Annotated in this window: 63 protein-coding genes (2 of these 63 only partly in view); 40 read left to right on the top strand and 23 right to left on the bottom strand. The window is 71.8% G+C overall.

Translation table 11 applies throughout. From position 1 onward, the window contains the following. A protein-coding gene (locus QRN49_RS12165; protein WP_284756096.1) for an alpha/beta fold hydrolase crosses the window boundary here: on the top strand, positions 1-1,090 show its 3' portion. The gene continues 134 nt to the left of window position 1, outside the view; the window shows 1,090 of its 1,224 coding nt (coding positions 135-1,224); its start codon lies beyond the left edge, outside the window; its stop codon occupies positions 1,088-1,090. A 91-nt stretch (positions 1,091-1,181) separates the two neighbouring features. On the opposite strand, the gene QRN49_RS12160 is transcribed toward QRN49_RS12165, so the two are convergent. The 3 genes from QRN49_RS12160 to QRN49_RS12150 form a co-directional block, all read right to left on the bottom strand. Continuing rightward, the gene (locus tag QRN49_RS12160; RefSeq protein WP_284756094.1) at positions 1,182-1,385 is read right to left on the bottom strand and encodes a hypothetical protein; all 204 of its coding nucleotides are present in this window, start codon (positions 1,383-1,385) and stop codon (positions 1,182-1,184) included. Between the two features lie 137 nt (positions 1,386-1,522). After that, complete coding sequence (locus QRN49_RS12155; RefSeq protein ID WP_111090872.1) at positions 1,523-1,981, bottom strand: SufE family protein; 459 nt, start codon at positions 1,979-1,981, stop codon at positions 1,523-1,525. Beyond that, positions 1,978-2,889: a sulfurtransferase gene (locus QRN49_RS12150; protein WP_194622038.1), complete on the bottom strand. Its 912-nt coding sequence runs from the start codon at positions 2,887-2,889 to the stop codon at positions 1,978-1,980. Before QRN49_RS12150 ends, QRN49_RS12155 begins: the two co-directional genes overlap by 4 nt. Positions 2,890-3,060: 171 nt before the next feature. Here QRN49_RS12150 and zapE point away from each other — a divergent pair, with 171 nt between their 5' ends. Continuing rightward, on the top strand, positions 3,061-4,083 hold the full coding sequence (gene zapE, locus QRN49_RS12145) for a cell division protein ZapE (protein WP_110863843.1): 1,023 nt from the start codon (positions 3,061-3,063) through the stop codon (positions 4,081-4,083). Positions 4,084-4,293: 210 nt separating this feature from the next. Then, positions 4,294-5,568, top strand: coding sequence for an ammonium transporter (locus tag QRN49_RS12140; protein WP_110859596.1), 1,275 nt, complete (start codon positions 4,294-4,296; stop codon positions 5,566-5,568). Between the two features lie 196 nt (positions 5,569-5,764). Here the strand turns inward: QRN49_RS12140 and QRN49_RS12135 are convergent, their stop codons facing one another. Beyond that, a complete protein-coding gene (locus tag QRN49_RS12135; protein WP_138803252.1) occupies positions 5,765-6,736 on the bottom strand; it encodes an aldo/keto reductase in 972 nt (323 codons plus the stop codon). A gap of 116 nt (positions 6,737-6,852) precedes the next feature. Between QRN49_RS12135 and QRN49_RS12130 the strand changes: the two genes are divergently transcribed. Together QRN49_RS12130 and QRN49_RS12125 are read left to right on the top strand one after the other, a co-directional pair. Continuing rightward, positions 6,853-7,260 carry a ChaB family protein gene (locus tag QRN49_RS12130; protein ID WP_209082551.1) on the top strand — a complete coding sequence of 136 codons (408 nt, stop codon included), beginning with the start codon at positions 6,853-6,855 and terminating at the stop codon, positions 7,258-7,260. A 67-nt stretch (positions 7,261-7,327) separates the two neighbouring features. Continuing rightward, the gene (locus QRN49_RS12125; protein ID WP_111022822.1) at positions 7,328-8,296 is read left to right on the top strand and encodes a beta-ketoacyl-ACP synthase III; all 969 of its coding nucleotides are present in this window, start codon (positions 7,328-7,330) and stop codon (positions 8,294-8,296) included. A 100-nt stretch (positions 8,297-8,396) separates the two neighbouring features. On the opposite strand, the gene QRN49_RS12120 is transcribed toward QRN49_RS12125, so the two are convergent. Next, positions 8,397-9,272, bottom strand: coding sequence for a hypothetical protein (locus tag QRN49_RS12120; RefSeq protein ID WP_152427158.1), 876 nt, complete (start codon positions 9,270-9,272; stop codon positions 8,397-8,399). A gap of 38 nt (positions 9,273-9,310) precedes the next feature. On the opposite strand from QRN49_RS12120, the gene QRN49_RS12115 reads away from it, so the two are divergent. After that, positions 9,311-9,958 carry a hypothetical protein gene (locus QRN49_RS12115; protein ID WP_284756087.1) on the top strand — a complete coding sequence of 216 codons (648 nt, stop codon included), beginning with the start codon at positions 9,311-9,313 and terminating at the stop codon, positions 9,956-9,958. Positions 9,959-9,975: 17 nt separating this feature from the next. On the opposite strand, the gene QRN49_RS12110 is transcribed toward QRN49_RS12115, so the two are convergent. From QRN49_RS12110 to QRN49_RS12090, 5 genes are all read right to left on the bottom strand, one after another. Next, the gene (locus tag QRN49_RS12110; protein WP_284756086.1) at positions 9,976-10,896 is read right to left on the bottom strand and encodes a hypothetical protein; all 921 of its coding nucleotides are present in this window, start codon (positions 10,894-10,896) and stop codon (positions 9,976-9,978) included. A gap of 258 nt (positions 10,897-11,154) precedes the next feature. Continuing rightward, positions 11,155-11,523 carry a flagellar assembly protein FliW gene (fliW, locus tag QRN49_RS12105; protein WP_027465503.1) on the bottom strand — a complete coding sequence of 123 codons (369 nt, stop codon included), beginning with the start codon at positions 11,521-11,523 and terminating at the stop codon, positions 11,155-11,157. Then, the gene (gene flgL, locus QRN49_RS12100) at positions 11,520-12,401 is read right to left on the bottom strand and encodes a flagellar hook-associated protein FlgL (protein WP_209050985.1); all 882 of its coding nucleotides are present in this window, start codon (positions 12,399-12,401) and stop codon (positions 11,520-11,522) included. The genes fliW and flgL overlap by 4 nt, the downstream gene beginning before the upstream one ends. Before the next feature lie 2 nt (positions 12,402-12,403). Beyond that, positions 12,404-13,825, bottom strand: a complete 1,422-nt coding sequence (gene flgK, locus QRN49_RS12095; RefSeq protein WP_284756082.1) for a flagellar hook-associated protein FlgK — start codon at positions 13,823-13,825, stop codon at positions 12,404-12,406. A gap of 4 nt (positions 13,826-13,829) precedes the next feature. Further along, the gene (locus QRN49_RS12090; protein ID WP_071403931.1) at positions 13,830-14,315 is read right to left on the bottom strand and encodes a flagellar protein FlgN; all 486 of its coding nucleotides are present in this window, start codon (positions 14,313-14,315) and stop codon (positions 13,830-13,832) included. Positions 14,316-14,757: 442 nt separating this feature from the next. Here QRN49_RS12090 and QRN49_RS12085 point away from each other — a divergent pair, with 442 nt between their 5' ends. The 20 genes from QRN49_RS12085 to QRN49_RS11990 all read left to right on the top strand — a co-directional run bounded on the left by QRN49_RS12085 (position 14,758) and on the right by QRN49_RS11990 (position 30,595). Continuing rightward, positions 14,758-15,573: a sigma-70 family RNA polymerase sigma factor gene (locus QRN49_RS12085; protein ID WP_111030012.1), complete on the top strand. Its 816-nt coding sequence runs from the start codon at positions 14,758-14,760 to the stop codon at positions 15,571-15,573. 118 nt (positions 15,574-15,691) lie between these two features. Further along, a complete protein-coding gene (locus QRN49_RS12080; RefSeq protein ID WP_194654400.1) occupies positions 15,692-16,531 on the top strand; it encodes a flagellin N-terminal helical domain-containing protein in 840 nt (279 codons plus the stop codon). Between the two features lie 106 nt (positions 16,532-16,637). Next, positions 16,638-18,026 carry a flagellar filament capping protein FliD gene (fliD, locus tag QRN49_RS12075; RefSeq protein ID WP_284756078.1) on the top strand — a complete coding sequence of 463 codons (1,389 nt, stop codon included), beginning with the start codon at positions 16,638-16,640 and terminating at the stop codon, positions 18,024-18,026. A gap of 11 nt (positions 18,027-18,037) precedes the next feature. Continuing rightward, entirely contained in the window at positions 18,038-18,511 is a 474-nt protein-coding gene (gene fliS / locus QRN49_RS12070) for a flagellar export chaperone FliS (protein WP_084740422.1), read from the top strand. Next, a complete protein-coding gene (locus QRN49_RS12065; RefSeq protein WP_284756076.1) occupies positions 18,501-18,827 on the top strand; it encodes a hypothetical protein in 327 nt (108 codons plus the stop codon). The genes fliS and QRN49_RS12065 overlap by 11 nt, the downstream gene beginning before the upstream one ends. 232 nt (positions 18,828-19,059) lie before the next feature. Beyond that, positions 19,060-19,404, top strand: a complete 345-nt coding sequence (locus tag QRN49_RS12060) for a flagellar basal body protein (protein WP_017886135.1) — start codon at positions 19,060-19,062, stop codon at positions 19,402-19,404. Then, a complete protein-coding gene (locus QRN49_RS12055) occupies positions 19,401-19,796 on the top strand; it encodes a flagellar basal body rod protein FlgC (RefSeq protein ID WP_017886136.1) in 396 nt (131 codons plus the stop codon). The genes QRN49_RS12060 and QRN49_RS12055 overlap by 4 nt, the downstream gene beginning before the upstream one ends. After that, positions 19,796-20,137, top strand: coding sequence for a flagellar hook-basal body complex protein FliE (fliE, locus tag QRN49_RS12050; protein WP_027465513.1), 342 nt, complete (start codon positions 19,796-19,798; stop codon positions 20,135-20,137). The genes QRN49_RS12055 and fliE overlap by 1 nt, the downstream gene beginning before the upstream one ends. Beyond that, positions 20,137-21,807 (top strand): flagellar basal-body MS-ring/collar protein FliF, encoded by a 1,671-nt coding sequence (gene fliF / locus QRN49_RS12045; protein WP_284756071.1) that lies wholly within the window; start codon positions 20,137-20,139, stop codon positions 21,805-21,807. Before fliE ends, fliF begins: the two co-directional genes overlap by 1 nt. Positions 21,808-21,815: 8 nt before the next feature. Then, positions 21,816-22,856, top strand: coding sequence for a flagellar motor switch protein FliG (gene fliG / locus QRN49_RS12040; RefSeq protein ID WP_071244891.1), 1,041 nt, complete (start codon positions 21,816-21,818; stop codon positions 22,854-22,856). Then, positions 22,849-23,523 carry a FliH/SctL family protein gene (locus tag QRN49_RS12035; RefSeq protein ID WP_284756069.1) on the top strand — a complete coding sequence of 225 codons (675 nt, stop codon included), beginning with the start codon at positions 22,849-22,851 and terminating at the stop codon, positions 23,521-23,523. The genes fliG and QRN49_RS12035 overlap by 8 nt, the downstream gene beginning before the upstream one ends. Further along, positions 23,520-24,863, top strand: a complete 1,344-nt coding sequence (locus tag QRN49_RS12030) for a FliI/YscN family ATPase (protein ID WP_284756067.1) — start codon at positions 23,520-23,522, stop codon at positions 24,861-24,863. The genes QRN49_RS12035 and QRN49_RS12030 overlap by 4 nt, the downstream gene beginning before the upstream one ends. Then, positions 24,863-25,294, top strand: a complete 432-nt coding sequence (locus QRN49_RS12025) for a flagellar FliJ family protein (RefSeq protein ID WP_071403924.1) — start codon at positions 24,863-24,865, stop codon at positions 25,292-25,294. The genes QRN49_RS12030 and QRN49_RS12025 overlap by 1 nt, the downstream gene beginning before the upstream one ends. Then, entirely contained in the window at positions 25,291-26,028 is a 738-nt protein-coding gene (locus QRN49_RS12020; protein ID WP_284756065.1) for a C40 family peptidase, read from the top strand. The genes QRN49_RS12025 and QRN49_RS12020 overlap by 4 nt, the downstream gene beginning before the upstream one ends. Further along, positions 26,025-27,425 carry a flagellar hook-length control protein FliK gene (locus tag QRN49_RS12015; protein WP_284756063.1) on the top strand — a complete coding sequence of 467 codons (1,401 nt, stop codon included), beginning with the start codon at positions 26,025-26,027 and terminating at the stop codon, positions 27,423-27,425. Before QRN49_RS12020 ends, QRN49_RS12015 begins: the two co-directional genes overlap by 4 nt. Positions 27,426-27,450: 25 nt before the next feature. Continuing rightward, positions 27,451-27,894 (top strand): flagellar hook assembly protein FlgD, encoded by a 444-nt coding sequence (locus QRN49_RS12010; RefSeq protein WP_194622020.1) that lies wholly within the window; start codon positions 27,451-27,453, stop codon positions 27,892-27,894. Positions 27,895-27,984: 90 nt separating this feature from the next. Beyond that, a complete protein-coding gene (locus QRN49_RS12005; RefSeq protein WP_110863826.1) occupies positions 27,985-29,160 on the top strand; it encodes a flagellar hook protein FlgE in 1,176 nt (391 codons plus the stop codon). Positions 29,161-29,345: 185 nt separating this feature from the next. After that, positions 29,346-29,519, top strand: a complete 174-nt coding sequence (locus QRN49_RS12000; RefSeq protein ID WP_259492476.1) for a hypothetical protein — start codon at positions 29,346-29,348, stop codon at positions 29,517-29,519. Between the two features lie 78 nt (positions 29,520-29,597). Beyond that, the gene (gene cmtR / locus QRN49_RS11995) at positions 29,598-29,924 is read left to right on the top strand and encodes a Cd(II)/Pb(II)-sensing metalloregulatory transcriptional regulator CmtR (RefSeq protein WP_111101187.1); all 327 of its coding nucleotides are present in this window, start codon (positions 29,598-29,600) and stop codon (positions 29,922-29,924) included. After that, positions 29,906-30,595, top strand: a complete 690-nt coding sequence (locus QRN49_RS11990) for a cation diffusion facilitator family transporter (RefSeq protein ID WP_282819087.1) — start codon at positions 29,906-29,908, stop codon at positions 30,593-30,595. The genes cmtR and QRN49_RS11990 overlap by 19 nt, the downstream gene beginning before the upstream one ends. Before the next feature lie 25 nt (positions 30,596-30,620). On the opposite strand, the gene QRN49_RS11985 is transcribed toward QRN49_RS11990, so the two are convergent. The 3 genes from QRN49_RS11985 to QRN49_RS11975 all read right to left on the bottom strand — a co-directional run bounded on the left by QRN49_RS11985 (position 30,621) and on the right by QRN49_RS11975 (position 31,912). Continuing rightward, positions 30,621-30,911: an ArsR/SmtB family transcription factor gene (locus QRN49_RS11985; protein WP_259492479.1), complete on the bottom strand. Its 291-nt coding sequence runs from the start codon at positions 30,909-30,911 to the stop codon at positions 30,621-30,623. A gap of 120 nt (positions 30,912-31,031) precedes the next feature. Next, positions 31,032-31,187 carry a hypothetical protein gene (locus QRN49_RS11980; RefSeq protein ID WP_017887460.1) on the bottom strand — a complete coding sequence of 52 codons (156 nt, stop codon included), beginning with the start codon at positions 31,185-31,187 and terminating at the stop codon, positions 31,032-31,034. An 89-nt stretch (positions 31,188-31,276) separates the two neighbouring features. Next, positions 31,277-31,912, bottom strand: coding sequence for an isochorismatase family protein (locus QRN49_RS11975; RefSeq protein WP_284756045.1), 636 nt, complete (start codon positions 31,910-31,912; stop codon positions 31,277-31,279). Positions 31,913-32,027: 115 nt separating this feature from the next. Between QRN49_RS11975 and QRN49_RS11970 the strand changes: the two genes are divergently transcribed. After that, positions 32,028-32,975 carry a GlxA family transcriptional regulator gene (locus tag QRN49_RS11970; RefSeq protein WP_284756043.1) on the top strand — a complete coding sequence of 316 codons (948 nt, stop codon included), beginning with the start codon at positions 32,028-32,030 and terminating at the stop codon, positions 32,973-32,975. A 17-nt stretch (positions 32,976-32,992) separates the two neighbouring features. On the opposite strand, the gene QRN49_RS11965 is transcribed toward QRN49_RS11970, so the two are convergent. The 9 genes from QRN49_RS11965 to QRN49_RS11925 form a co-directional block, all read right to left on the bottom strand. Beyond that, positions 32,993-33,859 (bottom strand): pentapeptide repeat-containing protein, encoded by an 867-nt coding sequence (locus tag QRN49_RS11965; RefSeq protein ID WP_259586042.1) that lies wholly within the window; start codon positions 33,857-33,859, stop codon positions 32,993-32,995. A 265-nt stretch (positions 33,860-34,124) separates the two neighbouring features. Then, positions 34,125-35,726 carry a Na+/H+ antiporter gene (locus QRN49_RS11960; RefSeq protein ID WP_284756040.1) on the bottom strand — a complete coding sequence of 534 codons (1,602 nt, stop codon included), beginning with the start codon at positions 35,724-35,726 and terminating at the stop codon, positions 34,125-34,127. A gap of 114 nt (positions 35,727-35,840) precedes the next feature. Beyond that, on the bottom strand, positions 35,841-36,974 hold the full coding sequence (locus QRN49_RS11955) for a DUF475 domain-containing protein (protein ID WP_284756038.1): 1,134 nt from the start codon (positions 36,972-36,974) through the stop codon (positions 35,841-35,843). A gap of 146 nt (positions 36,975-37,120) precedes the next feature. Continuing rightward, positions 37,121-38,689 carry a helix-turn-helix domain-containing protein gene (locus tag QRN49_RS11950; protein ID WP_171907747.1) on the bottom strand — a complete coding sequence of 523 codons (1,569 nt, stop codon included), beginning with the start codon at positions 38,687-38,689 and terminating at the stop codon, positions 37,121-37,123. A 110-nt stretch (positions 38,690-38,799) separates the two neighbouring features. Continuing rightward, positions 38,800-39,597, bottom strand: coding sequence for an anti-sigma factor (locus QRN49_RS11945; RefSeq protein WP_284756035.1), 798 nt, complete (start codon positions 39,595-39,597; stop codon positions 38,800-38,802). Beyond that, entirely contained in the window at positions 39,594-40,139 is a 546-nt protein-coding gene (locus QRN49_RS11940) for an RNA polymerase sigma factor (protein WP_071244624.1), read from the bottom strand. Before QRN49_RS11940 ends, QRN49_RS11945 begins: the two co-directional genes overlap by 4 nt. Before the next feature lie 71 nt (positions 40,140-40,210). Next, a complete protein-coding gene (locus QRN49_RS11935) occupies positions 40,211-40,828 on the bottom strand; it encodes a class F sortase (protein WP_284756032.1) in 618 nt (205 codons plus the stop codon). Positions 40,829-40,857: 29 nt separating this feature from the next. After that, positions 40,858-41,697, bottom strand: coding sequence for a DUF4397 domain-containing protein (locus QRN49_RS11930; RefSeq protein ID WP_284756030.1), 840 nt, complete (start codon positions 41,695-41,697; stop codon positions 40,858-40,860). A gap of 109 nt (positions 41,698-41,806) precedes the next feature. Next, the gene (locus tag QRN49_RS11925; protein ID WP_282819774.1) at positions 41,807-42,886 is read right to left on the bottom strand and encodes a hypothetical protein; all 1,080 of its coding nucleotides are present in this window, start codon (positions 42,884-42,886) and stop codon (positions 41,807-41,809) included. Between the two features lie 128 nt (positions 42,887-43,014). Between QRN49_RS11925 and QRN49_RS11920 the strand changes: the two genes are divergently transcribed. The 13 genes from QRN49_RS11920 (at position 43,015) to csrA (ending at position 53,717) form a co-directional block, all read left to right on the top strand. Then, positions 43,015-43,317, top strand: a complete 303-nt coding sequence (locus QRN49_RS11920) for a flagellar FlbD family protein (protein ID WP_110863815.1) — start codon at positions 43,015-43,017, stop codon at positions 43,315-43,317. A 1-nt stretch (position 43,318) separates the two neighbouring features. Next, positions 43,319-44,143 carry a motility protein A gene (locus QRN49_RS11915; protein WP_071244627.1) on the top strand — a complete coding sequence of 275 codons (825 nt, stop codon included), beginning with the start codon at positions 43,319-43,321 and terminating at the stop codon, positions 44,141-44,143. A 2-nt stretch (positions 44,144-44,145) separates the two neighbouring features. Continuing rightward, a complete protein-coding gene (locus QRN49_RS11910) occupies positions 44,146-45,075 on the top strand; it encodes an OmpA/MotB family protein (RefSeq protein ID WP_194621996.1) in 930 nt (309 codons plus the stop codon). 143 nt (positions 45,076-45,218) lie between these two features. Further along, positions 45,219-46,097: a flagellar motor switch protein FliM gene (locus QRN49_RS11905; RefSeq protein ID WP_111223721.1), complete on the top strand. Its 879-nt coding sequence runs from the start codon at positions 45,219-45,221 to the stop codon at positions 46,095-46,097. After that, the gene (gene fliN / locus QRN49_RS11900; protein ID WP_284756023.1) at positions 46,097-46,801 is read left to right on the top strand and encodes a flagellar motor switch protein FliN; all 705 of its coding nucleotides are present in this window, start codon (positions 46,097-46,099) and stop codon (positions 46,799-46,801) included. The genes QRN49_RS11905 and fliN overlap by 1 nt, the downstream gene beginning before the upstream one ends. Positions 46,802-46,808: 7 nt before the next feature. Then, positions 46,809-47,369, top strand: coding sequence for a FliO/MopB family protein (locus QRN49_RS11895; protein WP_284756022.1), 561 nt, complete (start codon positions 46,809-46,811; stop codon positions 47,367-47,369). Further along, positions 47,366-48,202, top strand: a complete 837-nt coding sequence (gene fliP / locus QRN49_RS11890; RefSeq protein WP_027465540.1) for a flagellar type III secretion system pore protein FliP — start codon at positions 47,366-47,368, stop codon at positions 48,200-48,202. The genes QRN49_RS11895 and fliP overlap by 4 nt, the downstream gene beginning before the upstream one ends. A 9-nt stretch (positions 48,203-48,211) precedes the next feature. Further along, the gene (gene fliQ, locus QRN49_RS11885; RefSeq protein ID WP_111022850.1) at positions 48,212-48,487 is read left to right on the top strand and encodes a flagellar biosynthesis protein FliQ; all 276 of its coding nucleotides are present in this window, start codon (positions 48,212-48,214) and stop codon (positions 48,485-48,487) included. Beyond that, positions 48,487-49,245, top strand: a complete 759-nt coding sequence (locus tag QRN49_RS11880; protein ID WP_110894673.1) for a flagellar biosynthetic protein FliR — start codon at positions 48,487-48,489, stop codon at positions 49,243-49,245. The genes fliQ and QRN49_RS11880 overlap by 1 nt, the downstream gene beginning before the upstream one ends. Before the next feature lie 4 nt (positions 49,246-49,249). Beyond that, on the top strand, positions 49,250-50,443 hold the full coding sequence (locus QRN49_RS11875) for an EscU/YscU/HrcU family type III secretion system export apparatus switch protein (protein WP_111223719.1): 1,194 nt from the start codon (positions 49,250-49,252) through the stop codon (positions 50,441-50,443). After that, complete coding sequence (locus QRN49_RS11870) at positions 50,440-52,494, top strand: flagellar biosynthesis protein FlhA (protein ID WP_284756016.1); 2,055 nt, start codon at positions 50,440-50,442, stop codon at positions 52,492-52,494. Before QRN49_RS11875 ends, QRN49_RS11870 begins: the two co-directional genes overlap by 4 nt. Continuing rightward, positions 52,469-53,434 (top strand): hypothetical protein, encoded by a 966-nt coding sequence (locus tag QRN49_RS11865; RefSeq protein ID WP_284756014.1) that lies wholly within the window; start codon positions 52,469-52,471, stop codon positions 53,432-53,434. The genes QRN49_RS11870 and QRN49_RS11865 overlap by 26 nt, the downstream gene beginning before the upstream one ends. A gap of 4 nt (positions 53,435-53,438) precedes the next feature. After that, entirely contained in the window at positions 53,439-53,717 is a 279-nt protein-coding gene (gene csrA, locus QRN49_RS11860; protein WP_152377902.1) for a carbon storage regulator CsrA, read from the top strand. Positions 53,718-53,805: 88 nt separating this feature from the next. Here the strand turns inward: csrA and QRN49_RS11855 are convergent, their stop codons facing one another. After that, positions 53,806-55,365, bottom strand: partial view of an acyl-CoA dehydrogenase family protein gene (locus QRN49_RS11855; RefSeq protein ID WP_284756011.1) — the 3' portion only. 591 nt of this gene lie beyond the right edge of the window; only the last 1,560 of its 2,151 coding nucleotides appear in the window; the start codon falls outside the window, past its right edge — the gene reads right to left on this strand; the stop codon is at positions 53,806-53,808.

Here is a 55,365-nt window from a genome sequence, read left to right as displayed (position 1 = left end):
CGCCCGCGCCGTCGTCACCCCCGACCGCAAGCGCAACGAACGCGTCCCGATCCACGCCGTCGACCCAGTCCGGAAGACCGTCACGATCGAGCGCACCGCCGACACCGAGCTGCAGGGCCGCTACTCGCTCTGGTTCGGCGGCGGCACCGGCCACATGCGGGTCGGCGAGGTCCTCGGCACGACCGACACCACCGTCACGCGCCGCATCATCGCGATCGACGCCGGCGACCCGACCGCCGCACGTCGCGGTCGCTGGGGCGGCTGGTTCTACCTGACCCCCGGCGAGCTCGACGTGCCCGTCGAGGACGTCGACATCCCCACCCCGAACGGGCCCGCCCCCGCCTGGGTCGTCCGCGCCGACGACCCGAACGCGCCGTGGGCCGTCCTGGTGCACGGCCGTGGCGTCACGCGCGCCGAGACGATCCGCGCCGTCCCGGTCTTCCGCGCCGCCGGCTACTCGGTGGTCCTCGCCTCGTGGCGGAACGACGGCGTCGCCCCGCCGAGCGTCGACGGCCGCTACGGCCTCGGCAGCACCGAGTGGGAGGACGTCGATTCCGTCCTCCGCTGGCTCACCGCGCAGGACGCCCAGAGCGTCGTGCTCATGGGCTGGTCGATGGGCGGCGCGGTCGTGCTGCAGACCCTGCTCCGCTCGCGCTTCGCTGGCCTGGTCGACGGGGTGGTGCTCGAGTCCCCGGTGGTCGACTGGCACGCGGTGCTGAAGTCGCAGAGCCAGCTCCTGCGCCTGCCGCGTCCGGTCCGCAAGGTCGCGCAGCGCCTGCTCCGGACGCCGGTGCTGCACCGGCTCGCCGGGCTCCGGGCTCCTGTGGACCTGCGCGAGCTCGACATGGTCACGCGCTCCGACGAGCTCACGGTGCCGATCCTGCTGCTGCACAGCGACGACGACGGCTTCGTGCCGTCCTCGGCCTCGCACGACCTGGCCCGCGCACGGCCCGACCTGGTGCGGCTCGAGATCCAGACCACGGCCCGGCACACCAAGCTCTGGAACCACGACGCCGACTGGTTCGACGCCCGGATCCTCGCGTGGCTGACCGAGGTGGTCCAGCGGCGCGGGGCGGCCAGCGCGCGGTAGCCGTTCCGTCGCTTCGTGAGCAGAAATGGTCGAGTCACCGTCGCGCTTGCGACCATTTCTGCTCACCAAGCGAGTGGTGCGGCAACGTCCGTCACGGGAGCAGGGAGTCATTGCGCTCGGGGGCGACGACCACGCTGCGTCCGGACGGGTCGGTGACGGTGCAGGCAGATTCGAGCTGGACGTCGGGACCGTCGGTGAAGCGCAGATCGAGCCGGAAGTCGACGCCGATGAAGTCGAGCGTGTTCCGGGGGTGGACGGAGGAGCGGGCCGGATCGTTCCTGTGGTTCGTCGCCATCGTCGGTTCCCCCCTCATGGTGCTGACGACCCAGCCTGGCACGGCCAGCGACTGCGATGCCGGAAAGCGGATGCATCGACGGACAGGAGGCGCGGTGCCAGCGGGCACCGCGCCTCCCGTCCGTCAGTGGGTCGCGTCTACGCGACCGCCGCCTGCACCTGACGCTGCACGCGGCCGAGCATGCCCACCATGCCGCGGATCCGCAGTGGGCTGACTGCCTCGGACAGGCCGATGGTCAGCGGGTAGTCCGTCGGGACGGCGAGCACCTGCTCGACGGTCAGGCCGGACAGTCCCTGTGCCAGGATCGAGGCGAAGCCGCGGGTGGTCGGTGCCTCGCGCGGGGCGGTGGCGTGCATCCGGACCACGTCCGGGGCGTCGCCGTCCTCGCCCACCGTGACGGTGATGAAGACGGGGGACTGGCACTCCTCGACGCGTTCGAGCTCGTCCTCGTGCCCCTGCAGGCGTTCGGGCAGTGCGGGCAGCTCGTTCGAGAACTCGAGCAGGAGCTGCAGGCGGTCCTTCTGGCCCAGGGCGAGGAAGTCGTCGCGGATCTCGGCGAGGGTGGCGGGGAGTGGTGCGTCGGTGCTGTCGTTCATCGGTTCGGAACAGTACCCGGCTCGGATCCCTGCACGATGGGGACGCGGACGGCGCTGCCCCACTCAGTCCACGAGCCGTCGTAGTTGCGGACGTTGTCGTAGCCGAGCAGGTGCTGCAGGACGAACCAGGTGTGGCTCGAGCGCTCACCGATGCGGCAGTAGGCGATGACCTCGTCGGCGTCACCGATGCCGGCGCCGTCGCGGTAGACGGCGTCGAGCTCGTCGCGTGACTTGAAGGTGCCGTCGGGGGCGGCGGCCGTCGCCCAGGGGATGTTCACGGCGGTGGGGACGTGGCCGCCGCGCAGCGCGCCCTCTTCCGGGTAGTCGGGCGCGGTCGTGCGCTCCCCGCTGTACTCCGGGGCGCTGCGGACGTCGATGAGCGGCTTGCCGAGGTGCGCGAGGACGTCGTCCTTGAAGGCGCGGACGGGCTCGTCGTGGCGCTCGACGACGGGGTAGTCGACGGGCGTGACGGGGGTCTCGTCGGTGGTCAGGGCGCGGTCCTCGGCGATCCACTTGCCGCGACCGCCGTCGAGCAGGCGGACGTCCTCGTGGCCGAACAGGGTGAACACCCAGAGGGCGTACGCCGCCCACCAGTTGTTCTTGTCGCCGTAGATCACGACCGTGGTGTCGCGGCCGATGCCCTTGCCGCCGAGGAGCTCGGCGAAGGCGGCGCCGTCGATGTAGTCGCGCTGCACCGGGTCGTTGAGGTCGGTGTGCCAGTCGATCTTCACGGCGCCCGGGATGTGGCCCGTCTCGTAGAGCAGGACGTCCTCGTCGGACTCGACGACCACCAGGTCGGGCGCGCCGGCCCCGGCGTCGAGTTGCTCCTGCAGCCACTCGGTGGAGACGAGGCGCTCCGGGTGCGCGTAGGCGGCGAACTTCTCGGACGGGTCGACCGGTGCGGTCATCGGGGGTACCTCCAGGGGTGCGGGGGAGCGTGGTGCGGGGCGAGCCTGGTGCGGGGCGGGCTTGGTGCCCGGGTGCGTGCTGCCGGCGCCGGACTAGGATCGGGCGTCGGTGCCTGTGGGCAACGGTACGCGGACGTACCGTGCTCCTGACGCAACGTGACACCCCACGACATGCTTCCCGGAAGGGTTCCCCGATTGCCCGCTCACCTCGTCGACCGTGATCCCCAGGTGACGCCGCAGCAGATGGCTGCGGCGCTCGTGCCCCCGCCGCAGTTCACGGACGCGTCGTTCGACTCGTACCGGCCGGACCCGGACTACGACTCGCAGGCCTCGGTCCGCGATGCCGTCGCCGCGTTCGTGGCCGCCGGTCCCACCGAGGCCCCACGGCGCGGGCTGTTCGGGCGTCGGAAGCAGGCGGCGGAACCCGCGGCGAAGTCCGGTGTGTACCTGGACGGCGGCTTCGGTGTCGGCAAGACCCACCTGCTCGCAGCCGCCTACCACGCGGCCACCGGCCGGAAGACGTTCGGCACGTTCATCGAGTACACCGCGCTCGTGGGCGCCCTGGGGTTCCAGGGCACGGTCGACCTGCTCCGCGGCACGGCACTGGTGTGCATCGACGAGTTCGAGCTCGACGACCCGGGCGACACGATGGTGATGACCCGGCTCATCAAGGAACTGACCGAGACCGGCACCCGCTTCGCCGCGACGTCGAACACGCCCCCGGGAGCCCTGGGCGAGGGACGCTTCGCCGCGCAGGACTTCCTGCGCGAGATCCAGGCGATGTCGGACCGGTTCGACACCATGCGCATCGACGGCCTCGACTACCGCCGACGTGCCGTGGACGAGTCGGCGCAGGTGGTCTCCGACGTGCCAGCCGCGCTGCCGTCGGGCACCGTGACGCTCGACGACTTCGGCGCGGTGGTGGCGCACCTGGGTTCCGTGCACCCGTCGAAGTACGTCGCGCTGGTCGAGGACCTCGACGCCGTCGGGCTCACCGACGTCCGGGCGTTCACCGACCAGACCGACGCGCTGCGCTGGGTCGCCCTGGTGGACCGGCTGTACGACGCGCAGGTGCGCATCGTCGCGTCGGGCACCCCGCTCGACCAGGTGTACCCCGACGTGATGCTCGAGGGCGGGTACCGCAAGAAGTACCTGCGCGCGGCCTCCCGCGTGGTGGCGCTCACCCGCGCCTGAGCGTCGCTCGCCGTCAGACCGATCTGTCCACGGCGGTCTCCTGCCCCTCGCGCAGGGGACATCGGGCCGCTGGAAACACGACGTTTACAAACGGCGCGGTCGCGTTACATCCGCGAAACAGTTCGTGCTCCCTCGTGAAACCTCGCCTCGCCAGACTCTGTGACACCCGAGGCGGTCCAAGAGCCGCTCGTGCAATCGAGAGGTGAGCAGATGCTTGATCAGGGCAACACGACGTTCGTGTTGGTGATGGCTGCGCTGGTGTTGTTCATGACACCCGGCCTGGCCTTCTTCTACGGCGGCTTGGTGAAGGCCAAGTCCGTCATCTCCATGATGATGATGTCGTTCGGTGCGATCGCGCTCGTGAGCGTGCTCTGGGTGGTCTACGGCTACGCGATCGCCTTCGCCAACCACGGCGACGGCACGGCGGTCTCCGGTGTGGTCGGGTTCTTCAGCATCGACTGGAACCAGATCGGCCTCGGCCAGGCCTTCGAGGAAGCGCAGTCCTCGAACATCCAGGCGGCGTACCCGTCGATGGCCTTCGTCGGGTTCCAGGCGACGTTCGCGATCATCACCGTCGCGCTCATCTCCGGCGCCATCGCCGACCGCGCCAAGTTCGGCGCGTGGATGGTCTTCGCCGGCGTCTGGGTCACGGTCGTCTACTTCCCGGTCGCCTCGTGGGTCTTCAACCTGACCTCGGGCTGGGCCGCCACGTGGGGCGTCATCGACTTCGCCGGTGGCACCGCGGTGCACATCAACGCCGGTGCAGCGGGTCTCGCCCTGGCGATCGTGCTCGGCAAGCGCGTCGGCTTCGCCAAGGGCGCGCACAAGCCGCACAACCCGCCCTTCGTCCTGCTCGGTGCCGCCATCCTGTGGTTCGGCTGGTTCGGCTTCAACGCCGGCTCCGAGGGTGCTGCTGACGGCATCGCCGCGATCGCCTGGGTGAACACCCTCGCCGCCCCGGCCGCCGCCATCCTCGGCTGGCTGCTCATCGAGAAGCTCAAGGACGGCAAGGCGACCTCTGTCGGAGCCGCATCGGGTGCCGTCACCGGCCTCGTCGCGATCACCCCGGCCTGTGCCGCGCTGACCCCGGGCTGGGGCATCCTGCTCGGCTTCCTCGCCGGCATCGTCTGCTGCTTCGCCATCGACTGGAAGTACCGTCTCGGCTTCGACGACTCGCTCGACGTGGTCGGCGTCCACCTGGTCGGCGGCATCTTCGGCACGCTGTTCCTCGGCTTCTTCGCCAACGACACCGGCCTGATCTACTCGGGCTCGTTCGAGCAGCTCGGCAAGCAGGCCGCAGCGGCCCTCGCCGTCGGCGTCTACTCGTTCGTGCTCGCCCTGGTCATCGGGTTCGCCATCGAGAAGACGATGGGCTTCCGCGTCAAGACCGAGGACGAGGTCGCCGGCATCGACACCGCGGTCCACGGCGAAGAGGGCTACGTCCTCTACGAGCAGACCGACGACAGCCCGGTCAGCGTCCGCTAGACACGCTCCACCACCGCACGACGACGGGCCCCGCGCACACAGCAGCGCGGGGCCCGTCGTCGTTGCGTTGGTCGCGTTCTCGACGTGACCACCGCCGGGAGGCGCGGTGCGGGTCCGGCCCGCACCGCGCCTCCAGGCAGATGGTCGCGTCAGCGATCCGTTGGTTCCGGTGGTTCCGCCGGTTCCGCCGGTTCCGTCACCAGGCGTAGTCCTCCGGCGAGGTCTCGTGCCCCGGGAAGATCTCGTCGAGACGATCCAGCGCACGCTGGTCGAGGCGGATGCCGACGGCGCGGACCGCGGACTCCCACTGCTCCATCGTGCGGGGGCCGGTGATCGGCGCCGTGACGCCGGGCTGGTGCAGCAGCCAGGCGAGGGCCAGCTCGCCGGGCGTGTGGCCGAGCTCCTTCGCGAACGACTCGTACGACTGCAGCTGGTCGCGGTGCGCGTCGACGTACTCGGCGCTGCGGCCGGACAGACGGCGGGAGCCGTTCTCGGTCTTCTCGATGACGCCGCCGAGCAGACCGCCCTGCAGCGGCGACCAGGGGATCACGCCGAGGCCGTACGCGCGGGCGGCCGGCAGGACCTCGCGCTCGACGTCGCGGACCACGAGGTTGTAGATCGACTGCTCGCTGACCAGGCCGAAGGTGTTCCGGCGCTTCGCGGCCTCCTGCGCCTGGGCGATGTGCCAGCCGGCGAAGTTCGACGAGCCGACGTACAGGACCTTGCCCTGCTGCACGGCGACGTCGATCGCCTGCCAGATCTCGTCCCACGGCGTCGCACGGTCGACGTGGTGGAACTGGTACAGGTCGATGTGGTCGGTCTGCAGCCGCTGCAGGCTCGCGTCGAGCGACTGCCGGATGTTCAGGGCGCTGAGCTTGCCGCCGTTCGGCCAGTCGGTCATCTCGCCGTAGACCTTCGTGGCGAGGACCGTCTTCTCGCGGCGACCGCCACCCTTGGCGAACCACCGTCCGATGATCTCCTCGGTGGCACCCTTGCCCACCGAGCCGCCGTAGCCGTTGGCGGTGTCGAAGAAGTTGACGCCGAGCTCGTGGGCCCGGTCCATGATCGCGTGCGAGTCGTCCTCGCTGGTCTCCGGACCGAAGTTCATCGTGCCGAGCACGGCGCGGGAGACGGACAGACCGGTGCGACCGAGGTGTGTGTAGTCCATGAGACGGGTCTACTCGTGACGCGCTGGGGGCGCCAGGCCCTGGGAGTACCGGTTGGTGCTTGGTGCTCGTTGTGCTGGTCGGAGTAGTCAGGGTGGACCACTCGAGAGGAGCAGCCATGCCAGCCAAGGACGAGATCCCGAGCACCCTGCAGCGGTCCCCGGAGCACGCGCAGGAGATCTTCGAGAAGACACTGGACTCGGCGAACGAGACGTACGGCCCGGGTGAGCGGGCGCACCGCACGGCGTTCGCCGCCGTGAAGCACGAGTACGAGAAGGTCGGCGACCACTGGGAGGAGAAGGAGTCCTCCGGGCCGTCCGACTCCGGTGCCGTCGGTTCGCGTGGTGCTGGCTCGGGCTCATCCGGGAAGACCGAGGGCGGTGTCGACGCGAACGCCTCGAAGGCGCACCTCATGGACGTCGCGAAGCGGCTCGACGTCAGCGGCCGCTCGAAGATGACGAAGGACGAGCTGGTCGAGGCGATCGGCAAGGCGAACGACCGCGCGACCGCTGCCGCGCGGAAGTGACCGTCGCGCGTGCCGTGCATGCCCCGCTCGGCATGCGGCGGCGGGGTGAGGGGGTAACGTGCCGACGATGAACATCCCAGCACTCCGCGGCAGCCGGATCCTCGGGTTCGGGCACCACCAGCCCGAACGTGTCCTGACCAACGACGAGCTGTCGACGATGGTCGACACGAACGACGAGTGGATCCGCACCCGCACCGGGATCCAGACGCGTCGGATCGCCGGGCCCGACGACACCGTGACGTCGATGGCGATCGAGGCCGGACGCCGTGCCCTCGCCGACGCCGGGGTGTCACCCTCGGCCGTCGGACTCGTCATCGTCGCCTCCACCACCCACCAGGACCGCGCGCCGTACACGGCAGGTCGGGTCGCCGCCGCACTCGGCATGACGAACGGTCCGGCGCCGATCGACATCAACACCGCGTGCAGCGGGTTCGAGTACGCGCTCGGGCTCGCCGACCAGTCCATCCGCACCGGTTCGGCCGACGTCGCGCTCGTCATCGGGTCCGAGGTGCTGTCCGGGATCGCCGACTGGACCGACCGGTCGACGTGCGTGCTCGTCGGTGACGGGGCCGGTGCCGCCGTGCTCGGAGTCGCCGAGACGCCCGAGATCGGCCCGGTGTCGTGGGGGAGCGTGCCGCACCTGCTCGACGCCGTGCGTGTCGAAGGGTCGCCGGGGCGCTTCAACCAGGAAGGTCGCTCGATCTACCGGTGGGCCATCACCGAGGCCGAGGGGCACGCCCGCAAGGTCGTCGAGGCCGCCGGACTCACGATGGACGACATCGAGGTGTTCGCGTTCCACCAGGCGAACCTGCGGATCATCGAGCCGCTCGTCACCGCGCTCGGTGGGGAGTCGAAGTTCGTCATCCGTGACGTCGTCGAGTCCGGGAACACCTCGGCCGCCAGTGTGCCGCTCGGCCTGTCGAAGGCGTGGGAGCGTGGCGACCTTCCGGAGGGGGTGCCGGCCCTGCTGTTCGGGTTCGGTGGCGGGTTCGCCCACGCCGGGCAGGTCGTGACGACGCCGGTGCGGTCCTTCTAGGACACGGGGTTCGACACAGACACACGAACGGCCCGGGCAGCGTGCCCGGGCCGTTCTGCGTCAGCGCTTCGGACGCTGGTTCAGCGCTTCGCGCAGGGGTTCATCGCTTCGTGCCGTGGTCGTCGTTGCCCGGCTCGGTCCAGAGGTCCTGGTCCTTGCCCGCGCCGCGCTTCCACGGCAGGGCGCGGCGGGTCTTCTCCGCCGCGGGGGTCACGGTCAGCACGATCGGGAACTGCGCCGGCGGCATACCGAAACCCGTCCGCGACGCCTGGATCACCTTGCGACCGAGCGCGTGGTTGCCGAGGCCACCGACGGCTGCACCGATACCGAACGGCAGCGCCCGACCGAGCACCGACCCGCCCTGCCGGATGGCGAAGCGCTTGATGAACTGGTCTCGGACCTGTCCGCCGATGCCGTTCACCATCTGCTTCGGGAGTGACGAGGTCACCATCTCGCCCCAGAACGCGGTCCGGACCTGGCCACCGGCGATCTGACCACCGAGTTGCTTGATCAGCTGCGTCCCCGGGGCGCCGAGGATCATCGCCATCACCAGGGTGCGGGCACGCTCCGGGTCGTCCAGCGCGATCCCGTGCACCTCGGTCACCGACTGGGCGAACAGCGCCGTGGTCTCGAGGAACCCGATCGTCTCTGCACCGCTCAGTCCGAGCGCGGCCACCATCCCGACACCCGGGATCACAGCGCTCGCACCGACTGCGGCACCACCGGTCGTCACGGCAGTGAGGTACTGCCGCTCGAGGATCTGGATGACCTCGGCGGGCGTGGCATCGGGCTTGCGGCGGCGGATCGCCTTGACGTGCGCCACGACCGCCGGCCGCTGCACGCTGATGGCACGGTCGAGCAACTTGACCCATCCGGCCGGCTGCTGTGGTTGCGGGGTTCTGGAGTCGTCTGACGTGGGGGAGACCTGGGCGTTCGGCAGGGGCACGATCGCCTGGTCCTTCGGGGAGCGGGCCATGCGCTCACCGTACGCCGGGCATGTGGGAGGCTCGCTGGATGGACAGCGACCGGACAGCGCAAGCCCTCGACATCGCTCGCCGCGCGGCCGGGTTCCTGACCGTCCACGAGGTCACCGCACTCGCACCGGACGTCCGCGTGCTCGACCCCGGGTCCGTCCTGATCGGGGCGGGTGTTTCCGTCCGGCCCGGCGCCGTGCTGCACCCGTCCACGACCCTGGAGACCCGTGACGGAGGCGTGATCTCCGTCGCTTCCGGAGCACGACTCGGACCAGGGCCGGTGACCATCGTCGCGTCTGCGGCGACCGTGCACATCGGGGCGGGCGCCGAACTCGGCCCGGGCCCCGTGACCATCGTCGCGGACGGGTCCGACGTCGTGATCGGTGGTCGGGCTCGCCTGACGGCTGGGTGTCTCGTCGAGGGGCCGGCGCGGATCGGTGTGGGCGCGCAGGTGCTCGGTCCGGTGTCCGTTCGTGACGTCGAGCTCGAGGACGGCGGCGACCACCGCGAACCCGACCCGGACCACCGCGGCGGCGTGGTCAAGGGCACCGGGCCGGTCCGTGGGGTGCGCGTGGGGCTCGGCGAGGTCGTGGTCGGCGGGGTGATGCACGGCGGTGGAACGCCCGGTCGGCCGAGGATCGAGCGTCAGCGCCTGCACCACCCGGATGCGCCACGCCGCCCGCGTTGACCGTCCGGCACGCACCCTCAGCACGGGACACCCGCACGCCGGAGGGCGGCCCGCACCCGGTCGGGCTGCATCAGGTCGGCCCACGAGAGCCGCACGACCGCCCGGACCTCGGGGAACGACCGGATGAAGTCCTCTCGCCGCTTCTCGCGCCAGTGCGCGTCCGCGGTGGAACGCCCGTCGAGGAGCGCCGGGTCCTCGTACTTCGCGCGGCCGTCGACCTCGACCACGACGCCCTGGTCGGGGAACCAGAAGTCCACGACCGCCGTGGCCGATCCGGCCCGGGCGAACACGTGCTGCTGCACCGGCTCGGGCACACCGAGCTCTCGGAACCGCACCCGGCACACCGACTCCGCGGGCGAACCCGACAGCGCCGACCCCATCCCCACCGCGATCCCCGCCTTGGTCCGAGCGAAGGCCAGCGATGCGTGTTCTGCGTCCAGCGCCTCACGGTCGGCGAGCCGACGGGAGAGCACGGCATCGACGACGGGGAGTGCTTCGAGCAAGGAGCGTGTCGCAGCGACGTCGATGGCGGTCCTCGCGGCCGTCGTCGTGGGGGTCGCCTGCTGATCGACGAGGACTGCGGGTGGCCGCTCCTGTGCACCGTGCCGGACGAACCACGCCGTGACACGAGTGTGCGTCGTGGTCGGATCGGAGAGGTGCACCTTCGGCGGTGCCGCTGCGACCAACGGCAGACCGAGGACGGCGCAGGCAGACTGGTGTGAGACGACGTCCGTGTCACGGATCCGGTGCGCCGAGGCCCGGACGAGCACGTGGTGCTGCTCGCCGGGGTGCAGCCCGTCGAGGGCACCCGGGTGGACGAGGACGCCCGGACGGAGGCGTTCGAAGCGTCCGCGGCGAACGTCGCGTTCGAGGGCACGGCGTTCGGCGGAGGTCGCGCCCGATGTGCGGATCAGTTCGACGTCGTTCGCTCTGGACATGACACCAGGCTCGCCGAACGCGGAGATCCAGCACGCTCCGGACGCCGATCTGTGGAGACTCTGGCGGTGGCGACGCCCTGTGGAGGACTGACCGCCTGCAGTGCGTGTGCATGTTCCGACGATCCACGCGTCGAACGACTCGTGTGTTGTCGCCTGATGTGCGCGCAACTACTGCGTGTGCATGTTCCGACGATCCACGCCGTGAACGACTGGTGGAATGTCGCAGAACGGGTGCGAAGCAGCTGCCCCCGCCACCACCTACACCCGCGCGAGCTCCGCCCGCAGCGGCAGGTCCTGCTCCTCGAGGATGACCTGCGCGCCCACGGCCGTCCGGGCGTTCACGACGATCGGCGCGAGCAGGTTGACCGTGGTGCCGGACGCACCGGGGTTCGCGACCACGAGCAGCATCGCGTCGGCGGGGTCGGTCAGCCCGAGCCCGGCGGCCTGCTCGTCGGTGAGCTCCGGCGCGTACGACGGCAGGTGCACCGCGGCGTCGAGCAGGAACAGCCGTGCGTCGTCGCCGACGAGCGTGAACAGCCCCTCGGCGCCGTCGACCGGCGACAGCTCGAAGGCCGCTGCGGGGGCGAGCCCGAACGGCGGGACGGCGAAGGTCAGGGAGATGCTCATCGGAGGTAGTCCATCAGGGTCGGCTGCAGGACCTTCGCGGTGACGGCGAGGGCTGCCTGGTAGTTGGTCTGCTGCACCTGCAGGTCGAGGACGGCCTTCGCGAGGTCGACGTCCTCGATGTCGGCGCGACGGCTCTCGAGCGAGACGGTCGCCGACTTCAGCGAGTCCTGCGCCGTGAGCGCGGCGGCGTGCCGGATCCCGACGTCGGCCTGGGCGCCGCGGACGGTCCCGAGTGCGCCGTCCACGTCGTTGATCCGAGCGTTCACGTTCACCCCGTTCTGCAGGTCGTTGACGATGGAGTCGATCACCGCGAACACCGAGTCGTCGCCGGAGCCGAAGACCGCGGTGCCGGCGGTGTCGACGCGCACGGTCGTGCCGTCACCGATCCGCCGGGACACGTCGGTGCCCGATGTGGCCCAGCCCGTTGCCGGGTCGTAGGCAGCGGCGGCGGTCGACGATCCCGCGAACACCGAGCGGGTGCCGTAGGTGGTGTTGGCACGCGCCTCGAGGTCCGCCTTCAGCGACCGGAACTGCGTGACGAAGGCGTCGCGGTTCGTGTCGCTCATGGTGCCGGAGTTCGCGGCCTGCACGGTGAGGTCGCGGACGTTGTTGAGCACCGAGTAGACGCTCGACAGCGCACTGTCGGTGGTCGCGAGCCAGGCCGCGGCGTCGTTCGCGTTCCGCGAGTACTGCGCTGCAGCGGCCTGCTCCTTGCGCACCTGCATCGACGACGCGGTGCCGACCGGGTCGTCCGAGGGCTTCTGGATCGCACGCAGCGTCGTGGCCTGGTCGGTGAGCTCGGCGACCCGCGCGGCACCGGCCTGCAGCCGGGCCGACGCGGCCGCCATCGACATCTGGGTGGTCACACGGGTGATCACGATCAGCCCCTCCCGACGAGTCCGACGCGGTTGATGATGGTGTCGAGCATCTCGTCGACCGCGGTCAGGACGCGCGCCGCGCCCTGGTACGCGTGCTGGTAGCTCAGCAGGTTGACGTTCTCCTCGTCGAGGTCGACGCCGGCGCTCGACTGCTGCTGGGTGCGTGCGTTGGTGAGCGCGAGTCCGGTCATCGTGGATTCCGACGACGCCGACCTGGAGGCGGTGCCCACCCCCGCCACGAACGTCGCCCAGACCTGGTCGGCACCGTCCGACGACGCCCCGAGTCGCGCGAGCGCGTCGGCGAACGAGTCGTCGAGTTCCCCCGCCGCGTTCCGCGTCGCCAGTCCGCCGGCGTCCGTGGGGACGACGCCGAGCGCCTGGGCGGCGGGGACGCCGGCCGCCAGGGAGAAGAAGGGTGCACCGGTGGCGCCGGACGGGGTGGTCCCGGCGGCGTGCAGGGTGTTCACGGTGGTGGCGAGTCGCGTGGCCACGGCGTCGTAGGACGCGGAGGCCTCGGCGAGTGCGCCGCCGGTACCGGTGCCGGACGCCGGCGCGAGGACCGCGAGGGCGCCGCCGATCGAGCCGCCGCTCAGCCCGACCGCCCCGGCCGTTCCGGTGGTCCAGGTCAGGGTGACCGCGGTGCCGTCGGCCAGACGCTCGCCGCCGCCGAGGGCGACCGAGCGGGCGTCGGTGCCCTGCACGAGCGGGTTGCCGCCGAGGAGCACGTCGACCGTGCCGTCGGCGTTCGTCCGGGTGGTGCCGCCGGCGAGCGTGGCGATCTGCTGCGTGAGCTGGTCGCGCTGGTCGAGCAGCTCGTTGGCGGTGCCGCCCGAGGCGAGCGCGGTGCGGATCCGGCCGTTCAGGTCGGCGACCTGTTCCGCGGCGCCGTTCAGCTGGGCGACCTGCCCGGTCAGGGTGCCGCGCACCGAGGACCACTGCGCGTCGACGGCCTTCGAGCCGGCGGCCAGGGCGGAGACGACGGTGCCGGCGGCCCCGAGTACGGCGCTGGCGGCACCCGGGTCGTCGGGGTGGCTGGCGAGCTCGCTCCAGGACGACCAGAACGCGTCGAGCTTGGCGCTCAGGCCGTCCTTGCCGGGCTCGTGCAACCCGGTCTCGAGGGCGGACAGTGCCGTGGCGCGGGCATCGGCGTAGGCCGAGGAACCGGCGGCGACGCGGACGCCGGCGTCGAGCGTGAGGGACGCCAGGCGGGCGATGCCGTCGACCGAGACGCCCTGGCCGGCGAGGGCCGCGGTGCCCCGCATGAACCCGGTCTGGGTCGCGGGGATCGAGTTCTGCGTGACGCGCTGCCGGGTGTACCCGGTGGTGCCGGCGTTCGCGATGTTCTGGCCGGTGACGTCGATGCCGGCACGGGCGGCGGCGAGGCCGGAGTAGGCGGTCGCGAGGGATCCGAAGGTGCTGACCACGGTGCTACAGCGTCCCTTCGAACAGGCGGGCGCCGTCCTGGCCTGCGCCGGACGTGCCACTGGCGTCGTAGGTGGCGGCACCGGTGACGGTCCCCGCCAGGGTCTCCTCGGTGGCCTGGGCGGCGGCACGGAGGAACCGGTCGTTCTCGTCGCGCAGGGCGCCGATCTGGGTGGTCAGTTCGACCATCGCGGTGAGGTGCGACGACAGGATCTCGCCCCACGGCCCGTTCGGCGCCGCGGCGACGACGTCGCGCAGGGGAGCGTCGGCGGGGACGCCCCACTCCTCGGCGACCTCGGCGCTCTGTGCGGCGCGTTCGAGGCCGGTGCTGCGGAGCCGGTCGAGGACCTGCTCGACCTCGCGGCTGGCGTGCGACACCCAGCGGGAGCGGCCCGCGGTGAGCAGGAGCTGCTCCTCCTCGAGCTTGAAGGTGAGCAGTTCGAGCAGCTCGCGTTCGCGCCAGAGCACGGCGGACAGGTCGTTCACGCTCATCAGCTCCTCCCAGGTGGTGGTTCGTCGGGGTGGCCCCCGGTCCGTCATCCTGCGGACACCGGGACCTATCGACTCGGTGACCGCGACCGTAAGCCCCGACGGACGAGTGCCGTCACCCGTACTCGTCGACGCTGTGACCCGATGACCCCCGACGGGGGACAAGAACGAGCGTTCCCGACCCTGAGTCCCCCCAAATGCCGACCGAAAATCGGGCCTGACACCCCCGCACTGGGGACGGTTGTGCACCTGCTCAGCGCATTGCCAGCCGATACATTCAGAACGCACCCCGGGGGACACCCGGAACCGCGCGGGAACGATGCGGGTGCACCGCTCGGAGGGACCCGGGCGGGTCTTCGGCGTACGCACCGGCCATCCGAGGCCGGCGTCCGTCGCGCCCACGGACGGGTGAGCCGACACACGTCAGGTCGACCAGGGGAACAGCATGGACCGCACCGAACGCAACGCGATGATCGTGGAGCACCTCCCGCTCGTGGGCTACATCGTGGCCGACGTCCGCTCCCGGGCGACGCACCTGGACCGCGACGACCTCGCCGCCGTCGGGTCCCTCGCACTCGTCGCAGCCGCCGAGGCGTTCGACCCGACCCTCGGTGTGCCGTTCGGTGCCTACGCCCGCACCCGGATCGCCGGCGCGCTGGCGGACGACATGCGCTCGGCCGACTGGGCGTCCCGCGGCACCCGGAAGCGGATCCGCGAGACCCTCGCCACGCAGGAGGCCCTGTCCGCGCGCCTCGGCCGGAGCGTCGGTGCGCAGGAGATCGCCGATGCCATGGGCGTCGACAAGCAGACCGCCGTCGACGCGATGAGCGACGCCGCCCGCACCGTCGCGCCGCTCGACGAGACCGTGCACGACCTCGTCGCCGCGGACCTGCCGCTCCCCGGGGACGACCTGCTCGAGACCGAGAAGCGCCGGTACCTCCGCGCCGCGGTCGAGGCCCTGCCGGAGCGGATGCGCTTCATCGTCGAGGCCGTCTACTTCGGCGACCGCTCGGTCACCGACGTCGCCGCCGAGCTCGGCATCACGCACTCGGCCGTCTCGCAGCAGCGCTCCGAGGCGATGCGCCTGCTCCACGACGGTCTCGCCGCCCACTACGGCGACGGCACGACCGTCGAGCCCGCGAGCCGCACCACCGCGGCCCGCCGCAGCGCCTACCTCGCCCGTGTCGCCACGAACGCCGCCGCCGGTGTCGCGCGCGCAGTGCACGACGCCGCAGCAGGACCGGCCGTCGCGGCGAGTTGAGACGTCGGCGGAAACTTCTCCGCCGATCCCCTAACGACTCCCGGCAACCGGTCGAGAGTCATCCATGTCAGCCCACGGACGGGCCGACGCACGACCCACATTCACGGAGGAAACCACCATGGGTATGTCCATCAACACCAACCTCTCGGCGCTCAACACGTACCGGAACCTGAACTCGACGCAGAACGACCTGTCGAAGTCCCTCGAGAAGCTCTCGAGCGGCCTCCGCATCAACCGTGCTGCCGACGACGCGTCCGGTCTGACGATCTCCGAGGGGCTGAAGTCCCAGGTCGGTGGCCTCACGGTCGCCGCCCGCAACGCGCAGGACGGCATCTCCGTCGTGCAGACCGCTGAAGGTGGCCTCACCGAGACCCACTCGATCCTCCAGCGCATGCGCGACCTGGCCGTCCAGGCCGGCAACGACTCGAACAACGCGGACTCCCGGACGGCGATCACCACCGAGGTCGGCGAGCTCACCAAGGAGCTCACCCGCATCTCGGCGTCGACCAAGTTCAACGGCATCAACCTGCTCGACGGCTCCGCCGGCGCCGCAGGCGTCCTGAAGTTCCAGGTCGGCGCGAACGGCGACGCGGCGAGCCAGATCGACGTGGACCTGTCGAAGTCGAACGTGGAGTCCGTGTCGACCGCGGTCGGCGCGCTCACCTTCGACTCGGCGACGAACGCTCAGGCTGCCATCACCGCGATCGACGAGCAGATCAAGTACGTCTCCGCCGCCCGTTCGAGCATCGGTGCAGTCCAGAACCGCTTCGACCACGCCATCAACGTGACGAACGTGGCCAAGGAGAACCTCACCGCTGCCTCCTCGCGCATCACCGACGTCGACATGGCGGAGGAGATGGTCAAGTACACGCGCGACAACATCCTCAGCCAGGCCGGCACCTCGATGCTCGCGCAGGCGAACCAGAGCACCCAGGGCGTGCTCTCGCTCCTGCGCTAGCCATCACGACGTCCGTCCTCCGGGCCCGATCGGGTGCCCCGGAGGACGGACGCCGCCGTCCTGACCACCTCCACGACGCCAGGGAGTGTCGACGATGTCCTCGTCCGTGTCATCGAGCACCAGCCTCGCGATCGACGGTCTGGTCAGCGGTCTCAAGACGACCGACCTCATCAACTCGCTGATGAGCGTCGAGGGGGTCCCGCAGACCCTGCTCAAGAACAAGCTCACCACCACCAACTCGTTCATCTCGTCACTGCAGACGCTCAACGGGTTGATCCAGGGGCTCGCCACGAAGGCCGCGGACGCCGCGAAGGCCTCGTCGCTCGACCTCTTCGCCGCGACGAGCACCGCGCCGAGCGTCACCGCGGTCACCGGTACCGGAGCGACCGCGGGCTCCATCAGCTTCACCGTCGGATCGACCGCCTCGGCCCAGGTCGGTGTGACCGCCGCGATGTCGACGTGGTCGACCGGTGCGCAGCCGATCACGATCGTCGGCGCGGACGGCAAGTCGACCACCGTGACGCCGGCGTCCGGCTCGCTCGACGACGCCGTGTCCGCCCTGAACAAGTCCGGTGCGGGCGTCACCGCGACGAAGGTCTCCGCCGGCACCGATGCCGACGGCACCAAGCTCTACCGCCTGCAGCTCACGTCCGCGAAGACCGGGGCGGCCGGCGGGTTCCAGGTGTACCGGGGCGGCGCCGACGAGGTGGCAGCGGGCACCGCAACGAACGTCCTCACCGAGACCGGTGCCGCCGTCGTCACCGCGGCGACCGACGCCAGCGTCACCCTCTGGGCCGGCACCGCCGCCGCGCAGACGGTCACGAGCGCCACGAACACCTTCACCGGTCTCGTCCCCGGGGTCGATGTGACCGTCTCGAAGGCCACCACCGAGCCCGTCACCGTGACGGTCGCGCAGGACACCACCAAGGCGCAGTCCGTCGCCTCCGGGCTCGTCGACGCGATGAACGCGATCGCGGCCTACTACAAGACGAACACCGCGGTGTCGAGCTCGACCAGCGCGACGTCCGGCACCACGACCACGAAGGCCGGCGTCCTGCTCGGCGACGGTGCGTCCCGCGACGCCGTGCAGCGGCTCACGAGCACGATGTCCGCCCCGATCGACGGCAAGTCCCCGTCGACGATCGGCATCGTGATCACGAAGGACGGCACGTTCACCTTCGACCCCGAGGTCTTCCAGAAGGCCCTCGCCACCGACCCGAAGGCCACCCAGGCGATGCTCTCCGGGGTCGCCGCGAACGTCGGCGCCGCGGCCACGGCTGCTTCCGACAAGTACGACGGCTCGGTCACCACGTCCATCACCGGGCAGCAGGCCGTCGCCAAGGACCTCACCACCCAGATCGACAGCTGGACCGACCGGCTGGCGATGCGCCGGGCCTCGCTGCAGACCCTCTACTCATCCCTCGAGACCAGCCTCAGCAAGCTCCAGTCGCAGTCGAGCTGGCTCGCCAGCCAGCTCGCCTCGACGTCGAGCTGACGGGAACGACCATGACCTTCGACTTCCAGGCAGCCGCCTTCCGCCAGGCTGCCCAGCCGCGCACCGTCACCGACCAGCGTCGTGCCCAGTACACGAACGAGGCCGTGCTGTCGGCGACGCCGGCCCAGCTGGTGACGATGCTCTACGACCGGCTGCTGCTCGACCTGCACCGCGCCGAGGCCGCGCAGGTCGCCGCCGACTGGGAGGCGGCCCGCGAGCAGCTCCTGCACGCCCAGGCGATCGTCGGTGAGCTCTCGAGCACCCTCCGGATCGACGTCTGGGACGGCGGCGAGGGCCTGCTCGCCGTCTACAACTACGCCTCCACCTCGCTCATCACGGCGAACGTGCACCGCGATGTGCAGGCCACCCGCGACTGCATCCGGATCCTCGAGCCGCTGCGTCAGTCGTGGCACGAGGCGGCCGCGTCGCTGCCCGCGACGCCCGCCACGCAGCAGCCGACCGGGGGAGCCCTCGGTGTCGCCTAAGCCGTCCGCAGAGCTGTCGCCTGAGCCGTCCGACGGACGAGCCGCATGGGAGGCCCTGCTCACCTCCCTGGAGCACGACGCCGCCGGGCAGGCGGCCGACTCCACGGCCGTGGCCGGGTGGTCGGAGCCGGCCGGGCTGGGACCGCTGCCGCGGGATCTGGTGGGACGGGCCTCCCGGCTGCTCGCCGCGCAGCGGGACCTGATGACGGTGCTGGAGGCGGACCGCCGCTCGACGCTGGAGCACCTCGGTGCCCTGCGCGCCGTCGACGCCACGCGCGAGCCCCGCGGGTCCGTGTACCTCGACGCTTCCGCCTGACCCGCGCCCCCGCACCGCTTCTGCGACAGAGCACCCGTCGATCGACGGGTGCTCTGTCGCATCTCGGGTGCTCTGCCGCCCACCACCGCCCCCCGTTCGGGGCGACGCCTAACGCGGCGGACGACGGGCTCCGATAGCGCCACACGAGCACGGATCGCTCACCAGTTCGGCCAGGGATCGGCCACCACCGCACGGCGACGTCGCACCGACGACGCCTGACGAGGGGACCCCTGTGTTCGATTCCGTGACGAGCGTCGCGCTGCAGAGCGCACTCGACGGCCTGTCGATGCGCCAGAAGGTGATCGCGAACAACATCGCGAACATCAACACGACGAACTACCACGCCGAGAAGGTGCAGTTCGAGGACGCCCTGGCGAAGTCGATCGTGGACGGCGACGGCGCCACCACCCCGACGATGGCGCGCAGCCTCGAGCCGACGAACACGAACGGCAACAACGTCAACCTCGACGAGGAGACGCTGTCGAACATCGACACCGTGCTGCGGTACCAGTTCGCCACGCAGGCGATGAACTCCGAGCTCACCAGCGTCCGTGCGGCGATGCGGACGAACTCGTGACGACCTTCGACGCGATCGGCATCGCGAGCACCGGCCTGACCGTGCACCGGAAGTGGCTCGACGCCGTCTCGGACAACATCGCCAACGCGAACACCGTGAAGTCCATGGACGACACCGCGTTCCAGGCGCGCTACGTCGAGGTGCAGGAGGGCGCCGGCGTCTCCGGCGCCTACGTCAAGGGCGCCGCGTTCGGCAGCGCCGCCGGCCGTGTGACCTACGACCCGGACAACCCGCTCGCGAACGAGGAGGGCTACGTCCGCATGCCCGACATCGACCTCGGCACGCAGATGGCGGACCTCATCATGGCCCAGCGTGGCTACCAGGCGAACGCCGCCGTGGTCGACCGTGCCAAGACCGCCTACGAGGCGGCACTGCAGATCGGGAAGAACTGATGCCCATCGACGCCGTGAACGGTGTGACCACCAACGCGATGACGAACGCCCTGACCAGTGTGTCGGGGACGTCCAGCGACAGCACGAACGCGACCGGTGCCGCCGGCGCGACGACCGACGGCAGCGGGTTCGCCGCGAGCCTCGGCAACGCCGTCGACGGGCTGCAGTCGCTGCAGAGCGACTCGAAGACCCTCGCGCTCAAGGCCGTGACCGGCAACCTCGACGACATCCACGACGCCACGATCGCCGCCACCCGCGCGCAGGTCACGCTCGAGCTCGTCTCCGCCGTCCGCAACAAGGGCGTCGACGCCTTCAACGAGATCATGAGGATGCAGGCCTGATGCCCGTCGCCGTCAAGAACGTCTTCGCGCGCCTCAGCGCCTACGTGCAGGGCTTCTCCGCCGCCCAGCGCACCATCGCGATCCTGGCGATCGCGGCGCTCGTGCTCGGCGGGATCGCCCTCGCGTCCTGGCTCGGCAAGGCGTCCTACGCCCCGCTCTTCACCGGGCTCGCCGCGGCCGACGCGAGCTCCATCACGGACCAGCTGCAGACCGACGGTGTGCCGTTCCAGCTCACCGACGGCGGCGCGACGATCCTCGTGCCGCAGGCGCAGGTCTACTCGGAGCGGCTCAAGGCGGCGTCGAACGGCCTGCCGTCGTCGAACGAGGGCGGCTACTCGCTGCTCGACAAGATGGGCGTGACGAGCTCCGAGTTCCAGCAGGACGTCACCTACAAGCGCGCGATGGAGGGCGAGCTCGCCAAGACCATCGGTGCGATGGACGGCGTGCAGACCGCCACCGTGCAGCTCGCGATCCCGGAGAAGTCCGTGTTCGTCTCCGAGGAGAAGGACCCGACCGCGTCGGTGTTCATCGCGACCGACAACGGCACGCAGCTGAGCACCGACCAGGTGCAGGCCATCGTGCACCTGACGAGCGCCTCGGTCGAGGGCATGCAGCCCACCGACGTCTCGGTCGTCGACGCGAAGGGCCAGACCCTGTCCGCCGTCGGCACCGGTGCGACCGGCAGCGGCGCGGACCAGGCCGCCGACTACGACGCGGCGACGAGCAAGAAGATCCAGGACCTGCTCGACACCACGCTCGGTGTCGGCAACGCGACCGTCGTGGTCTCCGGGACGATGAACCAGGAGTCCGGCACCCGGACGTCGGAGAGCTACACGAGCCCGACCTCGGGCCCGGTCGCACTGAACGAGTCGAGCACCACCGAGGAGTACGGCGCGGGCTCCGGCGCGGGGAGCGGCGCGACCGGTGTCCTCGGTCCGGACAACATCGCCGTCCCGAACGGCACCGCGACGAGCGGCGCCGGCGACGACGGGTACAAGAACGAGTCGGCGACGAAGAACAACGCCGTCGACCACACCACCGAGACCACGCAGATCCCCTCGGGCGGGCTCGACCGGCAGACCATCTCGGTCGCGCTGAACTCGAAGGCCGCCGCCGTGCAGAACGCGAACCTGCAGAGCATCAACGACCTGGTGTCCGCCGCCGCGGGTGTCGACCAGAACCGTGGCGACCAGGTCAAGGTCGCGATGATGGACTTCGACACGAGCGCCTCCGACCAGGCCGCCAAGGCCCTGGAAGCCCAGCAGAAGGCCGACCAGCAGGAAGCGCTGTGGTCGTCGATCCGCACTGCCGGCATCGTGATCGGCATCGTCCTCGCCGTCATCGCGATCATGTTCTTCGTCGCCCGCCGCAACCGGAAGCAGGAGCGCGAGGCCGTCGACCTCGGCGAGCTCGACGCCTTCGCCGGTGAGACGTTCCAGCTGCCCCTCGCGATGGACGGCGTCGACGACCGGGCCACGCTCGGTGCCGGTGACGCCCCGACCGCCGTGCTGTCCGCGATGCCCGGCGGGGACGCCCCCACCGAGGTACTGACGACCGAGGAGATCACGGCCGAGCGCCGCCGTCAGGACATCTCCGCCCTGGCCGAGCGTGACCCGAAGCGCACCGCCGAGCTCCTGCGCGGGCTCCTGGACGACCGGGCACCGGTGTGAGCGCGCTGATGCCGAGCCCCGGCGGCGGTTCCGGTCCGAGTGACCGTGCCCTGACCGGCGCGCAGAAGGTCGCGCTCATCCTCATGCAGATGGAGACCGACCGCGCCGCCGAGGTGATGAAGCAGTTCACCGAGATGGAGGCCGAGGAGATCTCCGCCGAGATCGTCCGGATGCGCCGCGTCGAGGACACCGTCGTCGACCAGACGCTGTCGGAGTTCCACCGGATCACGATGAGCGGCCGCCTGCAGAAGCGCGGCGGCAAGGAGACCGCCCTCGGGCTGCTCGAGGCGTCGTTCGGCGCCGAGCGGGCCGCCGGCGTGATGGACCGTCTGGCCTCGAACCTCGCCGGCCAGTCGTTCGACTTCCTCGACGACGCCGAACCCGGCCAGGTCATCTCCCTGCTCGAGGGCGAGCTGCCGCAGACGATCGCCCTCGTGCTCGCCCACCTGGGCCCCGGGCAAGCCAGTGCCGTGCTCGCCGGGATCGACGAGCGTGTCCGCACCGACGTCGCCCAGGCCTTCGCCACCATGGGCAGCGCGACCCCCGAGGCCGTCGGCATCGTCGCCGGTGTGCTGCGCCAGCGCGCCGGGGCCGTCGTGTCGCCGCGCGAGAGCGTCGAGGTCGTCGGTGGCATCGCGCCCCTGGTCGACATCATCAACCGCTCGGACGTCGCGACGGAGAAGGCCGTGCTCGAGGGACTCGAAGCCCGCGACCCGGAGCTCGCCGAGGACATCCGCTCCCGCATGCTCACCTTCGAGGACATCGTGAAGCTCGAGTCCCGCGACATCCAGCAGGTGCTGCGCGGCATCGACTCGAAGATCCTCGCGACCGCCATGAAGGGCGCAGCCGGGCCCGTCGTCGAGACCATCCGCGCGAACGTGTCCGAGCGCAACCGCGAACTGCTCGACGACGAACTGCAGGCCATGGGCCCGGTCCGCGTCTCGCAGGTCGAGGAAGCCCGTGCCGAGGTCGTCCGCTCCGTGCGCGAGCTCGAGGCCCAGGGCGTCGTCACCGTGCACCGCGCCGAGGAGGACGAGCTCGTTGACTGACACCGTCGTGCACCGCGTCGCCTTCCCGGTGCTCGCCGACCCCGCCGGACGCGAGCGTGCGTCGAGCGCGGACGTCCGCGGGCACGCGGCCGGGTACACCGCCGGCCTGCGGGCCGCGCAGGCCGAGACCGACGCCCTGCGCGCCCGGCTCGAGGCCGAGTACGCCGCGCGGGTCACCGCGCTGCAGGCCGACATCGCCCGCCGGATCGCGGTCCTCGACGCCGCCACGAGCGCCATGCTGTCCACGGTCGCACCCGTCCTGGCGGACGCCGAGGCGTCGGTCGCGAGTGCGGCAGTCGACCTGGCCGAGGCGATCGTCGGCAACGTGGTCCGCGCCTCCAGGCCCGCACACGACGCGACCGTCACCGACGGTCCGGACGGACCGGGCAGCCGGGAGGCCCGGATCGCGTCCGGCGCCGAGGCCACCGTCCGGCGGGCGCTCGCGTCCGTCGACCGCACGGTCCCGGTGGCCGTCCGGCTCAGCCCGGCGGACGCCGCGCGCGTCGCCGGCCTCGACCTGCCGGTGCCGGTCGTCGCCGACGGCACCCTGCGCGACGGCGACGCCGTCGTCGACCTGCCGGACGGCATGCTCGACGCGCGCATCGCCACGGCGCTCGACCGCGCCCGCACCGCCCTCGGTGTGGACGCGACGGGAGCCGACCGGTGACCGCCACGCTGCTCCGTCCGCGCGGTCTCGACGAAGCGCTCCTGCGGGCCGCACCCCAGCGGGTCGGTGTCGTCACGAGCGCCGTCGGCCTGGGGCTGACGATCGCCGGGCTCGACGCCCGCGTGGGCGAGGTCGTCACGGTCGGCGCCGAGGACGGCGAACAGACCGCGGTCGAGGTCGTCGCCACCGATGCCTCGGGCGTCCGCTGCATGCCGCTCGGCCGCCTGACCGGCGTGACCGCGGGCACCCCGGCGCGTCCGACCGGCCGCCCGGTGCTCGTGCCGACCGGATCCGGTCTGTTCGGCCGCGTGCTCGACGGGCTCGGCCGACCGATCGACGACCGTGGGCCGCTCGAGGGGCCCGGCGGCGGACCGGTCACCTGGGTCCCGCTCGGCCACGACACCCCGAGCGCGATGGCCCGGACCCGCATCGACACCCCGATGCAGCTCGGCGTCCGCGTGCTCGACACCCTGACCACCGTCGGCCGCGGGCAGCGCATGGGCCTGTTCGCCGGCTCCGGCGTGGGCAAGTCGTCGCTGCTGTCGATGATCGCGCGGGGGAGCGACGCGGCCGTCAACGTCATTGCCCTGGTGGGGGAGCGCGGCCGTGAGGTGCGCGAGTTCCTGGAGGACGACCTGGGACCCGAGGGGCTCGCCCGCTCGATCGTCGTCGTGTCCACCTCTGACGAGCCCGCACTCATGCGCCTGCGCGCCGCGTTCGTGGCCACCCGCATCGCCGAGTCGTTCCGCGACGCCGGCCAGGACGTCGTGCTCATGATGGACTCGCTCACCCGCGTCGCGATGGCGCAGCGTGAGATCGGGCTGTCGGTGGGGGAACCGCCGGCCACCCGGGGCTACCCGCCGTCGACGTTCTCGGTGCTCGCGGGACTGCTCGAGCGCGCCGGGACCGACCGCGTCGGCAGCATCACGGGCATGTACACCGTGCTGGTCGACGGCGACGACCACAACGAGCCGATCGCCGACGCGGCCCGCAGCATCCTCGACGGCCACGTCGTGCTCGACCGCAAGCTCGCGATCACCGGGCACTTCCCGTCGGTCGACGCCCTCGGCTCGGTGTCCCGCGTCGCCTCGAAGGTCACCCGACCCGAGCAGCGTGCCGCCGCCACCGTGCTGCGGAAGGTGATGGCCGCCCGTGCCGGCGCCCAGGACCTGCTCGACGTCGGCGCCTACCAGCGCGGGTCGAACCCGCTCGTGGACGCCGCCGTCGACCACCAGGGATCGATCGACGCGTTCCTGCGCCAGGGCATGGACGAGCGGGCCACGGCTGACGCGTCCTGGCAGCGCCTCGGCGGCCTCGTGCAGCAGCTGGGGGTGTCGTGATGGCCCGCCGTTTCCCGCTCGCCGGGCTCCTGCGCCTGCGCCACACCGAACAGGACCGTGCCGCCGCCACGCTGGCCACCGCGAACGAGCGCGTCCGGGACGCCGCCGACGCCCGGATCGCCGCACGCCGGAGCCTCGCCGACAGCGAGGACGCCCAGCCGATCCAGGACGCCGCCACCCTGAGCGCCGTCGCCGCAGCCCGTGCCGCGACCCGCGGGATGCTCGAGGAGCTCGACGCCGTGGTGCAGAACCGCCGTGCCGACGCCGACCGGGCGCAGCAGGACTACACCGCCGCCCGTCGTGCCGCCGTCGGCCTCGAGAAGCTCGAGGGAAAGCACACCGAGCAGCAGGCGGCCGAGGAACTCCGGACCGAACAGAACGCCCTCGACGAGATCGCGGCACGACGCCGCACGGAAGGTGGTGCCCGATGAGCGTCGAAGCGGTGCTCTCCCGGATCTCGGAGATCCGGTCCCAGATCGACACGCTGCGCGGCGGGACGGCCACGGCCGCCCCGAGCACGTCCGCCACCAGCGGTACCGCGGGGTCCTCAGCCTTCGCCGACGCCCTCGCCACCGCCGACGGCACGACCGGCGCCGCGAGCGCTGCCGGTGCGACCGCCGCGGCGACCCCGGCGGCCACCCGTGCCCCCGCGACCTCGGTCGACGCCGGGGCCGGCACCCTCGCCACCGGCAGCGGTGCGACCGGGGCCGACGTGGTGGCCGACGCGAAGAAGTACCTCGGCGTGCCGTACGTGTTCGGCGGGGAGACGACCGCGGGCATGGACTGCTCGGGCCTGGTGCAGACGGTCTTCAAGGACCTCGGGGTCACGATGCCCCGGGTCGTGCCGGACCAGGCGAAGATGGGCGTCGAGGTCGGCTCCCTGAAGGACGCGCAGCCCGGCGACCTGATCATCCCGAAGGGCGAGGGCCACGTCGTCATCTACGTCGGCGACGGCAAGGTGCTGCACGCGCCGCGCCCCGGCAAGGACGTCCGGATCGTCGACAACTGGTACTCCCAGGGCGACATCGCGACCATCCGCCGGATCGTCCCCGCTCAGGCGGCCCCGGCGGCCGTCGCCGCGCCGACCGCCTCGGCAGCGCGTTCCGCGACCGACCTGCAGACCGCCGCGCTGCTGTCCATGATGCAGTCCGGGAGCGCCGCATGAGCCTGACCATCGCCACCCAGCCGTCCGTGCCCACTGCACCGGGCTCCACCCGGGGTGGATCGTCCGACCCCGCGGCTGCCGGGGCCTTCGGTGCGGCACTGACCGCCGCCGTCGCGACCGAGCGGCGCCCCGGCGACGGTGGTGCCGGGCGGGACGACGCCGACGGCCGCACGGCGGGCGGCTCGGCTGCGACACCGGGCACCGCCACCACGCCGTCCGCGTCTGCGTCCACGTCCGCGTCGGACCAGGCGGTGCCGAGCGACGCAGCGCCCGTCGACGCGCAGGCGCTGCTCGCCGCCGGACTCGTGACCGTGGCCGCACCGATCGCTCCGGCCAGCCGCGCCGCCGAGACGCCCGCCGGCGAACCACACGTCGTCGTGGCAGCAGGCGCGACCGCCGGAACGACCAACACCACGACCACGACACCGCCGTCGGTGGAGGGGGACACCTCGACGCCGGTCCCGTCGACCCCGGCGCCGACCACCGCCCCCGCCACGGCGACCCCGCAGCAGGCACCGGCGTCCGGCACCGCACCGGAGCCGGCTGCCGCTGCGACGACCCGCCCGGCGACCACCGCCGCGACGACCTCCGCCGTGACGCCCGCCGGCACCGCGTCTCCGGCCGCGCCCGCGACGACCGTCGCCGACGCCACCCCCGCGACGACCGCTGCGTCGACGACCAGGGCCACGAGCGACCCGGCGACCACCGCCCCGACGGCCGCTGCCGTGATCGCGGCCCCCGCCGCCACTCGCACCGCCGACGGCGACACCGCGACCGTGACGCCGGCCCAGGCGCCGGTGGTGGCGGCCGCCGCCCCGGCAACCGGCACCGGCTCCCGAGCCGGCCACGGGACGGAGCAGCAGGCGTCGACGCCGGGTGATCCGGGCCTCCCGGCCGTCGCCCCGACGCGCGGTGGCGAGACGCCGTTCGTCATGTCGACGACGCCGACCGCCGCGCCCGCCGCGGCGACCGCGCCGGCCCCGGCACCGCTCGCCCAGCAGCTCGCGCGACCGGTGTTCTCACTCGCGCAGGCCGGCCCCGGCGAGCACGTCGTCACGGTGCAGGTCGTGCCGGACAGCCTCGGCCCGGTCACGGTCCGCGCGCACGTCACCGCCCACGGCATGCACGTCGAGCTGTTCGCCGCGTCGGACGCCGGCCGCGAGGCCGTCCGCCAGGTCCTGCCGGACCTGCGTCGCGACGCCGCCGGCACCGGTGTGAGCACCACGCTCGACCTGTCGTCGCAGAACCAGCCGCAGGACGCGCCGGGTCGCGACGAGCGCCCGGCCGCACGTGCGCTGCCTGGCGACCCCGGCCTGGAGGCGCGGGTCACCCCGCGTCCGCAGCCCACCGCCCACACGCCCTCCATCCGCACCGCGGGACTCGACGTCCTCGCCTGATCCGGCTCACGAACAGGAACGCACCATGCCCATCGACGGCATCACCGGCAGCGTCGACCCGGCCGCGCAGGCCGCGGCCCTCGCCGCGAACTCCACCGCCCAGAAGTCCCAGACGATGGACTCCGAGGTCTTCATGAAGCTGCTCGTCACGCAGCTGCGCAACCAGGACCCGTCGTCGCCGATGGACACCAACCAGATGATCGGCCAGCAGACGCAGCTCGCGATGATGGAGCAGATCACCAACCAGACCACGACGGGGAACGAGAACTTCTCGCTCCAGATGCGCATCGCCGCAGCGAACCTCGTCGGCAAGCAGGTCAGCTACACCGACGCCGACTCGGGCAAGTCCGTCACCGGGACCGCCTCGGCCGTGTCGTACGCGAACAGCGTGCCCACGGTCACCGTGAACGGGAAGGAGGTCGCTCTCGACGTGATCTCCGGCATCACCACCACCGCTCCGGCGTCCTGACGCCCGCTCGTTCCTTCCTCGTTCTTCCTCGTTCTTCCTCGTTCTTCCTCGTTCTTCCTCGCTCTTCCTGCCTCTCCGAAAGGACGCACCATGCTCCGCTCGCTCTACTCCGGGATCTCCGGCCTCCGCTCCCACCAGCAGATGCTCGACGTCACCGGCAACAACATCGCCAACGTCAACACCGTCGGCTTCAAGTCGTCGACCACCGTGTTCCAGGACACCCTGTCGCAGATGACCCAGGGTGCCGGCGGACCGCAGACCGGCATCGGCGGCACGAACCCGGCCCAGATCGGCCTGGGCGTGCAGGTCGCCGGGGTCTCCACGAACTTCTCGCAGGGCTCGGCGCAGGCCACCGGCAAGGCCACCGACCTGATGATCTCGGGCGACGGCTTCTTCGTCACCCGCCTGGGCAACGACACCGTCTACACCCGCGCCGGTGCGTTCGACTTCGACGCCAACGGCCGCCTGGTCACCGCCGACGGCAAGATCGTGCAGGGCTACCCGGCCACGAACGGTGTCGTCAACGAGAACGGCCAGCTGTCCGACATCACGCTGCCGCTCGAAGCAGCGGCCCCGGCGGTCCGCACCACCGCTGCCACGGTCGCCGGCAACCTGCCGTCCGAGACCGCCGTCGGCCAGACCATCACCCGCGAGGCCACCGTGTACGACGCCTCGGGTGCCAAGCACACGATGTCCCTCGCCTACACGCGCACCGCCGACGGCTGGGACGTCACCGGACGCAACGGCCAGGGCACCACGGCGACGACCTCGCTGACCTTCGGCACCGACGGCAAGCTGACCGCCGGCGGCACCCTCGCCGTCGGGGGCATCCGCGTCGACATGGGCGACCTGACCGGGTTCGCCTCACTCAACACCGCGGCGATCGGCTCGCAGAACGGCCGCGAGGCCGGCGCGCTGCAGGGCTACTCGATCTCGAAGGACGGCACCGTCACCGGCACGTTCTCGAACGGCGCGTCGCTCGCGCTCGGTCGCATCGCCCTCGCCACGTTCGCCAACCCGGCCGGCCTCGAGAAGACCGGGGCGTCGGGCTACCGCGCCACGGCGAACTCGGGCGGTGCGACGGTCGGCGGCCCCGGCTCGGCGGGCGTCGGTTCGCTCGCGGCGGGGACGCTCGAGATGTCGAACGTCGACCTGTCGCAGGAGTTCACGAACCTGATCGTCGCGCAGCGCGGGTTCCAGGCGAACGCCCGCATCATCACCACCTCGGACGAGGTGCTGCAGGAGCTCACGAACCTGAAGCGCTAGGCGCGGGGGCGCGTCGCGGGCGCTGTGCTCGCGTCGTGCCCGCTCGCGACGCCGGGCGCTTGGTGAGCAGGAACGGTCGGGTGCTGAAGGGGGACTCGACCGTTCCTGCTCACCATCGTTCGTGGTGCAGGGAGTTCGGCGACCGTTCGTGACGAAACGGTGCGTCGTGACGTCTCATCGGTGCGATGCGCGAGAACCACGACCCCGACCACCAGTCCGACCACCGCTGCTGCAGCGTCTTCGACCGCTGGCGGTGTGATCGACCACGCGGCCACGACGGCGTGCACGAGTCGCGTGCTCCCGGCGGCCGCACGAGCTGGAACGACGCGCTGACCGGGCGGCGGCTCGGGGACGTCTGAGCCCGAGCGCTGTCCGAGGGCGTGACGTGTCGTCCGGATCAGTGGCGGTCTGGGCGTGGGCCGATGTATGGTCAGCGCATGCTGACCATTGCCTCGCGGCACGACGTGCTGAACCGTCTCGGGCGGGCGCTCTCCGACCCCACGCGAGCGCGGATCCTGCTCCGGCTGCTCGACGAACCCGGCTACCCGGCGCGGCTCGCCGAGGAACTCGAGCTGACGCGGACGAACGTGTCGAACCACCTGGCGTGCCTGCGCGGCTGCGGGATCGTCGTCGCCGTGCCCGAGGGGCGTCGGACCCGCTACGAGATCGCGGACCGCAACCTCACCCGCGCGCTCGAGTCCCTGGTCGACGTGGTGCTGGCGGTGGACGTCGCCGACGACGACGGATGCGAGGTCGAGCGGTGACTACCACTGCGGTGTCGCTCGCACCGGCTCGTGTCGGCGTGCTCCGCCGACGGATCCGGTGGATCGTCGCGGCGACCATCGCCTACAACGTGATCGAGGCCGTCGTGGCGATCGCCGCCGGTTCGGTGGCGTCCTCCACCGCGCTGATCGGCTTCGGGCTCGACTCGATCGTGGAGGTCCTGTCGGCTGCGGCTGTCGCGTGGCAGTTCGCCGGGCGTGACCCGGAGGCCCGGGAACGAACGGCGCTGCGGGTGATCGCGGTCTCGTTCTTCGGGCTCGCCCTGGTGGTCAGCGTCGACGCCGTCCTGACCTTCACGGGTGTCCGGTCGCCGGAGCACAGTCCGGTCGGCATCGTCCTGGCCGCGGTGAGCCTGGCCGTCATGCCGTTCCTGAGCCTCCTCGAACGGCGGACCGGACGCGAACTCGGTTCGGCGTCGGCGATCGCCGACTCGAAGCAGACGCTGATCTGCAGCTACCTGTCGGCGGCGGTGCTGCTCGGCCTGCTCGCGAACAGCCTGTTCGGCTGGTGGTGGGCCGATCCGCTCGCCGGACTGGTCGTGGTCGTGTTCGCCGTGCGCGAGGGACTCGAGGCCTGGCGCGGTGACGCTTGCAAGCAGCCGGTGTCGGCGCTGACGGGGGAGCGCGAGCGCGAGCGTTGCGACTGCTGCTGAACGCAGTCTGCCCGCGGCCGGCGGTTCAGTCGGCTTCGGACTCACTGACGTGGCTGACCGCGTCACCGACGATGTGGGCGATGTGCTCGTCGTGCAGCGAGTAGACGGCGTTCCGCCCGATGCGCTCGACCTGCACGATGCCCGCGAGCCGCAGCGTGCGGAGGTGCTGGGACACCAGGGGCTGCGACAGCTCGGTCACTTCCGCGAGGGAGCCGACGTCGGAAGGCTGGGAGATCAACGCCGACAGGATCCGGAGTCGGGCGGGCGAGGACAGCGCCTTGAAGAGTTCGGCTGCTGCTTCGATCCCGTCTGACATGGACTCATGTAAGCGCACGCGCATACGTGCATGCAATACGACGGCCCCGGCGCGGTGCGTCGGGGCCGTCGTGCAGGTCCGTCGATCGGTGCTGATCACGGGCCTGCGCTGATCAGGAGATCAGTGCTCGTCGTAGTGGTCGCCGTGCTGGGCGTGCTTGTGGCCGTCGTGGACGAAGTCCACGTGGTCCTCGTGCTGCACCGTCTCGTGGCCGCAGCCGTCCTGGTGGGTGTGCTCGGCGACGGTGTGCTCTGCGCTGTTCTCGTGCTCGGCCATGGTGACCTCCTGCTGATCGTCGGTTGGGATGCCCTCAGCCTAGATCACATATGCAGAAGTAGCAATACATTTATAGATGAGAACGGATGTCAGCCCGGGAACCGCTGGGTCCCCGCGACGGCCGACGTCGGCAGGGCGTCCCCGGGGATCGCGACCCCGGCAGTGAGTGCCGACGCCCACTCCGCGGTCGGCGCGACGGCGGCGAGGTTCGACTGCAACAACGCCATCAGCGTGCGGTGCACCGTCTCGGCGGACACGGCCCCGGCGGCGTTGACGATGTTGATCGCGCCGGTCGCGTCGGACAGCACCTCGACCGAGACGCCGAGTGCCTCCACCTCGGCTGCCGAGGCAATGATGCAGTTGTTCGTCATGAAGCCGACCAGGGTGACCGTGTCGATCGACCGCTCCTGCAGCCAGGCGAGTAGGTCCGTGTGGGCGAAGACGGAGCTGAACTGCTTCGTGATCTGATGCCACTGGGGCGTCCGTCGCCGCTCGATCTCGGGGTGCAGGGCGAACGCCTCCGTCGTCGGGTTGAACACCGGCGCAGCGTCACCGGCGGTGTGCTGGACGACGACGATCGGCGTGCCGGCAGCGGTCGCGGCGTCGATCGCGGTCGTGATCTGCGCGAGCGCGTCGCGGACGGGCGGGAACCGGACCTCGAGTGGACCGCTGAAGTACTCCAGCTGGATGTCGACGAGGACGAGGGCGCGCTGGGGATCGGACACGGGAGCTCCTTGGGTCGGTGGGTGTACTCGACGATCCTCGTCCGCCGACGCCCTCGGTGCGATTGACACGCGTGCGTCGGTACGATGGATCCAGGCCAAACCGGAGGAGTCCCGCGTGCGGATCGCCATCTACGCCTTCGACGGCATCACGATGTTCCACTTGTCGGTCCCGCAGATGGTGTTCGACGAGGTCACCCGGCTCGGTCTCGCCGACTGGGAGACCGTCGTGTTCTCCGACCGGCACGGTTCGGTCCGGACCGCCGAGGGACTGACGCTCGGTCCCGTGCAGGGGCTGGACGCCGCGGCGGAGGCCGACCTCGTCGTGGTGCCGTCCTGGACCGACGACGGCACCCGACTGCCGGCACCGACGGAGCGGGCGGTCGTCAACGCGCACGCGCGGGGTTCGGTCGTGGTCGGTCTGTGCCTCGGGTCGATCGCGGTCGCCGGTGCCGGGCTCCTCGCGGGACGCAGCGCCGTCACGCACTGGCGCGAGGTCGACCGGCTCGCCGCCGCGCACCCCGACGTCACCGTGGACGCCGACGTGCTCTACGTCGACCACGGTGACGTGCTGACCTCGGCTGGCACGGCGTCCGGGCTGGACGCGTGCCTGCACGTCGTGCGGACGCGGCTTGGCGCCGAGGCAGCGAACCGGGTCGCGCGGAGCCTGGTCGTCGCGCCCCACCGCGAAGGCGGGCAGGCCCAGTACATCGAGCGGCCGGTCGTGCAGCGTCGGGGCGACGACCCGGTGGCGACGGCATCAGCCTGGGCGGTGGAGCACCTGGACGAGGAACTCGGCGTCGACCGACTCGCTGCGGCGGCCCACATGAGCCGCCGCAGCTTCGTCCGGGCCTTCAAGGCGTCGACCGGCACCACCCCGGCGGCCTGGGTACGGAGTCGCCGTCTGGACGAGGCCCGTCGGCTGCTCGAGACCACCGACCTGCCCGTCGACCGGATCGCCGCAGCGTGCGGGTTCGGCAACCCGGTCACGCTGCGGCAGAACTTCGCCGTGGCGTTCGGCAGCACACCCTCGAGCTACCGCCGAAGGTTCGACGCGAGGCCCTGACCGGCCGATCCGCGGTCTCAGCGCGGCGCCGTGGGCGAAACCGGGGCGGCCGTCGACGGCCAGTGTGTCGGTCGATCGACACCACGGGGCAGCGCCGTGGTGCCGTCTCCGCGCGCCGCGTTCACCTGCGCCTGTGTGAGGAACACCGCCGTGGACAGGTCGGCTCCGTCGACCCGTGCATCCCGGAGGTCCGCGCCGAGCAGGTCGACACCGGACAGGTCGACACCGCGCAGGTCTGCCGCGATCAGCGTGGCTCCCCGCAGGTCGGCCCCGCGCAGCGACCGTGCGCCGAGGTCGCGCCCGGCGAGGTCCGCCCCCGGACGCAACAGGCCGTCCGGAGCGTCGTCCGCACCGGCGTTGTACCGGCCTCGGACCTCGGCGCTCACCTCGATCAGGACGTCGCGTACTCGAGCGTGCAGCGGCTCGACGTCCAGCGCGAGGAGCGTCGGCCGACCGGCGTCGAGGCTTCGCCGGATCTCCTGCGCGAGCAGGGCAGCGTCGTCTGCTGAGTCCGGGGTCACCGCACGGTCCTGTGCCTCGGCGAGGTGCCAGAGCATCTCGTGCAACCTGCGGACGATCGGGAACACCCGGAACATCTCCGCGCGGGAGTCCGGGTGGTCACGCCAACTGACCCCGTCGTAGAGGGTCTGGGACACGTACTGGCCAGCACCGGAGCAGTCGAAGACGGTGCAGCCCCGGAACCCGCGCGGCCGCAGCGCCTGGTGGATGGTGCAGGAGAAGTCGTCAGCGAGGTTGCCGCAGGGGGTGCCGGCGGGTTTGTCGATCGGGAAGTCGGCGGAGCGCTGGAACCCGAAGGCGGTGCAGCAGAGCGCGAAGCAGTTGCCGCAGTCCGCGCGCAGGGCGGACCGGTCGGTGGTCGTCATGGAGTGGTCTTCCTCTGGTGGTCTGGATGGTGTGCCGGGTGCGGGGGAACTCCTGGTGGAGTTCCCCGTCCGGGCGCACGAGACCACCCCCGCGCGTCGGCGGGGCGAACCGGTGGTGCTGGGTGACCGGTGGGTCACCGAGAGAGACGGAGGATCACTGCGGCCAGGCTAGCGTTCCCGGTGCGATGGGAACGCGGAACGGGCGTACCTGGTCAGAACGACCGACCGGGTACGCCCGCTTCGACCAGGTGTACGCGGAGTCGCCCTACGACGACGTGGGCGGTGACGCCACCGATTCGATGCCGTCGAGCCGCGCCTCTTCCGCGTCGTACCCGGCGCGCACCTGACGCAGCACCAGGTCGTCGATCTCGTCGGCGTCGCGCAGGCGCAACAGGGTCCTCGCCTTGTGCTGGACGAGTGCGAGCTCGAGGGCGATCGCGTTGTCGTGCCGCTGCAGCGCCGGGTGGTCGTCGTCGTCCCCTTCGCGGGCCTCGATCACGTCGAGGTGGGCCTCGTAGTCCTTGCGCAGGCGATCGACGGTGGCACGATCGGCTCCGGTCGACCGAGCGAGACGGGGGAGTGCATCGAGCGCCTCCTCGATGGCGGTGCGTTCGGCGTAGCGACGTTCCTCGCTGACGGACTCGTCCTCGGGGAGCGCGGCGCGGCGCAGGACGGCCGGCAGTACGAGGGCCTGCCCGACGATCGTGACGATGACCACGCCGGCGGTGACGAAGACGATGAGGTCGCGCTCGGGGAAGTCGCCACCGGACTCCAGCGTGCGCGGCACGGCGACGGCCATGGCGAGCGACACCGCGCCCCGGAACCCGGCGAACCCGCTGACGAGCCGGTCGCGGTGCCCCTCGCGGGGTTCTCCGCCGGTGCGCCGGGTGACGAGCCAGATGGTCCCGCCCGCGGCGTTCAGGAACGCGAACCGCACGATGACGAGCAGCACCGCAACCGCGAAGACGATCCCGGTCCCGCGCAGCAGGTCGGCGGGGTCGAGTGCGCGTGCGGCGACCATCGCCTCGATGCCGACCAGGACGAACAGTGCGCCGTTGAGCAGGAAGGTCAGGAACGACCAGAACGCGCGCACCTGCTGGCGGGTCTCGGCACGGTCGAGTTTGGGACCGACCTGGCTGACGACGATGCCGGCCGCCACGACGGCGAGCACGCCCGAGGCGCCGATGGCCTCGGCGGCCAGGAACGCGGCGAAGGGCACGAGCAGGGTGACGAGGTTCTCGAGCACGACGGTGTCGACGCGCCGCAGCACCATCGTCCCGATCCATGCGGCGGCGAGCCCGGCGGCGACCCCGCCGATGTAGGACAGGACGAGCATGCCGGACACGCCCCAGAACGTGAGTTCCTGCGTGCCGACGGTGACGGCCACCGCGATGCCGTAGATGACGAGGGTGGTGCCGTCGTTCACCAGGCTCTCGGCGCGGAGCACGGTGACGTTCCGCCGGGGCAGCATCTTCGTGAGCACGCCGACCGCGGTCGCGTCGGTCGGGGCGACCGCGGCGCCGAGCACCCAGGCCGGCCCCCACGGCATCCCGAGCAGGTGCAGCAGGACGGCGACGGCACCGGCGGTCACCACGACGAGCAGGGTGCCCATCAGGACGATGCCGCGCAGGTTCTTCCGGATCTCGCGGAGCGACGTCGTCAGGCTCTCCCAATAGAGCAGCGCCGGCAGGAACAGCAGCAGCACGGCCTCGGCGGGGAGCTCGACGTCCGCGAACTCCGGCACGAGCCCGAGCAGCGCGCCGAAGACCAGGAGCAGCACGGGTGGTGCGATCCGGATCCGGTCGGCCACGGCCGCCGTCAGCGCGATGGCGAGGCCGAGCACGACCACCAGTTCCGGTCCCAGCACGTGCACTCCGATCGTCGTCCGACCCGCCAGTCAACGCCGATCCACGGTGGATCCTTCCAGAACAGCCGGACGACGCGCCGCACCACACCCGGACGACGCGTCCCGAGCCGCCGCTCACACCGCCCGCGGCCGCCGCACCACCCGCCGCCACCACGCCCGCCACGGCAGGGAACTCACCAGCGCCGACCCGATCACGACGGTCCCGAACCACCCCACGACGACGCCCGGGATCGGCACGAGCAGACTCGCCCACAGCAGCACCGACAGCACCCCGAGGACGTACGCCGCTCCGGCCTTCAGGTACCGAAGCCGCTTGAGCCCCGCAGCCTGGTCGACCCGCGAGGTCAGGCGGGCCAGGAACACCGCGCCCACCCCGATCGCCCCGACGGCGACGGCGGCCTGCTCGAGCGCCCCGAGCCCGTCCGACCCGAGCGGCCCGGACCCCGACAGGCTGTACACGCCGTCGAGGATCTCGAACAGCATGAACACCACGAGCCCCCGCTCGAACACGACCGTCGACGCGTAGAGGTGGATGCGCCAGGCTCCGCGGCCGACCCCGATCGACGCCGTGTCCGACCCGCCGCCGCCGGGGCCGCCGCGCAGCGCCCACGCCGCGGTCCGCTTCGACACGAGGTACGCCGCGATGCCGGCCACCCCGCCGAGCGCGACCGGCAGCAGCGCACCGGCGGCCCAGCCGGAACGCGACCCGACGAGCACCGAGGTCACGACGACCCCCGTCGCAGCGGTGACCAGCGACCAGACGCGGGGTCGCGCGACGGAGGCGAGCCGCGCCTCCAGGCTGCCCAGCCACGACCTGCGGGACGCGCGGTCGGTGTTGAACAGGTACTCGGCGAAGACCTGCCAGATGAACGCGGCGCCGAAGGCGGCGAGGGCCGGACGCACCTCGGCCAGGTGCGCGGAGAACGAACCGGGTGCGAAGACGGCTTCCTCCACCGAGCTGGCCGGGTCGGTCGCGTCACCGACCGCGACGGCGGCCGGCGGCAGGAGCAGGCGCATCGCGAGCACGCCCGCGACGATCCCGAGCGACAGGAACAGCCGCCGGGCGGGGGAGTGCAGCCGGCCGGCGATGCCGGCCATCGGCACGGACGAGTCCGCGGCCATCGCGATCTCGAGGAACGCGAGGGCCACGAAGGCGAGCGCTGCGGCGGGGCCGAGCACCAGCCAGGCCGCCGCGGCGGCCGCGACGGTGATGAGCAGGGGGACGGTCAGGAGTGATCTCGTGGCCATCTGCCCATCCAGCACGGTCGGGCTGGGCGGCGCATGGAGCGCTCCTGGGCATCGGCCTGGAGGCCCGTGGGGACCCCGCAGAACGGGTGACGGCCCGTCCCCACTTGCGGGGACGGGCCGTCAGGTCGCGCGCGTGGGTGGTCGCGTCAGTCGTGGAACGTCTCGATGGACGCGCCGAGCGAGTTGAGGCGCTCCTGCAGCTGCTCGTAGCCACGGGCGATGATGCCGACGTTGCGCAGGACGCTCTCGCCCTTCGCCGCGAGCATCGCCAGCAGGATCACGACGGCGGGCCGCAGCGCCGGCGGGCAGCTGATCTCGGCACCGGAGAAGTGCGTCGGGCCGGTCACGTCGAGGCGGTGCGGGTCGCGCAGGGTGACGCTCGCACCCAGGCGGGTGAGGTCGAGCAGGTGGATCGCGCGGCCCTCGTAGACCCAGTCGTGCACGAGCGTGGTGCCCTCGGCCATGGCCGCGATGACGACGAAGAACGGCAGGTTGTCGATGTTCAGGCCGGGGAACGGCATCGCGTGGATCTTGTCGATCGGTGCGTGCAGCTCGGACGGGTACACCGTGATGTCGACGAGGCGGGTGCGGCCGTTGGCGGCGGCGTACTCCTCGGTGACGTCGAAGCGCAGGCCCATCTCGGCCAGGGTCGCGAGCTCGATCTCGAGGAACTCGATCGGTGCACGGGTCACGGTGAGGGTCGACGCGGTGACGATGCCCGCGGTCAGCAGGCTCATCGCCTCGACCGGGTCCTCGCTCGGCCAGTAGTCCACGACCTCGTCGATCTTGCTCTTGCCGGTGATGCGCAGTGTGGTGGTGCCGATGCCCTCGATCTGCACCCCGAGCAGCTCGAGGAAGAAGCAGAGGTCCTGCACCATGTAGTTGGGGCTGGCGTTCCGGATGACGGTCTCGCCGTCGCGGGCTGCGGCAGCCAGGATCGCGTTCTCGGTCACGGTGTCGCCGCGCTCGGTGAGCACGACCGACTTGGTGGGGACGGCCTGGTTCGCGACGTCGACCTCGTACCAACCGGAGGTCGCCTCGACGTCCACGCCGAACGGACGGAGCGCGATGAGGTGCGGCTCGACCGTGCGGGTGCCGAGGTCGCAGCCGCCGGCGTAGGGCAGGCGGAAGGACTCGTACCGGCCGCTGAGCGGGCCGAGGAACATGAGCACGCTGCGGGTGCGGCGGGCGGCGTCGGCGTCGATCGCGTCGAGGTGCAGGTCGTCGGGGGCGACGATCTCGAGGGTCTCGCCGTCCTCCGACCAGGTGACGCTCGCGCCGAGGCTGCGGAGCACGTCGATGATGCGGTCGACCTCGACGATCCGGGCGACCTTGTGCAGACGGGTCACGCCGCGGTTGAGCAGCGAGGCGCAGAGCAGGGCCACGGCGGCGTTCTTGCTCGAGTTCACCGCGATGGAGCCGCTGAGCTTCCGGCCTCCCTGCACGCGCAGGTGGGCACGCTGCGGGGCGCCGCCGATCGAGACGATCTGCTGGTCGAGGGCGTCGCTGATGCGGGTGAGCATCTCGAGGGACAGGTTCTGCCCGCCCTGCTCGATGCGGTTGATCGCGCTCTGGCTGGTGCCGACGCGTTCGGCGAGCTGGGCCTGCGTCATGCTGCGGCCCTTGCGGGCGCCCCGGATCAGGGCGCCGACCTCACGGAGGGGTGCTGCGGTCGCCGGAGATGCCGGCGAGACGACGGTGGTGGTGTCGGTCATGCGCGCCACGCTAACACGCTCATGAGATAAAGCAGTGGAAGATCGACACCCGTCGCGCGTGCTGAGGTCTCGAATACGTCACAGTTGGGAATTTCGGGGGACGAAACCGCTCAGGGATCGGTCAGGGTGCCCCGGACGATCGAGTCACCGGAGTGCGCCGGATCACCGTCGTCGGCCTCGGCCGAGACGTCCACGACGGGGAACTCCGCGGTGTCGACGCCGTCGGGCACCGTGAAGCGGCCCTGGTCGCCGTCGAGGTAACCGACGCTCACCAGGCCGCCGAGGTCCGACCGCATCATCCAGACCTCGCGGAGCGGACCGGTGCCGGAGCGACCGCGCTCTCCGTGCAGGTCGACGAGCAGGGTCACCCGGCCGTCCTGGTCACGTTCGAGTTCGGCGCGGCCGGTCGTCCCCGACCAACCGGGCAGTGCGGCGAGCTCGGTGTTCGCCAGGACGGTCTCGGTGTCGCCGCGGGGGAGTCCGGGGACGACCCCCGACGCCACACCGATGCCGAGGACGACGGCGAGTACGCCGACGCCGGCGATCGCGATGGCGAGGGCTCGGCGACGACGCGGACGGGATCGGGGTCGGCGGGCCACGGCGTGGTGCTGCGCGTCGGACCGGGTGCCGCCGGCTGCCCCGCCGGACGCGCGTCCGGGGTCGGCCGCCGGCGCCGCAGCCTGCTGCGGCGTCCGGGCGATCTCGGCCGCGATCCGGTCCCACACGTGTTCCGGGGGCGCGGCGAGCGTGACGTCCTCGGACGCCCGCGTCACCGCGGCGACCCGCTGCAGCGCGGCAACTTCATCGCGGCACCGGTCACAGGACGCCAGGTGCTCGGCGACGTCGTCCGCGGCGACCTGGTCGGAGACCGCGAGCATCGCCAGCGTCTCGTCGTCGACGTGCTTCATTCGATCACCTCCAGACGTGTTCGGAGCCGAGCCAGACTTCGGTGGATGTGGCTCTTGACGGTGCCCAGCGGCAGTTCGAGCCGTTCGGCGATCTCACGATGGCTGAGGTCGTCGTAGAACGCCAGTCGCATCACGCGCCGTGGGACCTCGTCGAGCCGCTCGAGCTCGCCGGCGACCAGTGCGCGTTCGGCCAGGTCGAAGGCCGGTTCCGGCGCCGGGGTGGTCTCCTCGACCACGTCCGGGTCGGCGGCGCTGGCGTGCCGTCGGCGCTCGTTCTGCGCGTCGGCGATGCAGTTCCGGGTGATGCCGACCAGCCACGCGCCGAGCGGGGCGCGGCCGGGGTCGTAGCTCGTGCTGCGCTGCCAGGCCTTCACGAAGACCTGCTGCGTGACGTCCTCCGCGGCGGCCGGGTCGGCCAGGGCGCGCAGGGCCAGCGAGTACACGAGCGACGACCACCGTTCGTAGACGGCTCGCAGGGCGTGCTCGCCCCCGGCGCGGAACGCGTCCGAGAGCTCGCTGTCGTCCGGGAGGATGGTCGTCACGTCTTCCTGTCGCTGGCGCGGTCGTCGTCGTCGACCACGATCCGATCGTAGGGGGCGGATCGTCGCCACGGTCAGGCCGGGACCGCGGTGACGACGAGGTTGCTCTCGTAGTGTCCGGTGGCTGCGTCGAACGTCCCACCGCAGGTCACCAGGACGAGCCGTCGTGGTCCGTCGTCACGGAACACCTCGCCCCAGGGGAGTCCCTGCTTCTCGAGCATGCTGACGGAGTCGATGCGCCACGCGGTCTCGGCACCGTCCGCGTCGGTCAGGGTGACCCGGGTGCCGGTCGGGGCGTCGCCGAGGCGGGAGAACGGGCCGATGCCGTAGCCGACCGCGTCGACGTGGGCCGCGATGACGACGGTGCCCTCGGTGGACGACGGTGCGGCACCGAACCGGTACCAGCCCGCGGTCGCCGGGTCGGGCGGCAGCGCCATCGCGCCGTCCTCGTCGACCCCCTCGGGGCGGACCGCCGCGCTGATGCCGGCGTGGTCGACCGTGATGGTGGTGGGGGCGGGGGCATCCCGGACCGGGGGGATCGTGGCGGCCTGCTGCGGTACCTCGGTCGAGAACGCCGACGGGACCGGTGTGGGGGTGGTGGTCGGCAGGACGGACGGTTGCCCGCCGGGGGTGGTCCCGGCCGACGAGCACCCGGTCAGGGCGGCGGCCGCCACGGCGACGACGAGAGTCACCGTGGCGGACCGCACGGGGCGTGGCACCTTCAGCGGCGGGTCGCTGCGTGCCGGCGGCGGAGCACCACGGCCCCGATCGCGGCAGCGGCGGCCAGTGCGGCCGCCGCTGCGCCGACCAGGGGCAGGGGATCCTGGTCGTTCGTGGCCACGAGACCGGCGTTCCCGGCGGGGACGCCGTTCGGCGTGCCACCGAGGTCCGCGATGGTCTGCGTGGCGAGGGCGAGGTTGTCGTCGTCCAGGCTGCCCCAGGCGTAGATGATGGTCGACGAGCCCGCGCTGACCGCGACGTCCGCCGGGCCGATCACGGGGTCGGTGGTCCCGGTGGCGGCGACGGTCGCCGACACGGTGCCGGCCGGCAGCTCGAGGGCCTGCTCGTCGGGGTTCGACAGGTTCGACACGACGGCCTTCCCACCGGCGAGGACGTCGACGGCCGGTGCGGCGGCGACGTGCCGGACGACCAGGCGTCCCTGGCCGGCCGCGACGGCCGAGGTGTCGTTGGTGAACACCGTGGCGGTGGGTGACCCGTCTGCGGCGTCGTGGGCGACGGCGGTGTAGTTGCCGCCGGCGTCGAACGAGACGTCCGCCGGGCCGATGATCGGCTTCGACGCGTCGGTGGCATCCGAGGCGGTGATCGCGAGCTGGTGTGCACCGGCCGGCACCATCATCGGGCCGGCGAGGGTGCCCGGGGTGAAGTCGTCGATGGCACGTTCGCCGTCGAGGTAGACGTCGACGGTGACGTCGGGGACGGCGTGGAGGACCGAGAGCGTCGCCTCGCCGGTGGCGGCGGTCGCAGCGGTCGCGGGCAGTACGGCCGCAGCGGCGGCGAACAGGACACCGGCGCTGAGGCCGGTGGCGAGTGTCTTGCGCATGACGTGTCTCCTTCGGGCCTGTCCGGGCCGGTGCGGACAACGTCGTCCTCGACGTCGTACCCCCACTACCGCCGGAGCACCCCGATCGGATGCAGCGATTTCCTGGGGATCAGCTGAGACGGCGCCAGACCCCAGCGTTGCCCGGACGCGACCAGGTCTCCGGATCGCCCGTGACGGCCTCGTCCCCGGCTCCCCGGTCGGTGAGCCGGTACGCGGAGTCCGGCGTCCACCCGGCGACGACGCTCGCGCGGCTGCCGTCGACCGGCACGGTGAGCCCGGAAGTGCGGAACCAGCCCGCGACAGTCAGGTGCACGACGTCGTACTCGGTGGCCACCGCGGACCAGTCCGGCTGCACCCAGTCGCCCTGCCGTCCGGTCGCCACGGCCCAGTCGTTCCGTCGGGTCGTCCCCGTCACGTCGAGCGGCCAGCGCCGGCACAGCGCGGCCCAGTCGGCGGGACCGTCGACGGTGCACACGCGCGCCGTGGCATCGGCCGGCACCGCCGAGACGACGGCGCGTTCCTGCCCGAAGGAGTCCTCGACCGCCCAGAGCGCCAACGGCCCGGCGGACGGGAACGGCGCTCGCGTGTGCTGCGCGAGCGGCCACGGCGGCGTTGTCCACCACACACCGCTGGCCACCCCCGGGTTCCCCTCGGCGTCCTCGCGGCGCAGCTCACGGGACCAGTCCGCGAGCGCCTCTGCCGCTCCCGGACGTCGGGGCTGCTCGTCCTCGTCGAACTCGACGGTCCATGCTCCGCCCTGCGGGTCGAAGAGCCGGCGCACGACCGGGCTGTCGACCGCCCACCGAGCGAGCCGCCGGAGCGCGGCCTGCAGTTCCGTCCGAGCGAGGAGCGCGTCCAGCGCATCGGGCTGCTGCCACCACAGCGCGCTGTCCGCAGTCGATTCGAGCGCGACGACGACCTCGTCCTCGCCCACGGACGGCAGGGGCACCGCCGCGAGTGCGCTCGCCACCGCTGCCAGGTCCGGAGCCGGCTCAGGCTCGACCGCGCCATCGATGCCGAAGAGCGTTCGGTCGTCGCCGCGTTCGACGCCGAGGTGGTGCTCCGCCCAGAAGAGCAGGTGGCCGAGCTGCACGGCGGCCGGGTCGTCGGGGTCCTGGGCACCGCTGACGAGCTCCAGGCAGAAGCGCCGGCCACGCGGGTGGGCGAGCAGGTCCGAGGCATCGATCACCGATCCAGGCTAGTGACGGTCGCTAACGCACCCGTCGCACCCGCCGATAGTCCTCCGTGCAGGCCCACGGACGGGCCCGCATCCCGCCCCACGGACGGCGGCGGGACGATCGAGAACCAGGACGGGCCATGATCGTCGTCACACGACTGAACGGCAGCGGATTCGCTGTGAACCCCGATCTCGTGGAGCGCATCCAGGAGACGCCGGACACGACGCTCATCATGGTCGACGGCGCGAAGTACATCGTGCGGGAGTCGATGGCCGACGTCATCGACCTGATCGCCGCGTACCGCGCACGCATCGTCGGCATGGCCTACGGCACCGACCAGGCCCCCCGCTCGAGCACGAACACCGGCCCGCAGCCCACGCTCGCCCCGGTCGCCGCACTCCGCTCCACGCAGCACGGCCGCGCGCTGGACGGGGGGCGCTGACGTGGACATCGCAACGATCGTCGGCATCCTGCTCGCCTTCGGCGCCCTGTTCGGCATGGTCCAGATGGAGCACGTCGAGCTCGGTGGACTCTTCCTGCCCGCCCCGATGCTGCTCGTGTTCGGTGCCACCATCGGCTGTGGCATCGCCAGCACCACGCTCAAGGACGCGATCGCCAGCTTCAAGGCCGTGCCGAAGGCGTTCACCGGCAAGGTCACCCCGCCGGCATCGGTCATCGACGACGTCGTCGGACTCGCCGAGACCGCCCGCGCCAACGGCCTGCTCGCCCTCGAGCAGGAGGCCGACAAGCACGACGACCCGTTCATGAAGAAGGCGCTGCAGAACATCGCGGACGGCACCGACGGCGACGAGCTGCGGATCCTGCTCGAGGACGAGATCGAGTCGAACGCGGCCCCGACGCGGAGCGCGAGCGCGTTCTTCATGGGCCTCGGCGGCTTCGCCCCGACCGTCGGCATCATCGGCACCGTGGTCTCGCTGACCCACGTGCTCGCGAACCTCGGCAAGCCCGACGAGCTCGGACCGCTGATCGCCAGCGCCTTCGTCGCGACCCTGTGGGGCCTGCTGACCGCGAACTTCATGTGGCTGCCGATCGGCGGCAAGCTCCGCAAGCTCGCCCAGCTCGAGTCGGACCGCCAGACGCTCCTGATGGAGGGGCTGCTCGCGGTGCAGGCCGGCAGCCAGCCCCGTCTGCTCGGTGAGCGGCTGAAGGCGATGGTCCCGCCCGCCGCACGCGCCGACACGGGCGGCAAGGCCGGCAAGGCCGGCAAGAAGGCCGATGCGGCCGACGACCAGCAGCTGGCGGCCTGACCGTGAGCGCCAACCCCCGGGGCCGCGGCCGCGGTCGCGCGAAGAAGTCCCACGACGAGGCCGAGCACCCCGACGAGCGCTGGATGGCGTCGTACATGGACATGATCACGGTGCTGATGTGCATGTTCCTCGTGCTCTTCGCGATGTCCACCGTCGACCAGGAGAAGTACATCCAGCTGAAGCAGTCGCTCGCCACCGGCTTCGGCGAGGTCGACTCGCAGAAGATCGACACCGCGAGCGGCACCGTCGTGACGAAGGACCAGGTCGAGGACGGCTCCGGCTACTCGACGGACAAGTCCCAGGCCGACCACTCGACCGCGTCGTCCGGCACGAAGGACACCAACGTCGACCCCGCGTCGACGGTGGTGCCGACGACGGCGAGCAAGCAGGACCTCGCCGAGGCGAAGCGCGAGCTCGACGACCTGACGAAGCTCGAGCGTGCGATCCAGCGCAACCTGGCGAAGGCGGGCCAGTCCGAGAACGTCCAGTTCACCGTGGACGCCCGCGGCCTGATCGTCCGGTTGATCGGCAGCGAGACGTACTTCGGCACGAACAGCGCGGACCTGTCCGACCAGGCGCGGTCGATCATGGACGCCATCGCGCCGGTGCTGAAGACCTCTGCCCACGACGTCAGCGTCGAGGGGCACGCCGACCAGCGGAACTCGACCGCGCCGTACGCCACCAACTGGGAGCTCAGCGCGGCGCGGGCGACCGGGGTCCTGCGCGACCTGGTCGAGCGGGGCGGGATGCCCGGCGACCACGTGCAGAGCGTCGGCTTCGGGTCGAGCCGGCCGCTGGCGAAGGGCGGCACGGACCGCGACCTCGCCCTGAACCGGCGGGTCGACATCGTGGTCCTGTCGAACGCCGACCAGGACGTCAGCGCCCTCATGCCGGCGCTGGCCAAGGCACAGGACGGAGCGCAGCAGGGCTGACACACGCAGTGCAGCAGGACTGAGACACGCAGCGCAGCAGGGCTGACACACGCAGCGCGCGGAGCGCACCAGCGCTGACGCCACCGCCCCACTACGGGGTACAGCACTGACGGGTGCCCCACAGGTGACCGATAGACGCACCCGTGACCGAGACCCTGCCAGCGCCCGAGGTGTACGACTTCGCGCGCCCGTCGACGCTGGCCCGTGAGCACGCCCGGGTCCTCGAGCTCGCCTTCGAGACGTTCGCGCGCCAGTGGGGCACGCAGCTGACGGCGAAGGTCCGCGCGGTCAGCCAGGTCACCTGCGAGCAGGTTGAGATGACGACGTACGACGAGTACGCCGCGTCGCTGCCCGCGCTCACCGGCATGGTGCTGCTGCCGATCACCGGCCTGACCCCGAAGGGCGTGCTGCAGGTCCCGCTCGACGCCGCGCTGACGTGGGTGTCGCACGCGCTGGGCGCGTCGAAGCCGCTCCCGACCCCGGACCGCACCTTCACGCCCATCGAGCAGGCCCTGGTCCGCAAGATCGTCGAGGACGCCCTGGACGACCTCCGCTACTCGTTCGGCGGCCTGCTCGCGCAGGACGTCACGGTCGGCGGGTTCCAGTTCAACAGCCAGTTCGCCCAGGCCGCGCAGAAGGGCGACCTGATGATCGTCGCCTCGTTCTCGATCCGGGTCGGCGACCGCATCGCCCCCGGCACGCTGGCCCTGCCGGCCGAGGCCGTCCTGCCGCAGCTCGGCGAGGCCGCCGCGCACGTGTCGCCCGCCGACGCCCGAGCCCAGCTCGACGCGCAGCTCGAGAGCGTGCCCGTGGGCGTCAGCCTGCGCTTCGCCCCGGCCGCGGTCCTGCCGACGCAGGTCCTGCGGCTCGCCGTCGGCGACGTCCTGCCGCTGCCGCACCCGCAGCACCGGCCCCTCACCATCGCGGTCGACGGCGAACCCGTCGGCACCGCCGCGGTCGGCGCGAACGGCTCGCGCCTCGCCGGCATCGTCGTCACCACCACGAGCACGGAGCAGCACTGATGACCGAAACGACCACCCTCCACACCGCAGCGGCCGAGTCGCTCGCGGCGCAGCTCCCGACGGCCGCCCCCTTGACCGCGGTGCTCCTGCCTGGAGGCGCGACACCGGTCGTGCTCGACGCGGCGACGGACGCCGTGGTCGCCTCGTTCGTCGGCGGCCTGTCGGCCGACCTGGCGCTCGTGCTCACCGACCTCGAGTCGATCACGGCCGCCGGAGGCACCGACCACGGCATCGTGGCCGTCACGGACGTCCTGCGTCCGTCGCTCGAGGCCGCGGCCGGGGTCCTCGGCGTCGGGGTGCTCGGCGAGACGAACCGCGAGTCGGCCGCGTCGCTGCTGGCCGACCCGGACACCGTCGTGTTCGAACTGACCGCCGGTGGCCTGCCCGCCGGGTGGTTCGGCATCCGGATCCGCGAGAACGGCACGGTGTCGGCGCCCGTCGTGGCGAACCTGCCCGCCGGCAACCTCGGCCGGATCAACAACGTCGAGATGACCCTGACGGTCGAGATCGGCCGCACCCGGATGTCGGTCCGCGACGTGCTCGGCATGGAGCCCGGCGCCGTCGTCGAGCTCGACCGCAGTGCCGGTGCCCCCGCCGACGTCCTGCTGAACGGCCGCCTCATCGCGCACGGCGAGGTCGTCGTCGTCGACCAGGACTACGCGGTCCGGATCACCCGCATCCTCGACGTCGCCGAAACGGTCTGACCCGCACGTGGACACCCTCGTCGTCACCCTCCGCGTCGCGCTCTCGCTCGGCGTCGTGCTCGCCCTCATGTGGGTGCTGCACCGCGCGAGCCGCAAGCGCTTCGCGGGCAAGCCGTCGGGCCGCCGTGCCGCGACCGTCGAGGTCGTCGGTCGGCAGGGCATCGGCGGCAAGGCGAGCGTCGTCGTGGTCGACGTCGAGGGGGAGCGGCTCGTGCTCGGCGTGTCCGAGCACGGGGTCAACCTGCTGACCAGCGGGCAGGCGCCCGCGCCGGAACTCACCATCGTGACCGGACCGGTGGCGCTGCCCGTGCGTCCCGCCCCGTCGGCTGACGCGTTCGGTCGGGAACTCGCGCAGCAGTCGGACGCCACCACGGGCCTCCCGGCAGGCTCGGACGACGTGACCCGGGGGACCGACGCGACCAGCGAAGTCGCGCCCCTGCCGATGCGCCCGCGCAACCGTCGCCCGCAGCGCGCCGTGCCGAGCGCGCAGCAGCTGCAGGGCTCGATCCTGTCGGTCGACACCTGGCGCCAGGCCGCGGCTGCGCTGCGGAACCGGCGGGCCGGGTGACCGCGGCAGGGCCGCACCGGCTGGCACGGTCGGGTCGACTCGTCGCCCTCGTCCTGCTCGGCCTGGCGGTCGTGGCCGGGTTCCTGATGCTCACGACGACCGGTGCGCACGCCGCCGGTGTCGTCGAACCCACCGCCCCGGCGACCCCGACCGCCCCCGCGACCGGAGACTTCAGCGTCAGCGTGAACGGCCCGGACGGCACCCCCTCGTCCGCCGTGGTGACGCTCATCGGCATCACGCTGCTGAGCGTCGCGCCCGCGCTGATGCTCATGATGACGTCGTTCACGAAGATCTTCGTCGTGCTCGCGATGACCCGGAACGCGCTCGGGCTGCAGTCCATCCCGCCGAACCAGGTGATCGCCGGACTGGCACTGTTCCTGTCGCTGTTCGTGATGGCGCCGGTGCTCGGTCACATCAACGACGACGCCCTGCAGCCCTACCTGGCCGGGCACCTCGACTTCAACCAGGCCGTCGAGATCGGCACGAAGCCCCTGCGGACCTTCATGCTCCACCAGACCCGCGACGAGGACGTCGCCCTGATCACCCGCGCCGCCGGGCTGGACAACCCGAAGTCGATGGCGGACGTGCCGATGACGACGGTGATCCCGGCGTTCATCATCTCGGAGCTCCGCAGCGCGTTCATCATCGGGTTCGTCATCTTCATCCCGTTCCTGGTGATCGACCTCGTCGTCTCCGCGGCCCTGATGTCGATGGGCATGATGATGCTCCCGCCGGTCATGATCTCGCTGCCGTTCAAGATCCTGCTCTTCGTGCTGGTCGACGGCTGGGGCCTCATCATCACGTCGCTCATCGAGAGCTACCACGTTGTCTAGGGGGCACGCATGAACCAGCAGGCCGTCATCGACCTCGTGCTCCAGGCGCTCCTGGTGTCCGGCAAGCTCGCCGCCCCGGTGCTCATCACCTCGCTCGTCGTCGGCTTCGCGATCTCGCTGTTCCAGTCGGTGACGCAGATCCAGGAGGTCACGCTCTCGTTCGTGCCGAAGGCCGTCGCCGTCGCGATCGCCCTGGTGGTCTGCGGCAACTGGATGATCTCGGAGATGATCGCGTTCACGCACGTCGCCTTCGACATGATCCCCAGGCTGCTCGGGGCCGGTTGATGGAGCTCAGCATCGACGCCGACCGTCTGGAGGCCACCATGCTCGCCGGCGTCCGGCTCGTCGCGTTCTTCGTCATCGCGCCGCCGTTCTCGTACCGGGCGTTCCCCGGCACGGTGAAGGTGATCCTCGGGCTGGGGCTGGCCATCGGCGTCGCCCCGCGCGTCGCCGTCGGCTACGAGTCGCTCGAGACGGGGCCGTTCCTGCTCGCCCTGCTCACCCAGCTCGTCGTCGGGCTGTCCCTCGGGTTCCTGGTGTTCCTGGTGTTCGCCGCCGTCCAGTCGGCGGGTGCGCTCATCGACCTGTTCGGCGGGTTCACGCTCGCGCAGGCGTTCGACCCGCAGTCCCAGGTCAACGGCGCCCAGTTCACCCGCCTGTTCCAGATGACCGCGCTCGCGCTGCTCTTCACCTCGGGCGGCTACCAGCTCATCGTCGGTGGTCTGGTGCGGTCGTTCGACGCCGTGCCGCTCACCGGCACCTTCGCGGTGGACGGGCTCGCGTCGATGCTCGTGACCGCGATGTCGCAGATGTTCCTCGCCACCCTGCAGATCGCCGGCCCGCTCGTCGTCGTGCTGTTCCTGGCCGACGTCGGCCTCGGGCTGCTGACCCGCGTGGCACCGGCGCTCAACGCGTTCCAGATGGGCTTCCCGATCAAGATCGGCCTGACCGTCCTGTTCGCCGGCGCGCTCTTCATGGCCCTGCCCTCGGTGGTGTCGTCGCTGACCGGCGACGCCGTCGAGGCGATCACGGGACGGGGGTGACGACGTGTCCGACAGCGGAGAACGTTCCGAACAGGCAACCCAGCAGCGGATGCGCGAGGTCCACGAGAAGGGCCAGATCGGTCGCTCGCAGGACCTCGGCGCGTGGATCGGGATCGCCGTGGCGGCGCTCATGATCCCTGCCGCGATCGGCAACGCCGCGGCCGCCGGGCAGGACCAGCTCCTCGCCGTGCAGCGCGTCATCGAGGACCCCGAGCTCGGCGCCGTGCAGGCCCTGCTCGCCGACGCCCTCGGTTCGATGGGTGCGACCCTCGGCCCGATGCTCGCGGTCGTCGCCGTCGCGGTGCTCGCCGCCGCCGTCACCCAGGGCGGAGTGCACTTCCGCAAGATGACGCCGCAGCCCGACCACTTCGATCCCGTCGCCGGACTGAAGCGCGTGTTCGGCACCCAGGCGCTCTGGAACGGCGCGAAGGCGCTGCTGAAGACCGCCGTCGTCGGGCTCGTCCTGTGGTTCGCGGTGCAGGGGCTCATGCCGGTCCTGATGACGAGCGGCTCGCTGCCGCTGTCGGCCGTGCTCGAGGCCGCCGCCGCCGGGTCGGGCACGCTGCTGCGCGCCGCGATCGTCGCCGGGCTCGTCCTCGCAGCCCTCGACGTGTTCGTGGTGATCCGCCGCAACCGGAAGCGCACGATGATGACCAAGCGCGAGGTCAAGGACGAGAACAAGCGGAGCGACGGCGACCCGCTGGTGAAGTCGCAGCGCCGCTCCCGTCAGCTCGCGATGAGCCGCAACCGGATGATCCAGGCCATCGGCACGGCGGACGTCGTGATGACGAACCCGACCCACTACGCCGTCGCGATCAAGTACGAGCCGGGGAAGTCCGCGCCCCGGGTGGTGGCGAAGGGGGCCGGACCGGTCGCCGACGTGATCCGCGCCCGTGCCGAGGAAGAGCGGGTGCCGATCGTCCGCGACGTCCCGCTGACCCGGGCGCTGCACGCCGCGTGCGAGCTCGGGCACGAGATCCCCGTCGACCTGTACACGCCGGTGGCCCGCGTCCTGTCCTTCGTGATGGCGCTCAAGGCCCGCGGCACCGCGGCCGGCACGCACGCACCGCCGCGGCCGACCACCCCGGACGAGGTCGCGAGCGTCATCGACCCCGCCACCCTGACCGGGGACCTCCGCCCCCGCAGGCTCCGCACACCGCGCACCGCAGAGAACCAGACCGAAGGACTCCCCGCATGAACCGCAAGGACCTGCCGAAGCTCGTCGTCCCGGTGTTCATCGTCGGCATCATCCTGCTGCTGATCCTGCCGGTGCCGTCGTTCCTGCTCGACTTCCTGATCATCATCAACATCCTGCTGGCGCTGGTGATCCTGCTCACGACGCTGTTCGTGAAGAAGCCCCTCGACTTCTCGGTGTTCCCGTCCCTGCTGCTCGTCGCGACGCTGTTCCGGCTCGGCCTGAACGTGGCGTCCACCAGGCTGGTGCTCGGCGAGGGCTTCGCCGGTGACGTCATCCAGGCGTTCGGCCACGTCGCCGTCTCCGGGTCGATCATCATCGGCGCGGTCATCTTCCTGATCCTCATCGTCATCCAGTTCGTCGTGGTCACGAAGGGTGCCGAGCGCGTCGCCGAGGTCGGGGCACGCTTCACCCTCGACGCGATGCCGGGCAAGCAGATGGCGATCGACGCCGACCTGAACGCCGGGCTGATCACCGACCAGGAAGCCAAGGAGCGCCGCGCCGCGGTGTCCGCCGAGGCCGACTTCTACGGCGCGATGGACGGTGCGTCGAAGTTCGTCAAGGGCGACGCGATCGCCGGCATCCTGATCATCATCATCAACCTGATCGGCGGCATTGCGATCGGCATGCTGCAGAACGGCCTGTCCGTCACCGACGCCCTGTCGAAGTACGGCATCCTGACGATCGGTGACGGCCTGGTCACGCAGATCCCGGCGCTGCTCATGGCGGTGTCCACGGGCATGATCGTCACCCGGTCCGGCGCGGAGTCCGAGATGGGGTCCTCGGCCGCGACGCAGCTGTCGCAGTCGCGGAACGCCCTGATGATCGCCGGCGTCGCCGCGATCGCGATGGGGTTCATCCCCGGCATGCCGATCCTGCCCTTCCTGCTCGTCGGCGCGACCCTGCTCTTCACCGGCTGGCGGATCGGCCGGAACGCCGCCCGGGCCGAAGCCGACGCCGCACAGCAGCAGGCACTCGCGGCCGCGGCACCGACGGGCGACACCCCGGAGGACCTGCTCGAGCAGATGCGCGTGCACGCCCTCGAGATCCTGCTCGCCCCCGACCTGGTCGACATGGTCTCCGGCGCCTCCGACGACCTGCTCGGCCGGGTGCGTGCGCTCCGCCGCAAGATCGCGATCGACATGGGCATCGTCGTCCCGCCGGTCCGCACCCGCGACTCGATCGACCTGCCGCCGTCGACGTACGCCGTCCGCATCGCCGGCGTCGAGGCCGGTCGGGGCACCGCGCCCGCCCGCAGCGTCCTGGCGCTCGGCGACCACCTGGACGGCCTGCCCGGCACCTCGACCGTCGAGCCGGTCTTCGGCCTGACCGGCAAGTGGGTGCCCGCCGAACTGCGGCACGCCGCCGAGATGACCGGCGCGACCGTGATCGACCGGGTCTCGGTGCTCGTCACCCACCTGCAGGCGGTCATCGGCGACAACGCCGCGCGCCTGCTCACCCGCGAGGACGTCAAGGTCCTGACCGAGGGCGTCAAGCAGGTCAACCCCGCCGCGGTCGAGGAGCTCGTCCCCGGCAGGCTCTCGATGGCCGAACTGCAGCGGGTGCTGCAGGGCCTGCTCGCCGAGCGCGTGCCGATCAACGACCTCGGCCGGATCTGCGAGGCCCTCACGCTCCGCGCAAAGGTGTCGACCGACCCCGAGGGGCTCGTCGAGTCCGCCCGTGCAGCCCTCGGCCCGGCCCTCGCCGCCCGGCACACCGACGCGGGCACCCTGCGCGTCATCATGATCGACCCGATGCTCGAGCAGTCGATGCTCGAGGGGCTCCGGCCGTCCGAGCAGGGCAGCCAGATCGTGCTCGACGCGCACCGCATCGAGCAGGTCCTCGGCTCCGTCCGCGACGCCGTGCGCTCCGTGGAGGACCAGGGGCTCTCCGCCGTCCTGGTCTGCGCCCCGCAGCTCCGCCCGGCCGTGCACCGCATGGTCGCCGCCCAGTCGAACGGGCTCCCGGTGCTGTCGTACCAGGAGGCCACCGCCGCGGGCTCCACCATCGAGACCGTGGGAGTGGTCCGTGCCGCCGACCCGATTGCAGCGTAGCGGCGCCACGCTCGAGTCCGTCCGCGACGCGGTCCGGACCGAGTTCGGCGCGGGTGCGCGGATCGTCGCGGCCGAACGCGTGACCACCCCGGGCTTCGGCGGACTGTTCCGCAAGGCGCACGTCGAGGCCACCGTCGAGGTGCCGGAACCGGGGGACCAGCCCACCGCCCGGGTCGTCATCGCCGACTCGCCCGTGCAGCGCGTCGGCATCGCCGCGCTGCTCGCCGACGCCGAGGCGGCCGAGGCCCGCATCGCCGGCACCGACGGCACCGCGACGACGCGGGCCGACGCCTTCGCGTCGGTGCTCGACGGGTTCCAGGCGGACGGCATCACGCCGAGCGCCCCGCGCCCGACGCGCGCGCCGGCCGAGCCGGACGTGCCCGCGGGGGTCGACCCGCGCCTCCAGGCCGCCGTCGACGCGCAGACGGTGGTCGACACGCAGACGGTGGCCGTCGCGCAGCCGGTCGTCGAGACCCGGTCGGGAGGCCCGTCCCGCGTCCTCGACGCGCCCTCGCCTGCTCCCGTGGCCCGGTCCACCGCGCCCGCCGTGCGATCCGCGGACGGCGACCTGGTGCTCCTGGTCGGGCGGCCGAACGACGTCGACGCCGCCGCCGGGCTCTTCGCGGTGCGGCACGCGCTCCGGCCGACGGACGCCGCCGACCGCCGTGCCGCGATCCTGGCGCGGGCCGACGGCGTCCGCGACGGTCACGCGGTGCTCGCCGTCGCCGCGTGGGACGACCGGGCGACCGGTGACGCGCTGCAGGCCGACCAGGTGTGGGTCGTGGTCGACGTCGGGCGGAAGCCCGCGGACTCGGCCGCGATGGTGTCCGCGGTGGCCTCGCGACTGCCCGTGGTCGGTGTCGTGGCGATCGGTGCGGGGGAGACCGCCACGCCCGGGTCGGTGGACCTGCTGGGGCTGCCCGTCGTGTCGCTAGGCTGAACCGGTGCTGGTACTCACGCGGAAGGTCGGCGAGCGGATCCTCGTCGGCGACGACATCGTCATCACGGTGCTCGACTCCCGGGGCGACGGCGTCCGGATCGGCATCGACGCCCCGCGCGGCGTGAAGATCCAGCGCGAAGAGGTCGTGCGTGCGGTCGCCGAGGCGAACGCCGAGGCCGCCGCCGCCGGTGACGACGCCGAGGCGCAGCTGCGCGCGGCGCTCGGGGCACGTGGCGGGGCTGCCGTCGACGGCTCGACTCCGTCGGGACCGACCGACTCCTAGCCGTCCGAGTAGCTACGCCCGTCACGGGCGCGGCTGCTCGTCGATCACGGGCGGCTGCATGCGCGTGACGGGCGGGGCTGCACGTCCGTCACGGGCGGGGCTTCTTCTCCTGTTCGGGCAGGCGGCCGGCGGCGGCCTCGGCGGCGAACCAGGCGCGGGCCTCGTCCTGTCGGGCCTGCTCCGCACCGAGCGCGATCGGGGCGCGGACGTGGCCGGGCTCGTAGCCGAAGGTCTCGATCAGCTGCGGCACGATCGGCCGGACCCGGGCGACGAGCCGGTCGATGTACGCCGACACCGCACGGGCACGCTGCGCCGACAGCCGACCGTGCAGCAGGTACCAGTCCAGGTGCTGCTCGAGCAGGCCGAGCGCGAACAGGTCGCGCAGCCAGACGAGCACGCGGCGGGTGTCGCCCTCGGTGACCTCGTCGAGCGCCTCGGTGAAGGCCTCCCACTGCATGAGCTCGGCGTGTGCCTTCGACGCCTCGATGAGCTCGTGCTGCGAACGGTTCAGCAGTCGGGCGGCGCGGGCGCGGTCCTTGCCAGCCGACGCCAGCCGCATGCCGATCTCGGCGACCATCGTGTCGACCCGACCGGCGAGCAGCTCGCGCTGCGTGCGGGGGTCCTGCAGGTCGGCGACGCTGGCGGCCAGGGACCCGCGGTCGGCCACGGTCTGGCCGAGGCGGCGGATGCCGGACGCGTCGGCCAGCTTCGACGCCGCGACGGCCGCCACGAACTTCGCGGTGGACGCCGGGTCCTTCGGGGCCTTCGCGCGGAACTCGGTGAGCAGGCGCTTGCCGACGAGCTGCAGCAGCACGGTGTTGTCGCCCTCGAACGTCACGTAGACGTCGAGGTCGGCGCGGAGCCCGGTCAGACGGTTCTCTGCGAGGAACCCGGCACCGCCGCAGGCCTCACGGGCCTCCTGCAGGGTGTCGAGCGCCGACCAGGTCGACATCGACTTGAACGCCGCGGCCTGGGTCTCCAGGTCCTCCCGGCGCTCCGGGGTGTCCTCGCGCCCGCTGAAGACGTCGTCGAAGGTGCGCAGGAGCTTCTCGTGCGCGAACGACTGCGCGAACACCGTCGCCAGGCGCGGGATGAGCCGGCGCTGGTGCCGGCCGTAGTCGAGCAGCACGCCCTCGGTGCCGTCACCGGTGGGGAACTGCCGACGCTGCATCGCGTAGGTCAGGGCGATCTGCAGCGCGATCTTCTGGGCGACGACCGCGGCGCCGTCGAGCGACACCCGGCCCTGCACCAGGGTGCCGAGCATCGTGAAGAACCGGCGGCGGGGCGAGGCGATCGGCGACGAGTAGGTGCCGTCGGCGGCGACGTCGCCGTAGCGGTTCAGCAGGTTGGTGCGGGGGACCCGGACGTGGTCGAACGCGAGCCGGCCGTTGTCGATGCCGTTCAGCCCGCCCTTGGGTCCGTCGTCCTCACCGCTGACGCCGGGCAGGAACGCACCCTCGGCGTCGCGGAGCGGGACGTAGAACGCGTGCACGCCGTGGTCGACACCGGCGGTCACGAGCTTCGCGAACACGACGGCGGCGTGCCCGTGCAGGGCTGCGTTGCCGATGTAGTCCTTCCACGCACCGCGGAACGGCGTGTGGATCTCGAACTCCTCGGTCGCGGGGTCGTACGTGGCCGTCGTGGCGAT

The organism is Curtobacterium sp. ME-Dv--P-122a (assembly GCF_030209645.1).
Taxonomy (GTDB): Bacteria; Actinomycetota; Actinomycetes; order Actinomycetales; family Microbacteriaceae; genus Curtobacterium; species Curtobacterium flaccumfaciens.
The sequence above is the reverse complement of the archived record's forward strand: the minus strand, read 5'-3'. Positions and strand labels throughout refer to the sequence as shown.

Coding starts and splice junctions, on each gene's coding strand:
- QRN49_RS12115 (WP_284756087.1), top strand. CDS start 9,311: ATGGACAGCGACCGGACAGCGCAAGCCCTCGACATCGCTCGCCGCGCG.
- zapE (WP_110863843.1), top strand. CDS start 3,061: ATGCTTCCCGGAAGGGTTCCCCGATTGCCCGCTCACCTCGTCGACCGT.
- QRN49_RS11880 (WP_110894673.1), top strand. CDS start 48,487: ATGGAGCTCAGCATCGACGCCGACCGTCTGGAGGCCACCATGCTCGCC.
- QRN49_RS12015 (WP_284756063.1), top strand. CDS start 26,025: ATGAGCCTGACCATCGCCACCCAGCCGTCCGTGCCCACTGCACCGGGC.
- fliW (WP_027465503.1), bottom strand. CDS start 11,523: ATGAGCATCTCCCTGACCTTCGCCGTCCCGCCGTTCGGGCTCGCCCCC.
- fliN (WP_284756023.1), top strand. CDS start 46,097: ATGACCGAAACGACCACCCTCCACACCGCAGCGGCCGAGTCGCTCGCG.
- QRN49_RS12155 (WP_111090872.1), bottom strand. CDS start 1,981: ATGAACGACAGCACCGACGCACCACTCCCCGCCACCCTCGCCGAGATC.
- QRN49_RS12140 (WP_110859596.1), top strand. CDS start 4,294: ATGCTTGATCAGGGCAACACGACGTTCGTGTTGGTGATGGCTGCGCTG.
- QRN49_RS11955 (WP_284756038.1), bottom strand. CDS start 36,974: ATGGCCACGAGATCACTCCTGACCGTCCCCCTGCTCATCACCGTCGCG.
- fliQ (WP_111022850.1), top strand. CDS start 48,212: ATGAACCAGCAGGCCGTCATCGACCTCGTGCTCCAGGCGCTCCTGGTG.
- QRN49_RS12080 (WP_194654400.1), top strand. CDS start 15,692: ATGGGTATGTCCATCAACACCAACCTCTCGGCGCTCAACACGTACCGG.
- QRN49_RS11920 (WP_110863815.1), top strand. CDS start 43,015: ATGATCGTCGTCACACGACTGAACGGCAGCGGATTCGCTGTGAACCCC.
- QRN49_RS11930 (WP_284756030.1), bottom strand. CDS start 41,697: ATGCGCAAGACACTCGCCACCGGCCTCAGCGCCGGTGTCCTGTTCGCC.
- QRN49_RS12090 (WP_071403931.1), bottom strand. CDS start 14,315: ATGAGCGTGAACGACCTGTCCGCCGTGCTCTGGCGCGAACGCGAGCTG.
- QRN49_RS12160 (WP_284756094.1), bottom strand. CDS start 1,385: ATGGCGACGAACCACAGGAACGATCCGGCCCGCTCCTCCGTCCACCCC.
- QRN49_RS12000 (WP_259492476.1), top strand. CDS start 29,346: ATGCGCGAGAACCACGACCCCGACCACCAGTCCGACCACCGCTGCTGC.
- QRN49_RS12020 (WP_284756065.1), top strand. CDS start 25,291: ATGAGCGTCGAAGCGGTGCTCTCCCGGATCTCGGAGATCCGGTCCCAG.
- fliF (WP_284756071.1), top strand. CDS start 20,137: ATGCCCGTCGCCGTCAAGAACGTCTTCGCGCGCCTCAGCGCCTACGTG.
- QRN49_RS12110 (WP_284756086.1), bottom strand. CDS start 10,896: ATGTCCAGAGCGAACGACGTCGAACTGATCCGCACATCGGGCGCGACC.
- QRN49_RS12005 (WP_110863826.1), top strand. CDS start 27,985: ATGCTCCGCTCGCTCTACTCCGGGATCTCCGGCCTCCGCTCCCACCAG.
- QRN49_RS11945 (WP_284756035.1), bottom strand. CDS start 39,597: ATGAAGCACGTCGACGACGAGACGCTGGCGATGCTCGCGGTCTCCGAC.
- fliE (WP_027465513.1), top strand. CDS start 19,796: ATGCCCATCGACGCCGTGAACGGTGTGACCACCAACGCGATGACGAAC.
- QRN49_RS12120 (WP_152427158.1), bottom strand. CDS start 9,272: ATGGCCCGCTCCCCGAAGGACCAGGCGATCGTGCCCCTGCCGAACGCC.
- QRN49_RS12125 (WP_111022822.1), top strand. CDS start 7,328: ATGAACATCCCAGCACTCCGCGGCAGCCGGATCCTCGGGTTCGGGCAC.
- QRN49_RS12085 (WP_111030012.1), top strand. CDS start 14,758: ATGGACCGCACCGAACGCAACGCGATGATCGTGGAGCACCTCCCGCTC.
- QRN49_RS12025 (WP_071403924.1), top strand. CDS start 24,863: ATGGCCCGCCGTTTCCCGCTCGCCGGGCTCCTGCGCCTGCGCCACACC.
- QRN49_RS12135 (WP_138803252.1), bottom strand. CDS start 6,736: ATGGACTACACACACCTCGGTCGCACCGGTCTGTCCGTCTCCCGCGCC.
- cmtR (WP_111101187.1), top strand. CDS start 29,598: ATGCTGACCATTGCCTCGCGGCACGACGTGCTGAACCGTCTCGGGCGG.
- QRN49_RS11980 (WP_017887460.1), bottom strand. CDS start 31,187: ATGGCCGAGCACGAGAACAGCGCAGAGCACACCGTCGCCGAGCACACC.
- fliG (WP_071244891.1), top strand. CDS start 21,816: ATGCCGAGCCCCGGCGGCGGTTCCGGTCCGAGTGACCGTGCCCTGACC.
- QRN49_RS12010 (WP_194622020.1), top strand. CDS start 27,451: ATGCCCATCGACGGCATCACCGGCAGCGTCGACCCGGCCGCGCAGGCC.
- QRN49_RS11965 (WP_259586042.1), bottom strand. CDS start 33,859: ATGACGACCACCGACCGGTCCGCCCTGCGCGCGGACTGCGGCAACTGC.
- QRN49_RS11990 (WP_282819087.1), top strand. CDS start 29,906: ATGCGAGGTCGAGCGGTGACTACCACTGCGGTGTCGCTCGCACCGGCT.
- QRN49_RS11870 (WP_284756016.1), top strand. CDS start 50,440: ATGAACCGCAAGGACCTGCCGAAGCTCGTCGTCCCGGTGTTCATCGTC.
- fliS (WP_084740422.1), top strand. CDS start 18,038: ATGACCTTCGACTTCCAGGCAGCCGCCTTCCGCCAGGCTGCCCAGCCG.
- QRN49_RS11985 (WP_259492479.1), bottom strand. CDS start 30,911: ATGTCAGACGGGATCGAAGCAGCAGCCGAACTCTTCAAGGCGCTGTCC.
- QRN49_RS12150 (WP_194622038.1), bottom strand. CDS start 2,889: ATGACCGCACCGGTCGACCCGTCCGAGAAGTTCGCCGCCTACGCGCAC.
- QRN49_RS11950 (WP_171907747.1), bottom strand. CDS start 38,689: ATGACCGACACCACCACCGTCGTCTCGCCGGCATCTCCGGCGACCGCA.
- QRN49_RS12130 (WP_209082551.1), top strand. CDS start 6,853: ATGCCAGCCAAGGACGAGATCCCGAGCACCCTGCAGCGGTCCCCGGAG.